52 protein-coding genes and 1 pseudogene (2 of these 53 cut by a window edge) are annotated in these 57,671 nt (G+C 69.5%); 23 read left to right on the top strand and 30 right to left on the bottom strand.

From position 1 onward, the window contains the following. A protein-coding gene (locus tag ABZ412_RS20275) for an MFS transporter (protein WP_357282575.1) crosses the window boundary here: on the bottom strand, window positions 1–1,707 show its 5' portion. It extends 369 nt beyond the left edge of the window; 1,707 of the gene's 2,076 nt are visible here — the first part of the coding sequence; its start codon is at window positions 1,705–1,707; its stop codon lies off the left edge, out of view. Between the two features lie 93 nt (window positions 1,708–1,800). Further along, window positions 1,801–2,595, bottom strand: a complete 795-nt coding sequence (locus tag ABZ412_RS20270; RefSeq protein WP_357282572.1) for a glutaminyl-peptide cyclotransferase — start codon at window positions 2,593–2,595, stop codon at window positions 1,801–1,803. A gap of 17 nt (window positions 2,596–2,612) precedes the next feature. Between ABZ412_RS20270 and ABZ412_RS20265 the strand changes: the two genes are divergently transcribed. Both ABZ412_RS20265 and ABZ412_RS20260 read left to right on the top strand, forming a co-directional pair. Further along, complete coding sequence (locus ABZ412_RS20265; protein WP_357282571.1) at window positions 2,613–3,800, top strand: DUF3027 domain-containing protein; 1,188 nt, start codon at window positions 2,613–2,615, stop codon at window positions 3,798–3,800. 216 nt (window positions 3,801–4,016) lie between these two features. Then, complete coding sequence (locus tag ABZ412_RS20260) at window positions 4,017–7,349, top strand: ATP-binding protein (protein WP_357282568.1); 3,333 nt, start codon at window positions 4,017–4,019, stop codon at window positions 7,347–7,349. Between the two features lie 58 nt (window positions 7,350–7,407). On the opposite strand, the gene ABZ412_RS20255 is transcribed toward ABZ412_RS20260, so the two are convergent. Next, window positions 7,408–8,034 (bottom strand): TetR/AcrR family transcriptional regulator, encoded by a 627-nt coding sequence (locus tag ABZ412_RS20255; protein WP_213558181.1) that lies wholly within the window; start codon window positions 8,032–8,034, stop codon window positions 7,408–7,410. A gap of 99 nt (window positions 8,035–8,133) precedes the next feature. Then, window positions 8,134–8,376, bottom strand: a complete 243-nt coding sequence (locus tag ABZ412_RS20250) for a DUF2530 domain-containing protein (RefSeq protein WP_357282566.1) — start codon at window positions 8,374–8,376, stop codon at window positions 8,134–8,136. Between the two features lie 109 nt (window positions 8,377–8,485). Here ABZ412_RS20250 and ABZ412_RS20245 point away from each other — a divergent pair, with 109 nt between their 5' ends. After that, window positions 8,486–8,923, top strand: a complete 438-nt coding sequence (locus tag ABZ412_RS20245; RefSeq protein WP_357282564.1) for a MarR family transcriptional regulator — start codon at window positions 8,486–8,488, stop codon at window positions 8,921–8,923. A gap of 62 nt (window positions 8,924–8,985) precedes the next feature. Here ABZ412_RS20245 and ABZ412_RS20240 read toward each other — a convergent pair whose 3' ends face one another. After that, complete coding sequence (locus tag ABZ412_RS20240) at window positions 8,986–9,375, bottom strand: YccF domain-containing protein (protein WP_357282820.1); 390 nt, start codon at window positions 9,373–9,375, stop codon at window positions 8,986–8,988. 205 nt (window positions 9,376–9,580) lie between these two features. Between ABZ412_RS20240 and ABZ412_RS20235 the strand changes: the two genes are divergently transcribed. Then, window positions 9,581–11,254: a hypothetical protein gene (locus ABZ412_RS20235; RefSeq protein WP_357282561.1), complete on the top strand. Its 1,674-nt coding sequence runs from the start codon at window positions 9,581–9,583 to the stop codon at window positions 11,252–11,254. An 87-nt stretch (window positions 11,255–11,341) separates the two neighbouring features. Here the strand turns inward: ABZ412_RS20235 and ABZ412_RS20230 are convergent, their stop codons facing one another. The 4 genes from ABZ412_RS20230 to pdxH all read right to left on the bottom strand — a co-directional run bounded on the left by ABZ412_RS20230 (window position 11,342) and on the right by pdxH (window position 16,387). Then, the gene (locus ABZ412_RS20230) at window positions 11,342–12,547 is read right to left on the bottom strand and encodes a GNAT family N-acetyltransferase (protein WP_357282560.1); all 1,206 of its coding nucleotides are present in this window, start codon (window positions 12,545–12,547) and stop codon (window positions 11,342–11,344) included. Between the two features lie 233 nt (window positions 12,548–12,780). Beyond that, window positions 12,781–14,094: a citrate synthase gene (locus ABZ412_RS20225; protein ID WP_357282557.1), complete on the bottom strand. Its 1,314-nt coding sequence runs from the start codon at window positions 14,092–14,094 to the stop codon at window positions 12,781–12,783. Between the two features lie 186 nt (window positions 14,095–14,280). Then, entirely contained in the window at window positions 14,281–15,564 is a 1,284-nt protein-coding gene (locus ABZ412_RS20220) for an MFS transporter (RefSeq protein ID WP_357282555.1), read from the bottom strand. 73 nt (window positions 15,565–15,637) lie between these two features. Next, window positions 15,638–16,387 (bottom strand): pyridoxamine 5'-phosphate oxidase, encoded by a 750-nt coding sequence (gene pdxH / locus ABZ412_RS20215; protein WP_357282552.1) that lies wholly within the window; start codon window positions 16,385–16,387, stop codon window positions 15,638–15,640. Window positions 16,388–16,487: 100 nt separating this feature from the next. On the opposite strand from pdxH, the gene ABZ412_RS20210 reads away from it, so the two are divergent. Beyond that, the gene (locus ABZ412_RS20210) at window positions 16,488–17,627 is read left to right on the top strand and encodes a citrate synthase 2 (protein ID WP_357282550.1); all 1,140 of its coding nucleotides are present in this window, start codon (window positions 16,488–16,490) and stop codon (window positions 17,625–17,627) included. A gap of 73 nt (window positions 17,628–17,700) precedes the next feature. Here the strand turns inward: ABZ412_RS20210 and ABZ412_RS20205 are convergent. Next, a pseudogene (locus ABZ412_RS20205) lies at window positions 17,701–18,144 on the bottom strand (RDD family protein); the annotation flags it as partial. A gap of 379 nt (window positions 18,145–18,523) precedes the next feature. On the opposite strand from ABZ412_RS20205, the gene ABZ412_RS20200 reads away from it, so the two are divergent. Further along, window positions 18,524–18,772, top strand: a complete 249-nt coding sequence (locus tag ABZ412_RS20200; protein WP_357282548.1) for a DUF1272 domain-containing protein — start codon at window positions 18,524–18,526, stop codon at window positions 18,770–18,772. Window positions 18,773–18,816: 44 nt separating this feature from the next. Further along, window positions 18,817–19,686, top strand: coding sequence for a polysaccharide deacetylase family protein (locus ABZ412_RS20195; protein ID WP_357282547.1), 870 nt, complete (start codon window positions 18,817–18,819; stop codon window positions 19,684–19,686). A 44-nt stretch (window positions 19,687–19,730) separates the two neighbouring features. Here the strand turns inward: ABZ412_RS20195 and ABZ412_RS20190 are convergent, their stop codons facing one another. After that, window positions 19,731–20,471 carry a hypothetical protein gene (locus ABZ412_RS20190; RefSeq protein ID WP_357282544.1) on the bottom strand — a complete coding sequence of 247 codons (741 nt, stop codon included), beginning with the start codon at window positions 20,469–20,471 and terminating at the stop codon, window positions 19,731–19,733. A gap of 121 nt (window positions 20,472–20,592) precedes the next feature. Here ABZ412_RS20190 and serC point away from each other — a divergent pair, with 121 nt between their 5' ends. From serC to ABZ412_RS20175, 3 genes are all read left to right on the top strand, one after another. Further along, window positions 20,593–21,717, top strand: a complete 1,125-nt coding sequence (serC, locus tag ABZ412_RS20185; protein ID WP_357282542.1) for a phosphoserine transaminase — start codon at window positions 20,593–20,595, stop codon at window positions 21,715–21,717. Between the two features lie 193 nt (window positions 21,718–21,910). Next, window positions 21,911–23,008 carry a septation protein SepH gene (sepH, locus tag ABZ412_RS20180; RefSeq protein ID WP_357282539.1) on the top strand — a complete coding sequence of 366 codons (1,098 nt, stop codon included), beginning with the start codon at window positions 21,911–21,913 and terminating at the stop codon, window positions 23,006–23,008. Window positions 23,009–23,246: 238 nt separating this feature from the next. Beyond that, window positions 23,247–23,984, top strand: a complete 738-nt coding sequence (locus ABZ412_RS20175; protein ID WP_357282537.1) for a hypothetical protein — start codon at window positions 23,247–23,249, stop codon at window positions 23,982–23,984. Between the two features lie 23 nt (window positions 23,985–24,007). On the opposite strand, the gene ABZ412_RS20170 is transcribed toward ABZ412_RS20175, so the two are convergent. After that, window positions 24,008–24,301, bottom strand: coding sequence for a DUF2537 domain-containing protein (locus ABZ412_RS20170; protein ID WP_357282535.1), 294 nt, complete (start codon window positions 24,299–24,301; stop codon window positions 24,008–24,010). Next, window positions 24,298–25,101, bottom strand: a complete 804-nt coding sequence (locus ABZ412_RS20165; RefSeq protein WP_357282533.1) for an RNA methyltransferase — start codon at window positions 25,099–25,101, stop codon at window positions 24,298–24,300. The genes ABZ412_RS20170 and ABZ412_RS20165 overlap by 4 nt, the downstream gene beginning before the upstream one ends. Window positions 25,102–25,190: 89 nt before the next feature. Here ABZ412_RS20165 and ABZ412_RS20160 point away from each other — a divergent pair, with 89 nt between their 5' ends. Continuing rightward, window positions 25,191–25,556: an FKBP-type peptidyl-prolyl cis-trans isomerase gene (locus ABZ412_RS20160; RefSeq protein WP_357282529.1), complete on the top strand. Its 366-nt coding sequence runs from the start codon at window positions 25,191–25,193 to the stop codon at window positions 25,554–25,556. Between the two features lie 76 nt (window positions 25,557–25,632). Here ABZ412_RS20160 and ABZ412_RS20155 read toward each other — a convergent pair whose 3' ends face one another. From ABZ412_RS20155 to ABZ412_RS20125, 7 genes are all read right to left on the bottom strand, one after another. Continuing rightward, complete coding sequence (locus ABZ412_RS20155; RefSeq protein WP_357282527.1) at window positions 25,633–26,280, bottom strand: RDD family protein; 648 nt, start codon at window positions 26,278–26,280, stop codon at window positions 25,633–25,635. A 55-nt stretch (window positions 26,281–26,335) separates the two neighbouring features. Next, window positions 26,336–26,617: a hypothetical protein gene (locus ABZ412_RS20150; protein WP_357282819.1), complete on the bottom strand. Its 282-nt coding sequence runs from the start codon at window positions 26,615–26,617 to the stop codon at window positions 26,336–26,338. Between the two features lie 149 nt (window positions 26,618–26,766). Then, window positions 26,767–27,924, bottom strand: a complete 1,158-nt coding sequence (locus ABZ412_RS20145; protein WP_357282525.1) for a hypothetical protein — start codon at window positions 27,922–27,924, stop codon at window positions 26,767–26,769. A 73-nt stretch (window positions 27,925–27,997) separates the two neighbouring features. Further along, on the bottom strand, window positions 27,998–29,374 hold the full coding sequence (locus ABZ412_RS20140; RefSeq protein ID WP_357282523.1) for a HAMP domain-containing sensor histidine kinase: 1,377 nt from the start codon (window positions 29,372–29,374) through the stop codon (window positions 27,998–28,000). Window positions 29,375–29,394: 20 nt separating this feature from the next. After that, on the bottom strand, window positions 29,395–30,096 hold the full coding sequence (locus ABZ412_RS20135; protein ID WP_357282522.1) for a response regulator transcription factor: 702 nt from the start codon (window positions 30,094–30,096) through the stop codon (window positions 29,395–29,397). Window positions 30,097–30,266: 170 nt separating this feature from the next. Further along, entirely contained in the window at window positions 30,267–30,653 is a 387-nt protein-coding gene (locus ABZ412_RS20130) for a hemophore-related protein (protein ID WP_357282520.1), read from the bottom strand. Between the two features lie 116 nt (window positions 30,654–30,769). Then, entirely contained in the window at window positions 30,770–32,887 is a 2,118-nt protein-coding gene (locus ABZ412_RS20125) for an AMP-binding protein (RefSeq protein WP_357282517.1), read from the bottom strand. 341 nt (window positions 32,888–33,228) lie between these two features. Here ABZ412_RS20125 and ABZ412_RS20120 point away from each other — a divergent pair, with 341 nt between their 5' ends. From ABZ412_RS20120 to ABZ412_RS20095, 6 genes are all read left to right on the top strand, one after another. After that, window positions 33,229–37,257 (top strand): ATP-binding protein, encoded by a 4,029-nt coding sequence (locus tag ABZ412_RS20120; protein ID WP_357282514.1) that lies wholly within the window; start codon window positions 33,229–33,231, stop codon window positions 37,255–37,257. Next, window positions 37,254–37,667: a roadblock/LC7 domain-containing protein gene (locus tag ABZ412_RS20115; protein ID WP_029930951.1), complete on the top strand. Its 414-nt coding sequence runs from the start codon at window positions 37,254–37,256 to the stop codon at window positions 37,665–37,667. Before ABZ412_RS20120 ends, ABZ412_RS20115 begins: the two co-directional genes overlap by 4 nt. A 7-nt stretch (window positions 37,668–37,674) precedes the next feature. Then, complete coding sequence (locus ABZ412_RS20110; RefSeq protein WP_033085504.1) at window positions 37,675–38,049, top strand: DUF742 domain-containing protein; 375 nt, start codon at window positions 37,675–37,677, stop codon at window positions 38,047–38,049. Then, window positions 38,030–38,632 (top strand): ATP/GTP-binding protein, encoded by a 603-nt coding sequence (locus ABZ412_RS20105; protein ID WP_174391578.1) that lies wholly within the window; start codon window positions 38,030–38,032, stop codon window positions 38,630–38,632. Before ABZ412_RS20110 ends, ABZ412_RS20105 begins: the two co-directional genes overlap by 20 nt. A gap of 148 nt (window positions 38,633–38,780) precedes the next feature. Beyond that, the gene (locus tag ABZ412_RS20100; RefSeq protein ID WP_357282511.1) at window positions 38,781–40,331 is read left to right on the top strand and encodes a carboxyl transferase domain-containing protein; all 1,551 of its coding nucleotides are present in this window, start codon (window positions 38,781–38,783) and stop codon (window positions 40,329–40,331) included. Between the two features lie 119 nt (window positions 40,332–40,450). Next, complete coding sequence (locus tag ABZ412_RS20095) at window positions 40,451–41,308, top strand: aldo/keto reductase (RefSeq protein WP_357282509.1); 858 nt, start codon at window positions 40,451–40,453, stop codon at window positions 41,306–41,308. A 4-nt stretch (window positions 41,309–41,312) separates the two neighbouring features. Here ABZ412_RS20095 and ABZ412_RS20090 read toward each other — a convergent pair whose 3' ends face one another. Further along, window positions 41,313–42,455, bottom strand: coding sequence for an NAD(P)-binding domain-containing protein (locus tag ABZ412_RS20090; protein WP_357282506.1), 1,143 nt, complete (start codon window positions 42,453–42,455; stop codon window positions 41,313–41,315). An 82-nt stretch (window positions 42,456–42,537) separates the two neighbouring features. Between ABZ412_RS20090 and ABZ412_RS20085 the strand changes: the two genes are divergently transcribed. The 4 genes from ABZ412_RS20085 to ABZ412_RS20070 all read left to right on the top strand — a co-directional run bounded on the left by ABZ412_RS20085 (window position 42,538) and on the right by ABZ412_RS20070 (window position 47,220). Then, window positions 42,538–43,263, top strand: a complete 726-nt coding sequence (locus tag ABZ412_RS20085; RefSeq protein WP_357282503.1) for an enoyl-CoA hydratase — start codon at window positions 42,538–42,540, stop codon at window positions 43,261–43,263. Window positions 43,264–43,304: 41 nt separating this feature from the next. Further along, the gene (locus ABZ412_RS20080) at window positions 43,305–44,426 is read left to right on the top strand and encodes an MBL fold metallo-hydrolase (protein WP_357282501.1); all 1,122 of its coding nucleotides are present in this window, start codon (window positions 43,305–43,307) and stop codon (window positions 44,424–44,426) included. A gap of 35 nt (window positions 44,427–44,461) precedes the next feature. Continuing rightward, the gene (locus ABZ412_RS20075; protein WP_357282817.1) at window positions 44,462–44,815 is read left to right on the top strand and encodes an antitoxin; all 354 of its coding nucleotides are present in this window, start codon (window positions 44,462–44,464) and stop codon (window positions 44,813–44,815) included. A 131-nt stretch (window positions 44,816–44,946) separates the two neighbouring features. Continuing rightward, window positions 44,947–47,220: an ATP-dependent DNA ligase gene (locus tag ABZ412_RS20070; RefSeq protein WP_357282500.1), complete on the top strand. Its 2,274-nt coding sequence runs from the start codon at window positions 44,947–44,949 to the stop codon at window positions 47,218–47,220. Here ABZ412_RS20070 and ABZ412_RS20065 read toward each other — a convergent pair. Together ABZ412_RS20065 and ABZ412_RS20060 are read right to left on the bottom strand one after the other, a co-directional pair. Beyond that, window positions 47,217–47,861, bottom strand: a complete 645-nt coding sequence (locus ABZ412_RS20065) for an isochorismatase family cysteine hydrolase (protein ID WP_357282497.1) — start codon at window positions 47,859–47,861, stop codon at window positions 47,217–47,219. The genes ABZ412_RS20070 and ABZ412_RS20065 overlap by 4 nt on opposite strands. Window positions 47,862–47,933: 72 nt before the next feature. Next, on the bottom strand, window positions 47,934–48,935 hold the full coding sequence (locus ABZ412_RS20060) for an aldehyde reductase (protein ID WP_357282495.1): 1,002 nt from the start codon (window positions 48,933–48,935) through the stop codon (window positions 47,934–47,936). A gap of 86 nt (window positions 48,936–49,021) precedes the next feature. Between ABZ412_RS20060 and ABZ412_RS20055 the strand changes: the two genes are divergently transcribed. Beyond that, window positions 49,022–49,648 (top strand): TetR/AcrR family transcriptional regulator, encoded by a 627-nt coding sequence (locus ABZ412_RS20055; RefSeq protein WP_357282494.1) that lies wholly within the window; start codon window positions 49,022–49,024, stop codon window positions 49,646–49,648. Here the strand turns inward: ABZ412_RS20055 and ABZ412_RS20050 are convergent. From ABZ412_RS20050 to ABZ412_RS20040, 3 genes are all read right to left on the bottom strand, one after another. Next, window positions 49,623–50,930, bottom strand: coding sequence for an RNA polymerase sigma factor (locus tag ABZ412_RS20050; RefSeq protein WP_357282492.1), 1,308 nt, complete (start codon window positions 50,928–50,930; stop codon window positions 49,623–49,625). The genes ABZ412_RS20055 and ABZ412_RS20050 overlap by 26 nt on opposite strands. An 11-nt stretch (window positions 50,931–50,941) precedes the next feature. After that, a complete protein-coding gene (locus ABZ412_RS20045; protein WP_357282490.1) occupies window positions 50,942–51,361 on the bottom strand; it encodes a YciI family protein in 420 nt (139 codons plus the stop codon). A 104-nt stretch (window positions 51,362–51,465) separates the two neighbouring features. Beyond that, entirely contained in the window at window positions 51,466–52,104 is a 639-nt protein-coding gene (locus ABZ412_RS20040) for a hypothetical protein (protein ID WP_357282488.1), read from the bottom strand. Between the two features lie 223 nt (window positions 52,105–52,327). On the opposite strand from ABZ412_RS20040, the gene ABZ412_RS20035 reads away from it, so the two are divergent. After that, window positions 52,328–53,575: a lipase family protein gene (locus ABZ412_RS20035; RefSeq protein WP_357282486.1), complete on the top strand. Its 1,248-nt coding sequence runs from the start codon at window positions 52,328–52,330 to the stop codon at window positions 53,573–53,575. A 27-nt stretch (window positions 53,576–53,602) separates the two neighbouring features. On the opposite strand, the gene ABZ412_RS20030 is transcribed toward ABZ412_RS20035, so the two are convergent. The 4 genes from ABZ412_RS20030 to ABZ412_RS20015 form a co-directional block, all read right to left on the bottom strand. Next, window positions 53,603–54,238 (bottom strand): ammonium transporter, encoded by a 636-nt coding sequence (locus tag ABZ412_RS20030; RefSeq protein WP_357282485.1) that lies wholly within the window; start codon window positions 54,236–54,238, stop codon window positions 53,603–53,605. A gap of 166 nt (window positions 54,239–54,404) precedes the next feature. Then, window positions 54,405–55,169, bottom strand: coding sequence for an energy-coupling factor transporter transmembrane protein EcfT (locus tag ABZ412_RS20025; protein ID WP_357282484.1), 765 nt, complete (start codon window positions 55,167–55,169; stop codon window positions 54,405–54,407). Further along, entirely contained in the window at window positions 55,166–57,238 is a 2,073-nt protein-coding gene (locus ABZ412_RS20020; protein WP_357282815.1) for an ATP-binding cassette domain-containing protein, read from the bottom strand. The genes ABZ412_RS20025 and ABZ412_RS20020 overlap by 4 nt, the downstream gene beginning before the upstream one ends. Before the next feature lie 240 nt (window positions 57,239–57,478). Further along, window positions 57,479–57,671: the end of an NAD(P)/FAD-dependent oxidoreductase gene (locus ABZ412_RS20015; RefSeq protein WP_357282482.1), read on the bottom strand. It continues 1,262 nt past the right edge of the window; the window shows 193 of its 1,455 coding nt (coding positions 1,263–1,455); its start codon lies off the right edge, out of view — the gene reads right to left on this strand; it ends in the stop codon at window positions 57,479–57,481.

Raw genomic sequence — 57,671 nt, 5'->3', positions numbered from 1 at the left:
GGCGAGCGCCGCGCCCAGCAGGCTGTCCAGGACGGCCGCGGCGATGGCGGCGGCGACGCAGGCGACGGTGCAGATCAGCACGATCAGCTGGGGGCGGCCGAGTTTCATGCGGGCGCCCGTCGCATTGCCGGCGAAATTGCCGATGGCCGCGGCCGCGCCGACGATGCCCAGCATGGCGATCTGCTGCACGCCGTGTTTGTCGGTGGCCTTGACCACGAATGCCACATAGAAGGTGAGGAAGCCGGTCAGCACGCGCACCGTGCTGTTGCCCCACAGGCCGGTCACCACCGAACGGCCCAGCGGCTGACGGCGTTTGGTGGGCGGCACGTCCCCGGCCCGGCTCGGGTCCAGCACCTCGGTGCGGGAGTCGTCGCCGTGGTAGCCCAGGGTGGCGGGCACCTCGCCCTCGGTGTTCTCCACCCAGGCCGGGATGCGCAGGCTCAGGAACATGCCGGCGGCGGCCAGCGCGGCCGCGAACAGCAGCGCACCGGTCGAGCCGGTCACCTTGGCGATCAGCGCGGCCACGCCGCCCGCGCACAGGGTGCCGCCGACCAGTCCGAAGACGGTGAGGCGAGAGTTGGTGCGCACCAGGTCGATTCCCGGAGGCAAGACGCGCGGGGTGACCGCGGACTTCAGCACCGAGAACGACTTGCTGAGCACCATCATGCACAGGGCCAGCGGGTACAGCGCCCAGTTGTCGATATTGAAGATGAGCAGTCCGGCCACCAGCACGCGGATCGCGAACGAACCCGCCAGCGCGATCCGGCGGCCGTGCTGCAGGCGGTCCAGCATCGGGCCGATCACCGGTGCGATGACCGCGAACGGGGCGATGGTGATCACCAGGTACAGCGCCACCTTGGTGACCGATTCCGCGGTCGCGCTGGCGAAGAACAACGTATTGGCCAGGGCCACCGCGATGGCGGCGTCGGTCGCGAAGTTCGCCATGGTGGCGTACACGAGCGCGGTGAGGCCGGACTCCTCCGCGCCGTCGGCCTTGGCGGCGCGCTGGAAGGTCGCGAAACCGCTCTGCGTCAGTTCGATGCTGCGCCGCGCCGCGACCCGGGTGACGGTCAGCTTCCGGGGCGGCTTGTGCAGCCCGCCGCTGTCGTGGGCATCGGGGGTGTCACCGGGCGAAAGCTGCTGCGTATGAGCCGTTTCCGAGGAGTCGGCGGTGGTGTCGCGGCCCTCGGGCCCGGGCGTGCCCGTGGGTTTCGGGTCGTGCCGCGGTGGCGTGTGCCCGCGCGGCTGCGAGTTCTCGGGCTCCTGGGCGTGTCCCGAGGCGGGGTCGTAGCGCACCCGCCGGGTGGTGTTGAAGTCGTGCGGCTGCTGCCACATCTCGGGCTCGTCCCCGGTTCCCCGGGACGGCTGGGTCTCGTAGGGCCGGGTCGGAGGGTTGTCACCGGGATCGGATTTGCCGTGGCGGCGCTGGGCCCAGCGCGAGGTCCTGGCCTCCGGTTCGCGCGGTGCGTCGCCGCCGCGGTCGCGCGCGGGTTCGCTGCGCACCCCCGAGGACGGTTCGGCAGGTCGGGTGGGTGCGCGCCGGGTGAGGAATTCCGGCACGTCCTCCTGGTCGCGCGGCGACGCGGGCCGCCGCCCGGCGCGGTTCGCGGGCGGATAGCGGTCGTACCCCGGATGCCGTTCGATCATGGGTGAGTCCTCGTCGCCCCAGCGACCGGGATCGGCACCGGGGTCACGGGGAGCAGTCACGCCCCCAATTCTTGCAGTGCCATCGGCATGCGGCTGCACTACCGCCGGTGTGGGACGCCACAAGTTGGAGAGACCGGTCGTTTTTCTGGCGGTTCAGGCGGGAACGAAGCGGACTTCGTAGGAGGTGGGCCACTTCTTGCCGGTGAGCAGGAAGCGATCGGTGCCGGGCAGATGGGCGATGCCGTTGAGGACATCCGTGTCGGGGGTGCGGGCGCTGTTCGGCAGCAGTCCGGAGGCGTCGATGCTCGCCAGTACGTCACCGGTGTCGGGGTCGATGCGCAGGATCGTGTCGGTGGCCCAGGTATTGGCGTAGACGGAACCGTCCGGGGCGCAATCCAGTTCGTTGAGGTGAACGTTCTCGTGGCTGGTGAGCGCGACCGTCCCGGTGACGGCGAAGGTCCGCGGATCGCGGAAGGTCAGGGTGGAACTCCCATCGCTCATGACGACGCGATCGCCGCGCGTGCACAGGCCCCAGCCCTCGCCGTCGAAGCGGGCGGTGCGGATCTCGGCCAGGGTGGCCGGGTTTCGGGCGATGGCGAGTCCGTCCTTCCAGGTGAGCTGCCAGAGCAGGTCGCCGGCGCGGGTGACGCCTTCGCCGAACAGCGGGGCGGGCAGGTCGGCGCGGGCGAGTTCGGCTCCGGTGTTCAGGTCGGTGGACACGACGGACGAATGGCCGGAGAGTCCGGTGCCCTCATAGAGAACCGACCCATCGGCTTCCAATCCTTCGGTGAACGCGCCCGGGTCGTGCGGCCGTGTCGCGACCACCTCGACACGCCACTTCGGCGTGTTGTCGGCGCTGGTGCAGCCGGTGATGGTCCCGGCCAGGGCCAGCGCCGTGGACAGCGTGATCGTTGCGGCCGCTACCGGTGCACGGTGTTTGCGCTCCATACGGCAAAATGTAGGGCGTGAGCGCGGTTGGAGTTTCGGAGTCCGGTGTGCGGCCGATCCTGGCGGAGGCGGTCCAGCTGGCCCGCCGTGCGCTGCTGGATCTGGAGCCGGTCGGCGTGGGCGCGCATCTGGGCGTGACGGGCGAGGACGAATCCTCGGCCACCCATCACTTCGAGGCCACCCTGCCCGGCTATCACGGCTGGCAGTGGGCGGTCGTGGTGGCGGCCCCGCCGGAGGCGACGGTCGCCACCGTCAGCGAGTCGGCCCTGCTGCCGGGCCCCGACGCCCTGGTGGCCCCCGACTTCATCCCGTGGGACCAGCGCATCCGCCCCGGCGATCTCGCCCCCGGCGACCTGCTGGCCCCGCGGCCGAACGACCCGCGCCTGGTGCCCGGCTACGTCGCCACCGGCGACCCGGCCGTCGACGAGGTCGCACTCGAGATCGGCCTCGGCCGCACCCGGGTGCTGTCCCGCGAGGGCCGTGAGGAAGCCGCGGACCGCTGGTTCTCCGAATTCGGCCCCGACACCGATATGGCCCGTTCCGCACCGTCCACCTGCGGGCGCTGCGGCTTCTACGTCCCCCTCGCCGGTTCCCTGCGCGCCGCCTTCGGCGTCTGCGGCAATGCCATGGGCGCGGACGGGCGTGTCGTGCACGTGGCCTACGGCTGCGGCGCGCATTCGGACGTGGAACTGCCCACCGGCAACGGCTCCCCGCTGTACGAGGCGTACGACGATGCCGCCGTGGAACTGATCCCGCTCGCGGAGCTTCGCCCGGAAATCGCCGCTGTAGAGGACGAATCCGGCGAATCCGGTGCGGCCGAGGGTGCGGAAAACGCTGCGGCCGAGGCTGAATCGGGCGATGCCGCCGAGCCGCGGAGCGCCGCCGAAGGCGAGTCCGCCGCGGCCGGAGAGTCCGAGGCCGGCGCCGGCGACCCCGACCCCTCCTCCGACGCCGAGACCGCTCCCGAGCCCGCCGACGAACAGACCGCGACCGAGTCCGCGGATGTGGCGGCCGATGTGGCGGAAGCCGATGTCGAGGTGACCGAGATCGCCGTCGCGGAGGGCGAGTCCGCCGCGACGGGGGAGACCGAGGCCGAGCAGGCCGATCCCGGTGTGTTCGAGGCGGCCGATCCGGACGCGGTGTACGACGACGCGTGGGCGGTGACCGCGGTGTCGGTCGAACCGGAGACCGGGTCGGCGGAGTAGCGCCGAGCCCGGTCGTGACACCGCCCGGCGGTGCTGCCGGGCAGCGTGACAGCGGGGCCGACCGACCTCGGGAGCGTGGTCGCGCCGGCGATGACGGTGTCGCCGGTGCGGGCGTGACGAAGCGTGGATTTCGGTGGATCGCGCCGGATCCTGTGTAATACCCCGGATGCTTGGCCTTGGCGTGCCAACAACCGCTTTCGGGAAAGGGCGTAGGGCGTGGTCGCGACCGAATTCGAGGATCCGTTCGGCACGGCGGAATTGCGCGCCGGAGTGGTGGCCGCCTGGCGCGGCTCGCCCACCCGGTTGCGGGAGGACGCCGCCACCGAGGCGGATCTGGTGCGGGCCGGATACCGGGACCGGCTGCTGACCGAGCTGGCCCAGAATGCCGCCGACGCGGCGGTGAAGGCCGGGGTGCCCGGCCGGATCGCGGTCTGGCTGGACGGCCGCACCCTGCACATCGCCAACAGCGGTGCGCCGCTGGATGTCTCGGGTGTGCACGCGCTGACCGCCCTGCGCGCCTCGGGCAAGACCGAGGGCGCGGCCGTCGGCCAGTTCGGGGTGGGTTTCACCGCGGTGCTGACCGTGTCCGACGAGGTGGAGTTCCGGTCGACCAGCGGATCGGTGCGGTTCTCCCGGGGCGAGACCCGGGCGTTGCTCGGCGTGCAGGGCGTCGAGATCCCGGACCAGTCCGGCGATTTCGAGCCGCCCGCGCTGCGCCTGGCCTGGGCCATCGCGGAGCGGCCCGCGGACGGCTTCGACAGCGAGATCGTGTTGCGACTGCGCGAATCGGTGGACCCGGGCGAGCTGCTCGCCGAGATGCGCGCCGAGGCGCCCGACCTGCTGCTGGAACTGCCCGCCCTGAACAGCATTCGCATCGGCGACGACGAGATCGCCAGTACCCGGCGCGAACTGGCGGGCGGCCTCACCGAACTCACGGTCACCGGCCCGAATTCCGATGAGCGCCTGTGGTGGCAGTACCGCACCGGCCGCGCCCGCTGGCTGCTCCCGGTTCGTGACGGCCGCCCGGTCGCCGCCCGCCCGGACGTCCTGCGCGCCCCCACCCGCTCCGACGAGGAACTCTCGCTGCCCGCGGTCCTCATCGCCGACATCCCCATGCAGCCCGACCGCCGCCGCCTGCTCCCGAGCGCCCGCCCGGCCGAGCTCGCGGCCGACTACGCCGGCTTCGCCCGCGCCCTGCCGCCCCGCGACCGCCTGGTGCTGGTCCCCACCCCGGGTTTCGCCCGCAGTGAGACCGACGCGGTTCTGCGTGAAGCCCTCATCGCCGAACTCCGCGACAACGAGTGGCTCCCGGTCCTCACGGTTGGCCAGGATCACGAACCCGCGCTCGCTCCCCTGGATTTCGATGCGGCGCTCGCTGATTCCGCCAGCGCGGCGCGACCGGCCGCGGCGCCGGTGCTCGACGATCTCGCTGCCGGAGCTCCGGCCGCCGCAGCGGCGGACAGTGCTGCCGCGGGCGGGGATACGCCCGCGGACGGGAACCAGGGCGGAGCTGCCGGGCCTGCCGGGCTCAGGGACGCTGCCGTGTCTGCCCCCAAGCCACGCGCGGCCCGGGCCGCCGAGCCCGAGACGCTGCCGCTGTGGGAGCTGCCCGAGGACGAAGCGCCTTCCGACGCCGTCGAACCCCATGACGCCATCGGCCCGCACGATGTGGTCGCCGGATACGGCGCGGCCGAGTCCGGTGACCTCGCCGCCGCCGCGGATCTGGCCCGGGCCGCCGACCTGGCCGGGGGCGAGGACCTGGCCGGGGGCGAGGACCTGGCCGTGTCCACCGGCGCAGCCGAATTCGACCCCAGCGGGCTGGGGATGGCTGTGGATGAATCGCGCCCGGCCGGAATTCCGGTGGCCGGGGAGGTCCGGATCGGGGTGGCCTCGCCGCGGCGGGCCTGTGTTTTCACCGGCGTGACCACGGAATTGGCGGATCTGCTGGCGGAGATGACCGGACCGCTGGTGATTCCGGAGTTGTCGGGCCGCATGTTCGCGGACGCGCTCGCGGCCCTGGATGTGCACCGGATCGGCCTGGCCCGGATCGCGGAGTTGTCCGGCGGCCTGGAACGCGAACCGCAGTGGTGGTATTCGCTGTACGACGCCCTGGAGTCGTTCGCCGTGGATCCGCTGTCGGTGGAGGAGCTGGGCGCGCTGGCGGTGCCGCTGGTGGACGGGCGGCTGGTGACGGGTCCGCGCACGGTGGTGCTGGATGACCGTCTGGAGCAGGCGATTCCGGTGCACTGGGCGCGGTTGGCGCATCCGGAGGCGGCGCACGAGCTGCTGGGCCGCCTGGGCGCGCGTCCGGCCACGCCGGAGGATCTGCTGAACGATCCGGGCCTGCAGGCGGTGCTGGAGGACGATCCCAGCGATCCCGACACCGTGGACGCGGTACTGGGTCTGGCCGCGCATTCGCTGGCCGCGCCGGGCGTGTTGCCGTCCTGGCTCGGTGTGATCGAATTGCCGGACGTGGACGGCGAATTGACGCCCGCCGACGAATTGCTGCTGCCGGGCGCGCCGCTGGATCGGGTGCTGGTCGCGGATTCGCCGTTCTCCACCGTGGATTCCGCGGTCCTGGAGCGCTATGGCTCGGAAGCCTTGCGCGCCATCGGCGTCGGCTGGGGTTTCACCCTGGTCGCCGAGTCCGATCCGACCGGCCCCGACCATCACCTCGACGACGAGGAGGCCTGGTGGGCGAGCCTGGTCGAGGATCCGTCCGAGCTGGTGGCGGTCCGCGACCTGGATCTGGTGGACGACGCCGAATGGCCGGAGGCCCTGCGCCTGCTGCTGGCCGAGGAGAGCACCCGCCGCCTGGTCGCCGACCGCGACGGCTACACGGCCTGGTGGCTACGGCATCACGCGCACATCGACGGCATCCCGCTGGGCCTGCTGCGCCACCCGGACGACACCTTGTTCGCGGGCCTGCTCCCGCAGCTGCCGGGCTTCGGCGCGCAGGATCTGGCGGTGCTGCGCAGTGTCCTCGCCGATCCGGAGGTGCTGACGCCCGCGCTCGCCGAGGAGCTGCTCGACGCGCTGGCCGATCCGGCGAGAGTGCCCACGCCCGAATCGATTTCGCAGACCTACCGCCGGTTGGCGGAGGCGTTGGACGCGGGCCGGCTGGACACCGAGGACCTGGTGCTGCCGGGTCAGGTACGCGCGCTGAGCGGTGAGGTGATCCCGGCCGCCGACGCGCTGGTGCTGGATCGCCCGTGGTTCGGTCCGGCGCTGCCCGCGGATCGCCTGGTGGTCGGGGACATGGCGTGCGCGCGTCCGCTGGCCACCCTGCTGGATCTGCCGCTGGCCTCGGAGGCGGTGACGGCGGAGGTGGTGAGCACGGGTCGTGAGACCAGCTGGACCGCGGATCCGCTGGGTGTGTTGTTGCGCCTGCAGTTCGATATGCCGCTTCCGGCAGGCGATCTCGTGGTGCACGACGAGTTGCGGGTCCGGTTGACGGGCGCGTTCGAGGCCACGGTCGAGGTGGCGTGGTGGCGCGAGGGCGATGTCACCCATGTGCAGGGGCAGCCGCAGAATTTCTCGCGTCGCTGAGATCGGGTCCGGCGCGGGCGATCACGCTGCCCGCGCCGGAGGAGAAGGAGGAGCCAGGTCAGGCCGCGTGGGCTGCCACGGTGGTGGCGAGGACGTCCAACTGGTCGCGGACGGCGGCGCTGTCGTTGTCGACCAGCCAGCGCAGCACGATGCCGTCGATGGTGGCGAGGATGAAGCGGGACAGGGTGCCGACCGGAACGGTCCACTGGCAGTCGGTGGCTTCGCGCGCGTGCTCGAAGATGTCGGCGACCGTCGAGTCGTTGAAGGTGTACTGCTCGCGGGCGATGGCCAGTTTGGCGGGGGTCTGTTCCCCTTCGCGTAGCGCGTAGGTGGTGGTCTCGTAGGTGAGTAGTTGTCGTTCCGGGGTGGCTTCGATGTTGAGCCACATGAGTTCCAGGCCGGCGCGCACCAATTGCTGCAGCGCGGCTTTTCCGGTTCCGACGTCCTGCCATACGGTTTCGTTGGCGTCGACGGAATCACGCAATTCCATCGAAAGCGCCTTGACCAGCTCGGTCATCAGCTGATCTTTGTTTTCGAAACAGTAATGCACCACACCGAGGGAAACACCGGCTGCCTGCGCGACATCGCGGGTGGTAACCCCGGCCACGCCCTTTTTTTCGGCAAGGCCGATGGCTGCCTCGATAAGGTGGGCCCGTCGTTCTTCGACGCTCAATCGGGAGGACACTCCAGGGAGTTAAGCCTCCGAGGCGCGTGCAGTCAATTCGCAGGCTACACAAGTTTGCTCGGCACGCTTGTTGGTCAGATGACCAGTCGCTTCCCCATGCTAATCCAGACCGCGTTGTGCGCCTTTATCGCCCCGACGCGCACTCCGCCGCTGAATCGCGAAGATGGCGTAGCCCAGCAGTCCGACGCCCAATCCCATCAGGCACACCGGCCGCGCGGTCGCCCACGCGTCGTTCAACCACACCGCGATGGTCGCGATCAGGAAACCGATGGCGCCCACCAGGAGTACGGGACGCGGATCGGTGAAGCGCGGCGGAATTTCCGGGACGGTCGGCGGGGTCACCCCCTCAGACTAGAGGGCGCGAGCCGTTCCGGTGGCGCGCCGAGGCGCTCGGCGCTGGACCAGGCGAACAGGCGACTCCCGCGCGGGCGTTCCCGTATCGTTTGCCTCTGTGACAACGCCTTCCGACATTCGAGCGCTCGCCGGTGAACTCTCGCTGGCGGTGGTGCGCTTGACTCGGCATCTGCGAGGCCGGCGGGCCGATGCCCAGATTTCGCTGACGCAGCTGTCCGCGCTCGCCACGCTGAATCGAGAGGGCGCCATGACGCCGGGCGCGCTGGCCGCCAAGGAGCGGGTGCAGCCGCCGTCGATGACCCGGGTCATCGCCTCGCTGTCGGAAATGGATCTGGTGGAACGCAATCCGCACCCCACCGACGGGCGGCAGATCATCGTGTCGCTGTCGGACGCGGGCCGGGCGTTGATAGCGGATGAGAATCAGGCCCGCGAGGCGTGGATGACCGATCAGCTCTCGCAGCTGACGCCCGGTCAGGTGGGCGTGCTCCGCGAAGCGGTCGGCATCATGAAGCAGATCGTCGACGAGTCGGAGTAAGAGGTACCAACTCTCGGGGCTCTCAGGGGCTTCCCCTGAAACCCCTGTCATGCCCCGCGGCCCTAGTAGCCGAAACGTCGGTCACTGTCGACGATTTCGCGGCCCAGTGGGAACAGCGACACCGGGATCAGCTTGAGATTCGCCCAGGCGAAGGGGATTCCGATGATGGTGACCGCGAGGGCGATGCTGGTCATCAGGTGCCCCAGCGCCAGCCACCACCCGGCCACCACGATCCACACGATATTGCCGAGCATGGAGCCCACGCCCGCGTCGGGCTTCTCCACGGCTTCGCGGCCGAAGGGCCAGAGCACGAAATAGGCGATCCGGAACGACGCGATTCCCCAGGGGATCGTGATGATCAGGATGCAGCAGATCAGCCCGGCGATCACATAGCCGATGGCCATCCAGAATCCGACCAGGACTAGCCACAGGATGTTCAGAATCAGCTGGATCGGTTTCACCTTTCCAGCATGCCAGCGCGCCCTGGCCGGGCACCACCGGGAAAACCCCGATTTCCGAGTGTGTGCACTGGCCAGTGGTAGGGGAAACCCGGCGAACTTTCCGGTAAGCGAAACTCGCCACTGCTAATGTCGCGCTATCTCTTATATAGCCAGCTCTATCGTGTTTGATGGCGTCGGAAGAAAGTGCGGGCACACTTTGAGCAACATCAAACGAGTATCGGTGGGCCTCACCGCCCTGACGCTCGCCGCCACCGGCACGCTCGTGGCGTGCAGTAGCGCCGACTCATCGAGCTCGGGTTCGAGTTCCAGCTCGAAAGCCGCGGGCGACTCGGCGTCCGGGGCGGAACCGATGCCCAACCCGTATCTCGCCGCCGAGAAATTCGGCATCACCCACATCGACTCCGCGCAGAGCGACAGCTTCCCGGCCGCACCGCCGCGCGGAACCTTCCACATCGATCCCGCGGCGATGCCCCGGGTGCCCGGCGGCCCAGTCAACATCATGACCCTGGCCTCGCCGAATCCGGACTACTGGTGGGTCTCGTCGACCTCGGGCCCGCGCTACGTCGACGTCTCCGGTGGCGGCTTCAAGGAAGTCGCGTCCATGGACACACCGGGCATCCCGCCGATTCCCACCGCAGCACTCGACCAGGTGCTGAACCAGCAGTACACGGACACCGGCCAGATCGAGGCAGCCATCGCCCAGGACTGGCCCGGGCAGAACTGGCAGCGGCTGATCAACGGCGTCTACGGGCTGGTGGACAAGGACAACCACCTCTACTACATCAATCAGAACTCGGAGCTGTTCGTATTCGGGCTGAAGGACAAGAACAACCCCGCCGATGGCATCCAGGTCGTCGCGCAGCGCGACCTGAAACCGCTGCTGAGCACCGCCGGAACCTCGCTCGGCATCCCCGAGAACATCGTGGGCCTGAGCATGACCTACGACGGTCACCTGATCGCGCTGGCCTCCCGCGCCCTCTTCGTGTTCAACCGGGACCTCACCGGCGACGCCGTGCAGCTCCGGATCGGCGACGACGAGACCATCTCCAATTCGATGGCCGTGGATCCGGACGGTGGCCTCTACTTCGCCTCCGACAAGATCATGCGCAAGGTGGTCTGGAAGGACGGCAGGCTCTCCACAGAGGAGTCCGACGGCGCCTGGTCCTCGCCCTACGACTTCGGTCGCCAGCCACCCGCCGTCAAGTTCGGCACCGGCACCGGCTCGACCCCTACCCTCATGGGCTTCGGCGAGGACAGCGACCAGCTGGTCGTCATCACCGACGGCGCCGACCACATGAAGCTGGTCGCCTTCTGGCGCAACAAGATTCCCGAGGGATTCGCGCAGAAACCGGACGCCAAGTCGAATCGGATCGCCGATCAGATCGCGGTGACGGCCGGATTGCCCGAGCCGCTCCCGGAATTCGTGCAGTCCGAGCAGTCGGTGGTGGCGAGCGGATACGGCGCGTTCGTCGTGCAGAACATCGGGGAGGGCGGCTCCCCGGATCGGTTGGTGGACGTGCTGGCCAACGGACCGGTCGGCGTGCCCCCGCACGGCATGCAGCGGTTCGAGTGGGATCCCGAGGAACACAGGTGGACATCGGTCTGGGCCCGCGGCGACGTGGTGTCGACCTCCATGGTGCCCGCGGTCTCCAGTGGTGCGGGAGTGGTGTTCGTCAACGGCTACTCCAAGGCCGACGGCTGGGAGGTCACCGGCCTGGACTGGAAGACCGGGGAAACGGTGCACCGCACCATCTTCGGGCAATCCAACCTCGGCAACGGCGCGTACGCGCTGATCGAAGCCTTCCCCAACGGCGACCTGCTGTTCAACAGTGTCGGCGGACCGTTCCGGGCCAAGATCGCCGGCAAATAAGAGCATTCGGCCTCGTCCCAGGGCCGGGTGGGAGTCAGTGGCCGGGCGGCACCCTCGGGTGCGGCCCGGCCACTGCCCGTTCCGGGCTCAGAAGAACCAGCCGACCTCGGCCTCCCGCTCGGCGGTGAACGCCTCGTCGAAGGCCCGCAGCACCGCCGCGTCCTTGGCCTGGATCCGGTTGGCGGCGGCATAGACCCGGGCCCGGTAGACACCGAAGTAGAGGCTGCCGAGCACGTCGATCCCGAGTTCCAGATCCGGGCCGCGGTCGGTGGGCGCGCATTCGGCGATCCCGTCGCGCACCCGCAGCGCGAAGGTGCCGCCCGCGTCGCGGAACGGATCGTCCACGGCCAGCACCACATCCAGGTCCCGCTGATACGTGCGCGCGGTCAGCGCGGCGGGCACGTCCATGAGGCGGGTCCACAGCGTGTCGTGGCGGCCGACGACCTCGATCAGGCGCGGATCGGTGACCAGGAAGGGGAGCGGATCCCCGTCGTAGGTGCTGGCCTTGATGTCGTGCACCAGGTCCATGCTCAACAGCACCCGCCACAGCGCGATGTGGGCTTCCGGTGTGACGGTGCGCATTTCGCGGACCGTGGCGGTGTTCTTGTAGTCGTGCCAGGAGCGGCGCAGGATGGCGTACCCGTCGGGGTGGATCAGGAAGAACTGCGGCGCGCCGTCTTCGTTCTGCACCGATTCCGCGAAGATCCGCTGCCGCCACCGGGCTTCGGGGCGCACCTGCGCGCCGGGTGTGAGTCGTCGCCAGCGGTCGTAGATCTCGGGCAGGGCCTGCTCGGCCTCGGCCAGGGACGCGACCCGCACGCCGCCGGGATCCGGTGTGGTGGGCCGGAATTCGGCGGTGCGTCCGCGAATCGAGAGGTCGATCTCCTGGATCGAGGGCCCGTAGCCGAAGCGGCCGTAGATGCCGCCCTCGCTGACGGTGAAGATGGTGAGCGGCAGGCCCTCGGCCTCGATGCGCTCGTGCAGCGCGGTGTAGAGCGCCCGCAGAATGCCGCGCCGCCGATGCGTGGGTGCGACCGCGACGCCGGTGACGCCACTGGCTTGGACGGTGCGCGGACCCGGCACCGTGACGGTCATGACGCGATCGTTGACGTGCCCGACGAGACGATCGCCGTCGACGGCGACCAGGGCTCGTTCGGTGGGGAAGACCTGCGGCCCGAACTCGATGTCCGCCGGACCGCCACGCATGCCGAAGCCCATATCCATCAGCTGGACGAGTTCCGGCCGTTCCTCAGCTCGTGCCGAACGCACGGTAATGCCATTCGTCGATGCCATTCCCCGAAGATCCCAGGATTCCCGGTTTCCCGCATCCGATTTCTTCGGGGGCCAGCTGCCGCCCCCGCCGCGGCAGCTGACCCCCGTGAGAACAAGAGTGCCGCCCCGCGCCAGCGAGATCCTTAACAAGTCCTTGTCAACGACAGGTCATTGTCAACGGGAAATCCCCGCCGCCACGATGTGTGACGACGGGGATTTCCCGTGAAAAGCGTTCGGGCACAGGACCCGAGGGATCAACGGCCGTTGATCTCCACGTAGTCGCGCTCGCCGTAGCCGGTGTAGATCTGGCGCGGACGGCCGATCTTCAGCGGCTCGCGGTGCATCTCGCGCCAGTGCGCGATCCAGCCCGGCAGGCGGCCCATGGCGAACAGCACGGTGAACATGCGGGTCGGGAAGCCCATGGCCCGGTAGATGACGCCGGTGTAGAAGTCGACGTTCGGGTACAGGCGACGCTCGATGAAGTACTCATCGGTCAGGGCCGCCTCTTCGAGGGCCTTGGCGATGTCGAGCAGCTGGTCGTCGCCGCCGATCTTGGACAGGATGTTGTCCGCGACCTGCTTGACCAGCGTCGCGCGCGGGTCGTAGTTGCGGTAGACGCGGTGCCCGAAGCCCATGAGCTTCACGCCGTCTTCCTTGTTCTTGACCTTGCGGACGAACTCCTTGACGTCACCGCCCTGAGCCTTGATGTCGTCCAGCATCTCCAGCACGGCCTGGTTGGCGCCGCCGTGCAGCGGGCCCCACAGCGCGTTGATGCCGCCGGAGACGGAGGTGAACAGGTTGGCGTCCGACGAACCCACCAGGCGCACGGTCGACGTCGAGCAGTTCTGCTCGTGATCGGCGTGCAGGATGAGCAGCATGTCGAGCGCCGCGGCGATCTCCGGGTCGACCTCGTAGGGCTCGGCCGGGAAGCCGAAGGTCATCCGCAGGAAGTTCTCGACCAGGGACAGCGAGTTGTCCGGGTAGAGGAACGGCTGGCCGACCGACTTCTTGTACGCGTAGGCCGCGATGGTCGGCAGCTTGGCGAGCAGTCGGATGGTGGACAGCTCGACCTGCTCCGGGTCACGCGGGTCCAGCGAGTCCTGGTAGTACGCCGACAGCGCGTTGACCGCGGAGGACAGCACCGGCATCGGGTGCGCGTTGCGCGGGAAGCCGTCGAAGAACCGCTTCAGGTCCTCGTGCAGCAGGGTGTGCCGGCGGATCCGGTCGGTGAAGTCGTCGAGCTGGGCCTGGGTCGGCAGCTCGCCGTAGATGAGCAGGTAGCTGACCTCGATGAAGGTCGACTTGCCCGCCAGCTGCTCGATCGGGATCCCGCGGTAGCGCAGGATGCCCGCCTCACCGTCGATGTAGGTGATGGCCGACTTGGTCGACGCGGTGTTCATGAAGCCGGGGTCGTAGGTGACGTACCCGGTGCTGGCGAGCAGCTTGCCCAGGTCGATCCCGTCATTGCCCTCGACAGCCTTGGCGACGGTCATCGGGTACTCGCCGCCCGGGTATTGCAGTACCGGCTTGGCGTCGTCGTCGACGTTGATGATGTTCTCAGCGGGCACGGAAGGATCCCTCTCAGGCTTGAAACCGTAGGCATCGACGCGGGTGACACACGATGCGCTTGTACTCAACGCTAGCCGCTGTCCACTACGCCCCAGTAATGAGGGTGTCCCTTGACTACCTCACAGTCACGTCGTTCGCAGGTGAGGCGAGCGGCGGTCATGTGCTATGCGCATGAACGCCGGACCTCAGGCGACCGGCACCTCCGAATGGGCACGTGCCACCCGGTAACGCGCGAACGCGGGAAATGCCACGACGGCCAGCATCATGCCGACCACGACCAGCGCGCCGCCGCCCGCGGCCGCCGCCGCGGTACCCACCGCCGCTGCCGCGAAACCGTGCGCAACATCACCGATGCGCGGTCCACCCGCCACGACAACGATGAACACGCCCTGCAGTCGGCCGCGCATCTCGTCGGTCGCCACCGACTGCAGCATGGTGGTGCGCAAGGCCGCCGAGAACATGTCGACCGCGCCGCCGAAGGCCAGGCAGGCCAGTGCGATCCAGAGCGCCAGGGTCATGCTCAGCCCGTGCCCGACCAGGCCCACGGCCAAGCCGAACCCGACCATGCCCAGACCCCACAGCACGATGCAGACCACCACGGCCAGGCCCTGCCGCCGCACCCGTGACAGCCAGCCGGAGAACACCCCGCCCAGCACCGCGCCCACCGACATGGCCGCGAACAACAGTCCCAGAGCCGTTCCGCCCGAAGCGGAATCGCCGAAGCTGTCCTGGGCGATCTGCGGGAACAGGGCGCGCGGCATGCCGAACACCATGGCCACCACGTCCACCGCGAAGGAGGCCAGCAGGATGCGCTGGGTGGCCAGGTAGGCGAAGCCGTCGAACACCTCACGAAGCCCCGCCCGGCGGGCTTCGCCGTGCGGCGGGATGGGCGGCAGCTTCCAGGTGGCCCACAGCGTGGCCAGCAGCGCGATGGCGTCCAGCAGGTACAGCGTGGACAGGCCCGCGAGCGGAATCAGCATGCCCGCCAGCACCGGTCCGGCGATCGCCCCGAACTGCATGACCGTCATGCTCAGCGAGTTCGCCGCGGGCAGCTGCTCGGGCGGCAGCAGGCGCGGGTAGATGGCGCTGCGCGCGGGCTGGTTCATGGCGAAGAACGCCTGCTGCGCCGCGAACAGGATCAGCACCAGCCACACGTTGTTCAGCCCGGCCGCGGCCTGCGCCCAGAAGGCGAGCGCGGTCAGGCCGGTGCCCGCGGAGGTGACGAGCAGCATCTTGCGGCGGTCCATGGCGTCGGCGAGCGCGCCGCCCCAGAGCCCGAACACGATGAGCGGGATCAGGCCGAACAGTCCGGCCAGGCCGACGTACGAGGAACTGTGGGTGATGTCGTAGAGCTGTTTGGGGACGGCTACGACGGACAGCTGCGCGCCGATCACGGTGACGATGCCGGTGGTCCAGAGCCTCCGGTAGTCGGGATTCCGTAATGGAGTTATGTCGGCGAGCAGCTTCACCGACTTATTTTGGACCGATCATCCCATCATTTGAACGTGAGATATCCAACTCTTTCGTGGCGTTGCTCGGGCATCAGGGTTGGAGGCGTTCGACTTTCATGGCCGAAACATCCGAGTTGCCCGGTTCCACCGTCACCCGGATGCGGTTGTGCATACGGCTGCGGCGGCCCTGCCAGAACTCGACCGTCTCCGGCCGGATCTGGAACCCGCCCCAGAACGGCGGCACCGGAATGTCGTCCACCTCGGCGAACCGGGCCTCGGTCGCGGCCATGCGCTCATCCAGCTCGGCGCGCGAGGCGATGGTCCGCGACTGCTCCGAGGCCCACGCCCCCAGTCGCGAGCCGCGCGGCCGGGACTGCCAGTACACCTCGGTGGCCTCGGCGGGCACCCGCCGCACCGGGCCGCGCACCGTCACCTGCCGCCCCATCGCCTGCCACACGAATGTGGCCGACGCGTACGGGGTTCGGGTCAGCTGACGGCCCTTGAACGAGTCGTAATTCGTGTAAAAAGTCACACCCTCGGCAGAAAGCCCCTTGCACAACACGGTTCGCGAGGACGGCCGCGGACCGCTCTCGGTGATCTCCACGGTGCTCAGCACCATCGAGTTGGGGTCGGTCAAGCCCGCGCTGGTGGCATCCTCGATCCAATTGCGCAGCAACGGCTCCCAGCCCTCGGTCAGCCAGGTCTCGTCCAGGTCGGTGTCGCGGTGCGGATGGTTGTCGCCCTGATCGACCCCGTACTCGACGCGCAAGGCCGCGATATCGATGTCCACCGGGACTTCGTGCGCCATCGGCCCAGTGGCCAATTTCTCCTGGTCAACCATGGGCCAGACGTTACTCCGGAGTAATGCGGGGGTTAAGCTCCAGGTGATCGGCGTGGCTGCTCAGGGATCGGGCGGCCCGACATGCAAGGAGAGTCACAACATGACTGCCAGCGCTGCGGTACCCAATGTCGTCCCCGACGGCTTCGTGAGCGGTCTCGAAGGCGTGGTGGCCTTCACCACCGATATCGCCGAACCGGACAAGGACGGCGGTGCGCTCCGGTACCGCGGCGTCGACATCGAGGACCTGGTCGGCAACCGGGTCACCTTCGGTGATGTCTGGGCCCTGCTCGTGGACGGCGAATTCGGCCGCGGCCTACCGCCCGCCGAACCGTTCCCGCTCCCCATCCACACCGGCGACGTCCGCGTCGACGTGCAGGCCGGTCTGGCCATGCTGGCCCCGATCTGGGGTTACGAGCCGCTGCTCGACATCGACGACGACACCGCCCGCGAGAACCTCGCCCGGGCCTCGGTCATGGCGCTGTCCTACGTCGCCCAGTCGGCGCGCGGCATCTACCAGCCCGCCGTGCCGCAGTCGAAGATCGACGAATCGGCCACCATTACCGAGCGGTTCATGACCCGCTGGAAGGGTGACCCGGACCCGCGCCACATCGAGGCCATCGACGCCTACTGGGTGTCCGCGGCCGAGCACGGCATGAACGCCTCCACCTTCACCGCCCGCGTCATCGCCTCCACCGGCGCCGACGTCGCGGCCTCGCTGTCCGGTGCCATCGGCGCCATGTCCGGCCCGCTGCACGGCGGCGCCCCGGCCCGCGTGCTCCCGATGATCGAGGCCGTCGAGAAGTCCGGCGACGCACGGGCTCTGGTCAAGGGCATCCTGGACCGCAAGGAAAAGCTGATGGGCTTCGGCCACCGCGTCTACCGCGCCGAGGACCCCCGCGCCCGCGTGCTGCGCGCCACCGCCCAGCGCCTGGACGCCCCGCGCTACGAGGTCGCCGCCGCGCTGGAGCAGGCCGCCCTGGCCGAGCTGCGCGAGCGTCGCCCCGACCGCGCCATCGAGACCAACGTCGAGTTCTGGGCCGCCGTGATCCTGGACTTCGCCGAGGTCCCGGCGCACATGATGCCCGCCATGTTCACCTGTGGCCGCACCGCCGGCTGGTGTGCCCACATCCTGGAGCAGAAGCAGCTCGGCAAGCTGGTCCGCCCGGCCGCCATCTACACCGGCCCGGCCCCGCGCAAGCCGGAGACGGTCACCGGCTGGAACCTGGTGTCGCACAACTAGAGTGCGCTGAACGAACAAATGGCCCGCGGCGAGACTTCGCCGCGGGCCATTTGTTCGTTCTACTGCTTTCGTTCTAGGCCTTGACGACGATCGTCCCCATGATCTTGTCGCCGAGGGTCTGCTTCTTCTCGTCCCACAGCGGCCACAGCCAGCCCAGGTAGCAGCAGAGGGTGTTCACCATCTCGGCGAAGTAGCGCACGATGGCCATGCCGAAACCGACGGGCTGGCCTGTCGATTCCTTGAGCAACCGGATGCCCGCCACCCGCTTGCCGAGCGTCTGGCCGGTGGTGCCCTCCTGGTAGGCCATGAACAGCCCGGCCCCGACCAGCGCCACGAAGCCGATCAGCACGCAGATGAAGCCCAGGGCGTTCATGGTGCCGGAGTCGCAGTAGGTCGAGTAGCGGGTGGTCGTGCACTGGGGCTCCGAGGTGCCCGCGGTGTTGGCGATGACGTCGAGCAGGATGAACGGGCCCATCACGACCAGGGAGTCCACCAGTCGCGCGCCCACTCGTGCGCCCCAGCTCGCGTAATTCGCTCCGAACCCCCCGAACGGAGCGTAACCGGGCTGGGGTGCGCCGTAAGCGGGTTGCGGTGCGCCATAAGGAGATTGGGGAGCCCCGTACGCGGGCTGCGGGGCGCCGTAGCCGGGCTGCTGCGGAGCGCTGTATCCGGGTTGCTGTGCGCCGTAGGGCGACTGGGTTGCGCCGTAGCCGGGCGGCGGGGCCGCGTAGCCGGGCTGGGGCGCGCCGTAGCCCGGGGCGGGCTGGTCGGCGGGCGGGTAGCCGTACCCCGGCTGTTGCTGCGGGTACGGGTTGTTCGGGTAAGTCAATGCGCTTCCTTGCAAAAGGGTTGTTTCGGACAGGCAGGCTACAGTCTGGGGCACCCGGCCCCTCGATATGAAAAGGAAATCGATCACAGTCGCGCACCCGGGACCGGCAGCGCGCGGACGAGGAGACCGGATGGCGCTGGAAATGCGGACACGCTGTGAACGATGCGAGATTGCCGATTTACCTGCTGAGGGTCCCGCGCTGATCTGCAGCTATGCGTGCACCTTCTGTGAATCGTGCGGTCGAACAATGGATTACGTCTGCCCCAACTGCGGTGGCGAATTGGTTGCCAGACCGCGAAGGCGGCGAGAATCCTGATTCACGCCATGGATTGTGCGCCGGGATTCACATAACCTGCTCCGGTGCTCGACGCAGGACTGTCCAGGCGCGGCTTCTTCGCCGCGGGCGCGGCGCTGGCCGCGGGCCTCGCTACCGCCGGATGCGGTGTGGCGAACGGCAACTCGTCCGACCGCATCCTCGATCCACCCCGCGGTGGCGCCGATCCGGCCTCCGCGCCGGCTCGACTACCCGTCTCCACGGTGTCCCCGGACGCCATCGCGGCCAAGTACGCGGGCCGCACCCCTAAGGCCTGGGGTGTCGACGTCGACGGCATCCTGACCAGCTTCAATCCGACCGGCAAGCAGTTCGCCGTCACCTTCGACGCCTGTGGCGGCCCCGGCAACAACGACATCGACGAGAACCTGCTCGCCTTCCTGCAAGCCCAGCAGATCCCGGCCACCCTGTTCCTGAACAAGCGCTGGATCGACGCCAACCCGGCCCTCGCGGGGCAGCTGGCCGCGAACCCGCTGTTCGAGATCGGCAATCACGGCACCGCGCACTGCCCGCTGTCGGTGAACGGCCGCGCCGCCTACGAGATCAAGGGCACCGCCTCCGCGCAGGCCGCGGTGGACGAGGTGTGGGGCAACCATCAGCGCATCGCCGCCCTGACCGGGCGTGGACCGCGGTTCTTCCGCGCCGGCACCGCCCACTACGACGAGGTGGCGGTGTCGATCGTGCGGGACCTGGGGGAGACCCCGGTCGGCTACACGGTCAACGCGGACTTCGGCGCGACCGCCTCGGCCGCGCAGGTGCAGTCGGCCATGTCGGCGGCCAAGTCCGGCGGCATCTCCCTGGCCCACATGCATCGGCCCAAGTCGGGCACCGGTGCGGGCATGCTCGCCGCGCTCCCGGCGCTGAAGGCCAACGGCTTCCAATTCGTGCATCTGCCTTAGTTCTTCGAACCCGCGGTCCTTCGAACCCGCCTCCGGCGCGACGGTCAGTCGCGCCGCGAGGCCGCCCAGTCGACCGCCACGGATTCGCCGCGGTCGACGGTGAAGAACGCCACATCCAGGCGACGGCCCAGATCCACCAGCTCCAGCGCCGAGAGCGGCACCGGCTGCACCACCCGCACCCGCCACGGGCCGGGCTCGTCCCAGGCGCGCAGTTCCAGATCCAGCCGCAGCACTGGATCATCGCGCCCGGTGTAGTCGGCCGCGACCGGGGCGGCGGCCAGCACGGTGGCCCGGGCGCGACGCCCGTCGGACAGGATCTTGGTGATATTGGTGCGCGAGGTCTCCTCCGGCGCGGGCAGATACAGCACCACCCGGTCGGGATCGCCGGGATCGACCCGGCAGCAGACGACATCACCGGGCTGCATCCACTCCCGATCGGCGGCGCCCGCCCGCTGCCGGACCCGGGTCTCGTAGCCGTGCCGGTCCTCGACCTGTACGCGCACCCAGAACTCCGGGGCGGGCTCGTCCGCGTGGACGCCGAGGATGGTGGCCGTCCCCTCGAGACCGTGCAGCAGCAGTGCGCGGCGGGCGGCGTCGTCGAGCACCGGACCGCGGCGGGTCAGGCCGCGTGAGCCGAACTGCGAGGACAACCGGGCCAGCAGACCGACGCGCGGCACCTCATCGGGCCGGGTCCGCGGTCGCGCGGAATCCGGGTGCAACCCGGGGACGGAACCGGTCTGCCGGTCGGATGCGGTGCTCGGTCGCTTGTCCGCGGCCATGTCCATGTCGCTGAACGGTAGTGCGTCTGTGGCGTGCCACACAGCATTACGCACCCGCCCGCGAGATTGTTTTTTTCACCCGGACCCGCCCGTGAGCGCGGGTGATAGCACCACTACCCTTGTCGCCATGACCTCTGCGTTCCCGACCATCCCCGACGATCTCAAGCCCGCCGACGGACGGTTCGGTTGCGGCCCCTCCAAGGTCCGCCCCGAGCAGCTGCAGTCCCTGGTGGATACCGGCGCTTCGGTGTTCGGTACCTCGCACCGGCAGAAGCCGGTCAAGGACGTGGTGGCGCGGGTGCGCTCCGGTCTGCGCGACCTGTTCTCCCTGCCCGACGGTTACGAGGTCGTGCTGGGCAACGGTGGCACCACTGCGTTCTGGGACGCCGCCGCCTTCGGTCTGATCCGTGAGAAGTCGCTGCACCTGAGCAACGGCGAGTTCTCCTCGAAGTTCGCCTCGGTCGCCAAGGGCAACCCGTTCATCGGTGACCCGATCGTCGTGAAGTCGGAGCCGGGCGACGCCCCCGAGCCGACCTCCGACCCGTCGGCCGACCTCATCGGCTGGGCCCACAACGAGACCTCGACCGGTGTCGCCATCCCGGTGTCGCGTCCGGCCGGTTCCGAGCACGCCCTGGTCGCCATCGACGCCACCTCCGGCGCGGGCGGTCTGCCGGTGAACATCGCCGACACCGACGTGTACTACTTCGCCCCGCAGAAGTGCTTCGCCTCCGACGGCGGCCTGTGGATCGCGCTGATGAGCCCGAAGGCCCTGGAGCGCGTGGAGGAGATCAAGAACTCGGGTCGCTGGACCCCGGAGTTCCTGTCGCTGCCGATCGCGATCGACAACTCCACCAAGGACCAGACCTACAACACCCCGGCGCTTGCCACCCTGTTGCTGTTCGCCAACCAGATCGAGTGGATGAACGGCAATGGCGGTCTGGACTGGGCCGTGAAGCGCACCGCCGACTCCTCCTCGCGCCTGTACTCGTGGGCCGAGACCAGCGAGTACGCCACCCCGTTCGTCGGCAACCCGGCGCTGCGTTCGCAGGTCGTGGGCACCATCGACTTCGCCGACAGCGTGGACGCCGCGCAGGTCGCGAAGGTGCTGCGCGCCAACGGCATCGTGGACACCGAGCCGTACCGGAAGCTGGGGCGTAACCAGCTGCGCATCGGCATGTTCCCGGCCATCGACCCCGACGATGTGTCGCAGCTGACCCGCTGCGTCGACTGGGTCGTCGAAAAGCTCGGCTGATCAGTAGAAATGGCATCTGACCGGGCGAACGCGCCTCGCGAAACCCGGTGTCGGAGCTGAGGCGAATCGATCACACTAATGCGGCGCGGAAGTCTGGGAACAGATTTCCGCGCCGCGTGTCTTGCCCCGAGATTCACAGAAGTGCACTACTGTTCCAGAACGTGGGCGGTGTCGCGAGCCTAGCTATAGCTGTGTGTTGCGCAGCGAACAGGAGGTAACGGTGCGTGAACTTCGAGTAATCGGATTGACGCCCGATTCCACGCATATCGTATGCATCGACACCGAGAGCGGTCAGAAGTACCGCCTCGCCGCCGACGATAAACTGCGCGCCGCTGCCCGCGGAGATCTTGCCCGATTCGGCCAAATCGAGATCGAAACGGAAGCCACGATGCGCCCTCGCGATATCCAGGCTCGTATCCGTGCCGGCGCCTCGGTGGAGCAGGTCACCGAAGAGTCGGGCATGCCGCTGTCGCGGGTCGAACGTTTCGCGTATCCCGTTCTGCTGGAACGCGCCCGGGCCGCCGAGCTGGCGCAGAAGGCGCACCCGGTCCGCAACGACGGCCCCGCCGTGGAGACCCTGATCGAGATCGTGTCGGCCGCGTTCGCCGAGCGCGGCCACAATATCGAGGTCGCCGAATGGGACGCCTGGAAGGACGAGAAGGGCTACTGGGTGGCCCAATTGCAGTGGCAGGCGGGCCGTTCGGTGATCGCCGCGCACTGGCGCTACCAGCCCGACGCGCACGGCGGCTCCGTGGTGCCGCTCGACGATCCGGCCTCCGACCTCATCGACCCCGACTTCGGCCGGGCCCTGCGCGGCCTGGCGACCATCCTGCCTGACCAGACCGACCCGGTGGTGGAGGCGGTCCCCGCACCCGCGCCCGCGGCGCGTGAGGAGCGCGGCTCCGACTACGAGCCCGCCCCGGCGCGAGTCGCCCAGCAGCAGAACGTGGATGATTACTTCGAGCAGCGCGCCGCGGTCGGCGACGGCACCGTGCCGGTGACCACCGCGGCCGCCCCGGCGCCCGCTCCCGCACCGGCCCCGGCCGCGAAGGAACCGGCGGCTCCGGCGCAGCCCGCGACTCCGGCGGCAACCGCCCCGGCGCCGCCCGCCACCCCGCCCGCTCCGGCTCCGGCCGCCGAGCCCACGCCGGAATCGGCGCCGGCCCCGGCTCCCGCGCAGCCCGCGGCGAAGTCCAACGCGCAGAAGCCGAATCGGGCCAAGCGGGGCGGCAAGGCGCCGATGCCGTCCTGGGAGGATGTGCTCCTAGGCGTGCGCAGCTCGGGTCACTGACCACTGTCGGTTCGGGTCGCTGACGCTTTGTCGATCTTCACGAATGCCGGAGGGTTGCTGACCTTCCGGCATGTCGTTCGTCGCCGCGCCGCGAAACGGCGTTGTCAACAGCCGCATTTCGGGCTGTCGCGGGGGTAGATTCAATCCTGTTGGCGGGTTGGTTCGGCCGATCGATGTCGGCTCCGACCGGCCGCTGTGCGTTGCTTGAAAGTAGCCGTGCGCGAGGGAGGTGACGTCGGTGCCATCAACGGTCTCATCCCTGTGGTACGTCGACGCCTCCGATCCGGTGGCCGTGCTGCGCGCGCAACCGGGACCCGATCCCGACGCCGCCTTCGCACTCGCCCGGCAGCTCAACCCGGATCGGGACGTGGTGCCCGCCGCCTCCGGCAGCATGAAGGTGTGGGCGGGCCCGGACCCCGAATCCGTCTATATCGGTTGCTATCCCGGCGTCACGGTGGTGTGTTCCACCCAGGCCGCGCTGCCGCGACCCACCCGGCTGCCGGAGCTGCTGGTCCGCCCGCTCGCCTCCGAGCAGACCTACCTGATCTCCTACGACCTGTCACTGGGCTGGGGCGCGTTCGCGCACTGGGAGCGTGGCGAATTCCGCCGCTCCTTCAGCGCGACCAGGGTCAACATCCTCGAGGACGAGGGCATGCCACGGGTCTGGGAGCGGCCGTACTGGGCGGGCGAGCATCCGATCGTCCTCACCCCCGGCGAACTGCTCGACCCGCAGCTGCTGCCCTTCGACCCGCCCGGCTTCGCGGACGCCGCCAACGAGCAGTGGCTCGGATTCCGTTACCGCGGCCATACTTCCGCGAACGCCCTGATTCCCGACCACATCGAGGTCTGCGGATTCTCGCTGTACCCCAAGGGCGAAGCGCCGCGGCTGGACAGCGAACCGGAGCCACCGATCGAGCACGGCAACGGCAGACGCGGACTGCTGGGCTGGCTGCGCGGCCGGGACCGCGTCTCCTGACCGGAGCGGCCTCCGTATCCGGTTCAGGACAGCAGCAGGGCCAGCCAGGCCACCAGCACGCCCACGCCCAGTCCCGCGATCACCCAGCGGGTCACCGGAGCGAACCGCCAGCGCCAGGCCGTCGGCGCGGCCCCGCCCACCGCGATCAGATTGACCACCACCGACAGCAGCGGATGGATCTGCGCCAGCGCCGCCCCGAAGGCGTATACGCCCGCCGCGGTCAGCGCCGCCACCATGACGACCACGGCGATGCCGCTGGCCCACGGCGTGGGTTCGGAATATCCGTATCCGTACGGTCCGTCGGGCGGATGACTCACTGCGCACGCACTCTCTCGTAGAAGGCCATGGCGGCCGCTGTCGCCACATTAAGCGAATCGGTGCCGGGAGTCATAGGGATGCGGGCCCGAATGTCGCTGGCGCGCATGGTCTCCTCGGTCAGGCCGGGGCCTTCCGCGCCGAGCAGGATCGCTACCCGGTCGCCGGTCATGGCGGTGGCGAGCGTGCCCGCCTTCGGGTTCGGGGTGAGCGCGACGATCTGGAAACCGCGCTCGCGCAGTACCTCCAGGCCCGCCGGGAACGGCGGCAGCTGGGCGAACGGCACCCGCAGCACGTGCCCCATGGACACGCGCACGGCGCGCCGGTACAGCGGATCCGAGCAGCGGTCGCCGAACAGCACCGCGTCCGCGCCGAGTCCGGCCGCGTTGCGGAAGATGGAACCGATGTTCTCGTGGTCGTTCACGCCCTCGAGTACCGCGACGGTGCGCGCGTCCGCCAGTACTTCCGCGGCGTCGAGTTCGCGCGGCCGATAAGCCCCCGCGAGCACGCCCCGATTCAAATGGAATCCGACGACCTCGGCCATCACCTCGGCGCTGGTCCGGTAATACGGAATATCCACCGCCGCGAGATCCTCACGCAACTGCTCATATCGGTTCGCGACACCGAACAATGCGAACGGCGTGAACCGCGAGGCCAGCATGCGCTGCACCACCACCACGCCCTCCGCGATCACCAGGCCTTTTCCGCCCGGCAGGTCGGGCCGGCGGTCGGCGTTATTGAGGTCGCGGAATTCGGCGACCCGCGGATCGGCGGGGTCGTCGATATCGATCACTTCGGCCACGCGCCCATTTTCGCCTCCGCCCGGGGCGGCCGAATGGGCGGGGCATAGGGTAGATCACGTTCCGATCCCCTAATCGAAGAGGACAGCCCATGAGCAGCAAGCCGGAAATCGAGTTTCAGGACGGCCCCGCCCCCGCCGAGCTCGTGATCAAGGACCTCGTCGTGGGTGAGGGCAGCGAAGCCAAGCCCGGCGACACCGTCGATGTCCACTACGTGGGCGTCGAGTACGACACCGGCGAGCAGTTCGACGCCTCCTGGGACCGCGGCGAGTCGATCGTCTTCCCGCTGCGCGGCCTGATCCAGGGCTGGCAGGACGGCATCCCCGGCATGAAGGTGGGCGGCCGTCGCCAGCTGACCATTCCGCCGAAGCTGGCCTACGGCGAGGCCGGGCGCGGCCACCAGCTTTCCGGCAAGACCCTGGTCTTCGTCATCGACCTGCTGGACGTCGTGAACTGAGGCCTCCGGGTCGCTGAAAGACACGTGCCCGCCGCGCATTCCGCGCGGCGGGCACTGTTGTCTCGGTCGTCGGCTCTCAGACCTTGACCACGATGCTGCCGATGATCTTGTCGGCGAAGGTCTGCCGCTTGGCGTCCCAGATCGGCCACAGCCAGCCGATATAGCAGGCGAGGCTGTCCACGAAGTGGCAGAGCTGGCGGACGAACGCCATACCGAAGCCCAGCACCTGACCGTCCGCCTCGCGAACGAGCTTGATGTTGAGCATCTTCCGGCCGGGCGTCTGGCCGGTGGTGCCCTCCCTGTAGATGAGCCACAGCGCGCCGGCCAAGGCGATGAGGGCGCCGACGACGATGAGGGCGACGCCCGCGCCCGACAGCCCGCCCGAGCAGCTGGTGCTGTAGGAGGTGTCGGTCTGCTCGGTCACGCAGTCGGCGTCCTTGAATCCGATGAGGAAGCCGAGCCCGTAGAAGATGGCCGCGGGCACGAACACGATCAGCCGGTCGATCAGGTAGGCGCCGACCCGCGCGCCCCAGCCGGCGTAGGGCGGGGCGGGGTAGGCGGCGTAGCCCGGCTGGTAGCCGTAGTCCGAGGGCTGCTGTCCGGGGAAGCCGCCCGGCGGTTGCTGCCCGTACCCGGGAGGTGGCTGCTGCCCGTACCCGGGTGGTTGCTGCCCGTAGCCGGGCTGCTGCGGCTGCTGCGAGTAGGGATCGTTGCCGTAGGTCATCGGTTCCTCCCCAAGAGGATGCGGGGGTATGGCCCCCGCATTGTCTCCTGGATCGCTAGCCGACGATGGCGTTCATGATGGTTCCCGCGCTGGTGGCGGTCGCGCCGCCCAGCATGGCGTTGGCGACCATCTTGGGCGAGGCCGAGCCGCCGCCCCACTTCTCCCAGGCGAAACGTCCGCCACCGTAGGTGATGGCCGCGATGCCGGACATCTGGGTGAACCAGGTGAAGTACCGGAACATCTTCATCATCTTGTCCGCCATGGGCGGGGTTTCCGCGGTGGGATTGCTGAGCTGGGCGAGAACCGTGCCGTACATGTCGTGTGCGGCGATCAACATGCTCACGATCGTTTCCTCTCCGATACCGGGCGCTGAGTGGAGCCAAGATGCGGATGAAGCGGACGAGCTCATGAAACGGGTCGATTAGAGCAATTCGGCCACAGTGTACTCCGGCAAACCGCCGATCGTTGCTGATTGTTTGCGAACGTTTATTTACGAATGATGTCGACCGGGTCGGTGAGGGCGGCCGCGATCACGGTCTGCTGCGGCACGCCGAGCTGGGGGAGCGCGCCCATCGCCTGGTTGGTCTGATTGCTCAGAAGCTTGGTGACGGACTGCAATTGGGCCACGCCGCCGGTCAGCGCCTGCATCGCGGTGACCAGCTGGGCGCCGGCCTGATCGGCGATCGCGGGAATGCTCTGTGCCAGCGACGCACCCTGATTCAACTGCGCGCTTGCGTCATTCAGTCGTCCGGCCGCGTCCCGCAGCAGTTGCCCGACCTTGGTGTCCGGGGTGACTTGCGTGCCTGTCAGATTCGCGAAGCCGCTGAGCTGGACATCCGCCTGATTCGCGATCGTGCGCAGACCCTGCAGCTGCGTGATCACGCTCGCCAACTGCGGATCCGTGGCGATCGGCAGCCCCTGCAGCAACGGCACCACCACGTTCAACCCACCCGACAGCGCGCTCGCCGCCTGCGAGACCTGCCACATGGTGACGCCGGTCGAATCCAGTGCCGTGGCAAGCTGATTCGCCTGCGTGGTCGCCGCCGACAGCGTGGAGTTCAGGGCGTCGATCCCCGAAGTCAGCTGCCCCGCACCGGCTTTCGCCTGCGCCAGGAAATCGGTCAGCTGATCCGCGCCGCCGGAGAACTGCTGCGCGCCGTCCGCGGCCGCCTGCACGCCCGCGCTCAGCATGCCCGACGTCCCGGCAATCTGCGACACCTGCAGGCGCGCGGTGTTCATGGTCGAGAACAAGGTGTCCAGCCCGGCCGCACTGATCTTCTTGGTCACCTCGCTCACCGCGTCGTTGACGAGATTCGGGTCGGCGCGGTCGTGCGTGGCCACGGTGACCTGAGCCTTCTTCGGCTGGTCGGTGACCAGGGAGTTGATGTCGGCGGTCAGGTCGGCGGGCAGCGTGATCACCGCGGCGTAGTCGGTGGGGCTCGCCTCGTCGACGACCTCCCAGTGCCGGATTCCACTGGCCTGCAGGTCCTTCGCGATGCGCGCGCCCAGCGGGCCGGAATCGCCGTTGACGAGCGCGACCGCCGTGGGCGCGGTCCGCAGGCGGCCGATGCCGACGACGCTCGCCGCGACCGCGGCGGCGAGCAGCAGGACGATCAGGACCCAGCGAGCACGTTTTCCGAACACGATTCAGACCGTAGAGGCCGGGTATGTCCGCAGCTCTGATGGATGTCTGAGAGTTCGGTAAAGACCGGTACGTTCACATCCGCGCGGGTGGCGGCGGCCACGCCCCGCGATCGGGCAGCTCCAGCACCAGCCGCACCCCGCCCAGCATGCCGTCGTCGAAATAGGCTCGGCCGCCGTGCAATTGGGCCTGCTGCGCCACCAGCGCCAGACCCAGCCCGGACCCGCCCTTGGTGGCTTGACTGCCCCGGAAGAAGCGCGCGAACACCTGCTCCCGCTCGTGGGCGGGCAGGCCGCGGCCGTTGTCGTCGACGGTGATCACGATGCGTCCGTCGGGCGCGCGATGCGCTGTCACCAGCGCCTCGGTGGCCCCGCCGTGCCGCGCGGAATTGGTGAGCGCGTTGTCCACGGCCAGCCGCAGCCCCGTGGGCAGGCCCCAGGTGACGAGCTCGGCGTCGGCGTCGATCCACACCTTCAACTGCGGGAAGTGCCGCATGGCGTCGTGCGCTGCGGCGTCGCACAGCTCGACCACGTCGGTGACCACGTGGTCGCGCTCGTGGGTGAGGTCGCCCGCGGCCAGCCGTTCCAGCGCGGCCAGGGTGGTCTCCACCCGGTTCTGGCCACGCTGCAGGTCGGTGAGGATCTCGCGGCGCTGCTCCTCGTTCAGGTCCAGGGTGCTGAGCACCTCGAGGTCGGTGCGCATGGCGGTGAGCGGAGTGCGCAGTTCGTGCGCGGACACCGCGGCGAAATCGCGGGCGGTCTCGAGCGCGGTGGCGGTCTCGGCCTGCGCCCGGTCCACCCGTTCCAGCAGCGTGTTGACGGCCTCGGCGAGCTTGTCCGCCTCCTTCACGCCCGAACCGTCCACCGAGAGCGGGACTTCCGATTCCCCGGTGGGCCCGCGCTCGTCGAGGTCCCGGGTGAGTTTCACGATGGGCCGCACCGCGCGCCCGCCGAACAGCCAGCCCAGCCCCGCCGACGCGGTCACCGCGAGCGCCGCGGCCAGATACACCCAGCGCCGCTGCTCATTGATGGTCTTCTCGGTCTGATTGGTCGGAATGCCCAGGGACACAACCTGTCCCGCGGGCTGCGCCTCGGTGGTGGTGAGCACCCGGTAGGCGTTGCCGTCCACGGTGACGGTGGCATTGCCGACCGGCAGCACCGGCAGTTTCACCGGGGTACTGGCCAGCGCGCGATCGTTCATGCGGACCGTCAGCGCCATTTCCTTGTTGGGCGCGAGGATGTCGACCACATTGACCGCGAAGACCGGCTGGATCAGCACCAGCCGCGACACCATCGACAACTGCTGATCGGCCTGGGCCATATTGCTGCGGCCGATGGCGTAGATGGTGATCCAGCTCAGGATCGCCACGATGATGGTCGCGCCCAGCGCCGCGGCGGCGGCGACGCGCACCCGCAGCGTGTAGGACCAGCGGCGGCGCCTGCCCCCGGGCACGGAAGGGCCCGCCGCGGAGGTCATTTCGGCGCCCGCAGGACGAACCCGACGCCGCGGATGGTGTGCAGCAGGCGCGGGGTGCCCTCGACCTCGAGCTTGCGCCGCAGATAACCCACGAACACGTCCACCACATTGGTGTCGGCCGCGAAGTCGTAGCCCCACACCAGTTCCAGCAGCCGTTCCCGGCTCAGCACCACCCCGGCGCTGCGCGCCAGCGTGGACAGCAGCTCGAATTCGCGCTTGGTGAGCTCGATCTCGGTGCCGTGCAGCAGCGCCCGATAGCCCGCGACGTCGACCTCCAAGGGCCCCACGGTGATCGCGCCCGGGATCGCGGACGCCGGTGCGTCACTGCGCCGCCGCAGCAGCGCCTTGATCCGCGCCACCAGCTCGGCGAGCACGAACGGTTTGACCAGGTAATCGTCGGCCCCCGACTCCAGCCCGGCGATGCGGTCGTCCACCGAACTGCGCGCCGACAGCACACAGATCGGCACCTCGTTGCCCATGGCCCGCAGCGCGGTCACCACGCCCGCCCCGTCCAGGATCGGCATGTTCATATCGAGCACGACCGCGTCGGGGGCGAATTCATTCACACTGCGCAGGGCGGCCGCCCCATCCCGGGCGATCACCACCCGGAAACCTGACAGCCGGAGCCCGCGCTCGACCGATGCGAGCACATCCTCATCGTCGTCGACGACCAGGACTGTAGGTACCGCTGCGTCCAATTTGCCCTCCGCTTCGCTCCGGGCGGGTTCGCGGCCCCGGAGGTCTCGTTCTTCCCTCCTCCGCTCCTCCGCTTCGCTCCCCCGCTACGTCAGTCCAGAACGAGACGGGCCGCGAACATGCGTGGTGTGCCACACGAGGGTGGCACACCATCAGTATTGCCCGGCGGCGGTCAGTAGTTGTGGCAGGAATCGGCGACCTGCTGGATCGTGGCGGCGATTCCACCGGCCCGCGGGTCGGAGGCGGCCTGGTTGGCGGCGTCCGGGTTGTCGCGCAGGTACTGGTCGAGCTCGGCCTGGCGCTCGGCGGGGGAGAGGTCGAACTTGGCCTTCAATTCCGCCTTGTAGCCGGGGTTCTGATCGAGGTACTGGGCCAGCATCGGGGACTTGTCGTGCAGGGCGGCGTCCACCTGGGCGAAGCTGCAGGTGGAGTTCAGGAGCGGCGCAACCAGATCCGCGGGGGAGGCGGAGGCGGTGGCGGGCGCGAAGGCGAGGGCGACGGCGGCGACCGCACCGGCTCCGAAGAGCACACCGGCACGACGATTACGGACGAAGCTCATACAGCGACCTTCTTTTCAGTTGGCATAACGACGGGGCGCGCGATTCCCGCGCGCCCGACCGACGCTAAACGACCGCTCTAGGAGGTCGATGAGCCAATTCTGAAAAGACTCTGAGGCTAGCCCGAGACGGCTTGATCCCCGGCCGGATCGGCGGCGGCCGGGTCCGGGCGGCGGATCGGAGTGGTGGCGACCGCGGCCTCGGCGGCGGCGATGCGCTCCTTGTCCTCCATCAATGTCACCGCGTCGCGGATCTGCTTCTCCAGCGTGGGCAGCATGGAGGCGTCGTCGATGGTCGGCGGCACCTCGAACGGCTCACCCGAGGCGATCTGACGCATGGTGCGGCGCAGGATCTTTCCCGACCGGGTCTTGGGCAGCGAGGTCACCGCGACCACGTCGTAGAGGGTGGCGATGGCCCCGACCCGCTCCCGCACCCGGTCGATGATCTCCGCGCGCAGCCGCTCGGACTCGATGTCGACGCCGGTCTTGAGCACCACATACCCGATCGGCCGCTGCCCCTTGAGCTCGTCCGGAATGCCGACCACGGCGGTCTCGGCCACGGCCGGATGACCTGAGATGGCCGCCTCGATCCCGCCCGCGGACAGCCGGTGCCCGGCCATATTGATGACGTCGTCGCTGCGGCCCAGGACGAACAGGTAGCCGTCCTCGTCGAAATAACCCGAGTCGCCGGTCAGATAGTGGCCGGGATAGGCGGACAGATAGGAGCGCTCGTACCGCTCGTCGTCCTTCCACAGCGTGGTCAGGGTGCCGGGCGGCAGCGGCAGCCCGATGACGATATTGCCCTCGGTGTTCGGGGCGACCGCGTTGCCCTCGGAGTCCAGCACCCGCAGCCGGTACCCGGGCACCGGCACGGACGCCGAACCGGGTTTGATCGGGAGCTGCTGGAGTCCGAGCGGGTTCGCGCAGATGGGCCAGCCGGTCTCGGTCTGCCACCAGTGGTCCACCACCGGGCAGTCGGGGCGGTCGGCGAGCAGGGTGTCCACGGTCCACTCGTAGGTGGCCGGGTCCAGGCGTTCCCCGGCGCAGAACAGCGCCCGCAGGCGGGACAAATCGTGCTGATGGGCGAGCGCCGCGTCCGGGTCGGCGCGGCGGATGGCCCGCAGCGCGGTCGGAGCGGTGAACATCACATCCACCTTGTACTCGTCGACCAGCCGCCAGAAGGTGCCCGCGTCGGGGGTCCCGATCGGCTTGCCCTCGTAGAGCACGGTGGTGGCCCCGACCAGCAGCGGCGCGTAGACGATGTAGGAGTGCCCGACCACCCAGCCGATATCGGAGGTGGTGAGCATGGTCTGCCCCGCGCCGACCTCGTAGATATTGCGCATGGACCAGGCCATGGCGACCGCGTGGCCGCCGTTGTCGCGCACCACGCCCTTGGGTTTCCCGGTGGTGCCGGAGGTATAGAGGATATAGAGGGGATCGGTCGCGGCCATCGACACCGGATCGGCCGGCTCCGCCCCGATCTGCGCCTCGTCCCAATCGAGCCACCGGGCCGCCACGGTCTCGGTGGAGGCGGGCAGCGAGTCGGTGGCGGCCTGCTCGGCCGGAAAGCGAATGGTGGGGAAGCCGTCTCGCTGCTTGACCAGCACGGTTCTCGGGGCGGTGGTCTCGGCGAGGTCGAGGGCGGCGAGCACGATGGGCGGGTATTCGATGCGGCGTCCGGGTTCCAGACCGCCGGAGGCCGTGATGATCAACACAGGTTCGGCGTCGTCGATGCGGGCCGCGAGTTCGTGGGCGGCGAAACCGCCGAAGACCACCGAGTGCACGGCGCCGATCCGGGCGCAGGCGAGCATGGCGATCACGGCTTCGGGAATCATCGGCATATAGATGACGACGCGGTCACCGGTCTTGACGCCCAGTCGCAGCATGGATCCGGCAAATCGGGCGACTTCGTCGAGCAACTCCCGATATGTGTACATCCGCCTGGACCCGGTCATAGCCGAGTCGTATATTAGGGCCGGTTGTTGGGCGCGACCCCCCTCCTGGCCCTCGAAAGAGCCTTCGGGAGTTGTGATCTCGCGCACATGCCGATCCAGCGCATTGTAGGAGGTGTTGAGGCGAGCGTCGGGAAACCACCGGGCCGCCGGGCGGGCAGCGGTATCGAGAATCTGGGTGGGAGTCACGTCCCAGCTGATGGATTCGGCCGCGGTGCGCCAGAACTCCGAGGGATCGACCAGGCTCAGCTGATACGCCGATCGGTACTCCTGCTTCGCGTTCAACCCGGTGACTCCCTAGCTCCGCCTTGTGTCCTGAGAAGCGCTGAAGATGCCCGCCTCGATAGATCAGCCTGATTGTGGCAGACTTCACGCGACGTCCGGGCGGGCGCCGCGACCTTTGATTTTGCCTGGAATTGGCAGGTCAGGGACCGGTGGTTGCCAAGAGGTCACACAAGAAGTTATTGATCCGTTAGAATCGCATGTCACATATTTCGGCCGTCATGGACGCAATTTCTCGGCCAGCCGCCGTTCTCGGTCAGCTCCGTCTGTCGAGCCGAGCGTGCGATCGCTCGGAGGCTCGCTGATGGCGCGTGGCTGGGGCCAGTTTGGAAAGTGAGTGGGAGATGCGTGACGCCGCTAGGTCCGGCAGCAATAAGCGCTGGGCGCTGAGCAACTGGGACCTGCGATGGAAGGTCACGGCGGTCCTCGCCGTGCCGTTGTTGGTCGCTGTTGTGCTGGGTGCGTCCAGGATCTCGGCGGAGTTCGCCGATTCGAGCAGGCTCTCGACGGCGACCGACCACGTCGGGGTGATCCCGGCGATCACCGGTCTCAGTGCGGACGCGGCGCAGGTGGCCAGTGGGCAGATGGTCATGCTGGGCCCGAACCAGTCCTTGACCTCTGATCCGGAACTCACTCAGTTGGACACGGCGATCTCGTTCGCCGAGAAGGCCGCGAGCCGCCTGAGTGATCTCCCCACCGCCCGTTCCTCGCTGGACGAGATGATCGTGGGCGCGAAGGCGATCCGGGCGCAGGGCCTCGCGCCCTCGAAGTCGATTCCCGACACCGTCGCCCAGGTCGAGCGGATTCGTGGCGACAGCGTGCGCACGGTGGAGTCCATCGTGGCGACCATCGCCGACAAGAACGTGGACCAGTCCAAGCTGCGCCTGGTCGACTCGCTGAACACCCGATGGATGCTGTTCAACGAGGTCGCCGGCATGGCGGAGGCGCTACGCAGCAACCCGAAGGATGGCCTCAAGGACATCCAGATCAGTGTCAGCACCGAGCGGCAGATGCTGGCCGTGCTGGCCCACCGCTTCCCGGACGGCGACGCGACCGTCGCCGATCTGCAGCGTGGCGCGGACACCCGCGTGCAGCTGGTGAACGGCCCGCAGGCGCTGGCCGGTCAGCTGCCGGTGGCCGAGCTGAAGGACTCGCTGGTCTCGAGCATCAACGGCTATCAGTCGATCGCGGCGGGCGCGACCAAGGACATCGTGTCCCGAGTCGACGACCTGGCGGCGGCGGCCCGTTCGGACGCCATCCGCTACTCGATCATCGTGATCGCCACCATCCTCGGCGCCATGGCGCTGGCCGTGCTGATCGCGCGCGCGATGATCGTCCCGCTGCGCCGTCTGCGCCTGGCCGCCCTGCGCGTCGCCGAATACGACCTCGGCCAGGAAGTCTCCGCGCTGCGTGAGGGCGCCGACCCCGAAGACGTTCCGCTGGAACCGATGCCGGTGCACACCGACGAAGAGGTCGGCCAGCTGGCTCGCGCCGTCGACGACATCCACGGTCAGGCGCTGCGCCTGGCCGCCGACCAGGCCGCCATGCGTACCCAGGTCAACGACATGTTCGAGACCCTGGCGCGGCGTTCCAAGTCCCTTGTCGACCATCAGCTCTCGCTCATCGAGGCGATGGAGTACGACGAGAAGGACCCGCGCCTGCTCGAGAACCTCTTCCGTCTCGACCACCTCGCCGCCCGTATGCGGCGAAACGGCGACAACCTGCTGATTCTGGCCGGCACCAAGCAGCGCCGGACCAAGTCGGCGCCGGTCGAGATCGCCGACGTGCTGCGCGCCGCCATCTCCGAGGTGGAGGACTACGAGCGCGTCAAGCTGGGCGCCACCCCGCGCGGTTCGCTGGTCGAGCCCGCCGCGTCCGACCTCGCGCACCTGTTCGCCGAGCTCCTGGACAACGCGCTGCGCGCCTCTCCGCCGGAGACCGACGTCAAGTTCACCTTCGCCCAGGCCCACGATCAGGGTCTGCTGATCGAGGTCGCGGACCGCGGTATCGGTATGCCCCCGGCCGAGATGGCCGAGATCAACCGGCGACTGGAGGCCGTGGCCGAGGTCGGCCCTGATACCGCGCGCCACATGGGTCTGTTCGTGGTCGGCCGCCTGGCCGAGCGCCACGGCCTGACCGTGCGCCTGCGCCCGACCTTCGACACCGCCCGGGATCCGGGTGTGACCGTCACCGTGCACGTGCCCAAGCCGCTGATCGTCTCGCCGGGTGGCGCCATCTCGGTGCCGCCGCAGCAGGGCCAGCAGCAGCCGGCTCCCGCCCCGGCCCCGACGGCGTCCGCGCCGCAGGGTGCGGGCACCCAGGCCGGAGCCCCGGCCTCCATGCAGATGCGCGCGGTCACCCGCACGGCGACCGGCAATGTGATGGTCACCGTGGATCCGGGTGTGAGCGGGCCGATTCCGGCGGGCGCCGCCCCGAGCCCGGCTCCGGCCCCGGCTCCTTCGGCCCCGGCCGCGGCCAGTGCGGCCACCGGTCTGCCCACCCGTCAGCCGGGTGCGCAGGTGCCGGGTGGTCTGCCGACCCGTCAGCCGGGTGTGAACGGCCCGACCGTCAAGCACACCGTCTCCGCGCCGGGTGACACGAGACCGGGCCTACCCCAGCGGGATCCGGGTGTGAACGGTCCGTCCGCGCCCGCCGACCGCCCGGGATCGAACCTCCCGCAGCGCGGCCAGGGCGAACCCCCGGCGCAGCCGCGGGGCGGCCTCGCCGCCAATATGCTCAAGCGTCAAGGTGCTCCGGGCATGCCGCCGCGACCGGGCGCACCGGGGGAGCCGGGACCCGCGCCGCGTGGTCCGGGGCAGGGGGGAGCGCCGCAGCCGGGTCAGTCCGGTGCGATGCCGCAGCGCAATCCTTCTGTGGGACTTCCGCCGTCGCAAACGCGGGGAGGCGGTGCGGACTCCGCGCCGGGCGCGGCTCCGGCCGGGCCGACCGGTCTGCCGACCCGTCAGCCGGGCGCCAATGGCGCCCCCGGCCGTGAGGCCGGTCTGGGTCAGCCGCAGCGTTCCGCTCCCAGCGGTATGCCGCAGCAAGCGCGGGGAGGCGGAGCGGAGCCTGGTGCGAACGGTGCTCCCGCGCCGCGTGGAGCGGACTCGGGCCCGACCCGTCGTGAGCCCGCCGCCGGTGGTCTGCCGCCGCGTGACTCCGCCGCCGGTGGTCTCCCGCCGCGTGACTCCGCCGCGGGTGGTCTGCCACAGCGTGATTCGGCCGCGGGTGGTCTGCCGACCCGTCAGCCCGGTGCCAATGGCGCTCCGGCGCAGCGTGGTCCGGGAGCGCCGGGTGGTCTCCCGCAGCGTGGCGCCGCGCCGCAGCGCGACGGGGCCAATGGTCTTGCCGCACAGGATTCGGACAAGCAGGGTCTGCGTCCGCGGGACGGTCTCGCCCCGCGTGACGGTGGTCTGCCCCAGCGTGATGCCGCTCCCGGTGGTCTGCCGCAGCGTGATTCGGCCGCGGGCGGTCTGCCGCAGCGTGGTCCGGGTGGCCTGCCGCAGCGGGACAGCGGTCCTGCCGCCGGTGGTCTGCCTCAGCGTGACGGTGGCCCCGCCGCCGGTGGTCTGCCCCAGCGCGACGGTGGTCTGCCGCAGCGTGGCTCGAACGGTCTGCCGCAGCGGGATTCCGGTAGCGGTCTGCCGCAGCGTGGTCCGGGTGCCGGTCAGCCGCAGCGCCCGGCCGCCGCGGGTGCCGATTCGCTCTCGGGTGGTCTGACTCAGCGTGATCCGCTGAGTGGTCCACTCCCGCAGCAAGCGCGGAGAGGCGGAGCGGATCCGTTGAACGATCCGCTGCCGCAGCGGGACGGTGGTCTGCCGCAGCGCGGCGCCACCGGTCTGCCGCAGCGGGATCCGGGCTCGGTGTTGCCGCAGCGTCCGTCCCCGATTCCGGGTGTGGGTCTGCCGCAGCGCGGTGACGACGGCGTCAAGGAGCCGGGACGCCACAGCTTCCGGTCGAATCCGGCCAAGGCTGCCTCGTTCTTCCAGACGCGTTTGCAGCCGACGGACGCCCCCGGTGACTCGGTCATGGGCGGCACGCCGATCTTCGCGGAGATGATGTCGGCGTGGCTCTCCGATCCGAACGCCGATCGGTCCCAGGTGGCCTCGTCCTTCGAATCACCGGGCGACGAGGGCTGGCAGGCCGCACACCGGGTCAGCCAGTCGGCGCCGGAGAAGCGCACGGCCGCCGGTCTGCCGCAACGCGATCCGGGTAACCGACTTGTGCCCGGCGGTGTGAACGGAAACGCTGACAAGGCGGCCCACCGAGACCCAGAATCCATCAGGTCAAGTCTGAGTCGCCACCAGAAGGGCGTCCGGGATGGCCGCGCGATGCAAGCTATGAACCTAACCGGAGATAAAGGAGACCGATGAACCCCGATCTAGGTGGTACGAAGCGTCAGCTGGATTGGCTGGTTTCGAACTTCGCCAATGAGGTTCCCGGCGTTGCGCATGCGGTCCTGGTATCCGCCGACGGCCTGCTGATGGCCGCGAGCGCGCAGCTGCCCGTGGACCGCGCCGAACAGCTGTCCGCAGTGACCGCGGGGCTCGCGAGCCTCTCGGTGGGTGTGTCGAACTTGTTCGAGGGCGGCACCGTGTTGCAGTCGGTGGTCGAGATGGAACACGGCTACCTGCTGCTCATGGCTGTCGGTGACGGCTCGTATCTGGCGGTCCTGACCAACACCTCGTGTGACATCGGTCAGGTCGGATACGAGATGGCGTTGTTGGTCGAGCGAGTGGGCCAGACGGTTCAGGCCACACCTCGCGTCACGATGGGTTCCTGATGGCGGGATGGACATAGACAACGAACGCGTTGGGAGCGCCGAACCGAGCTTGGTTCGCCCCTATTCACTGACGGCCGGTCGCACCCGGCCGAAGGTGGAGCTCGCCTTGGAGGCGCTCGTCGCATCGCATCCGGTCGCCCTCGAGCGGCAGTTCGAACTCACCAACATCGAGACGTCAATTGTGGAGTTGTGCAGAGAATCGCCGTCGGTTGCCGAGGTGGCCGCGCGTCTGGGCATCCCGCTCGGGGTCGCGCGGGTGCTGGTCGCGGACCTCATCGATGCCGGCCATGTGCGGGTATCGGCGACTTTGAAAGACGATTCCAGCGACGATGAACGTCGCGAGCTGATCGAAAGGGTTCTCAGTGGACTCCGGCGTATTTGATTCGACGACACAGGTCGACACGCGCACCAGCAAGCCCACGTCGGCCAAGATCGTCGTGGCCGGTGGTTTCGGTGTCGGCAAGACCACCCTGGTCGGTGCCGTGTCGGAGATCGTTCCGCTGCGCACCGAGGCGTTGGTGACCAATGCCAGTGTCGGCGTGGACTCCCTGACCGGTGTCCCGTCGAAGGCCACCACCACGGTGGCCATGGACTTCGGCCGCATCAGCCTGGCCGACGACCTGGTGCTGTACCTGTTCGGTACGCCGGGCCAGTACCGCTTCTGGTTCATGTGGGACGACCTGATCAAGGGCGCCATCGGCGCGGTGGTGCTGGTCGATACCCGTCGGCTGGAGGACAGTTTCGCCGCCGTCGACTATTTCGAGGCGCGCAACCTACCCTTCCTGGTGGCCATCAACGAATTCGATGATGCGCCACGGTATCCGGTGGAGGACATCCGTCAGGCGCTGGCGGTGCCCGCGGACGTGCCGATCCTCTCGATCGACGCCCGTCGCCGGGAGCCGGTCAAGCAGGCTCTGGTCGCGGTGACCGAGTACGCCCTGCGCAAGGTCGTGCAGGGTTACTGAGCTGTGTTGAATTGCGGCGGCTCCGCCGCCGCGGTTCGCGGCCCTCGTCACCTCGGCCTTCCCTTCTCCGTTTCGCTCCCCGCTCCGTCAGTCCTGGCCGAGGCGGGCCGCGAACCGCGGGTGAGCCGTTTGTAGCTACTCTCATGCCATGACAGTCTCGGCGGCGGAGTTGCTGGGCGAGTTGCTGGATCCCGGTTCCTTCGTGAGCTGGGATCGGCCACCGGTGCCGGTGGCGGCGTCGCCGGGGTATCGCGAGGATTTGCTGGCTGCCGCGGCAACGGCGGGCACCGATGAAGCGGTGCTCACCGGGGAGGGGTTGCTGCGCGGACGGCGCGTTGCCGTGATCGCGTGCGAGTTCGCGTTTCTCGCGGGGTCGATCGGGGTGGCCGCCGCCGAGCGGATCGTGTCCGCGGTGGAGCGCGCCACCGAGCTGGGCTTGCCGCTGCTCGCCTCACCGACCTCCGGCGGGACCCGAATGCAGGAGGGCACAGTCGCTTTCGTGCAGATGGTGAAGGTGGCGGGGGCGCTGGCCGCGCACAAGGCGGCGGGGCATCCGTATCTGGTGTATCTGCGCGATCCGACCATGGGCGGGGTGTTCGCGTCGTGGGGGTCGTTGGGGCACATGACATTCGCCGAACCGGGTGCGCTGGTCGGCTTCCTGGGGCCGCGGGTCTACCGGGCGCTGTACGGGAAGAAGTTCCCGGAGGGCGTGCAAACGGCCGAAAACCTTTACCGCAACGGCGTTATCGACGGTGTCGTGCCGGTGTCGATATTCCGCCGCATCGTGCATCGGGCGCTCACGGTGTTGTGCGACGGTCCCGCCCCGCTGCCCGAAAAGGCGGGTGACGCAATGCCACCCGCGCTCGGGTCGGGTTCGTTCCTGGCGGGTCCGCAGGAGCGCGGCGGTGTCGCGGTGCTCGACACGGCGGAGGTGCACGCCTGGCAGACGGTGCTGATCTCCCGGCGCGGGGATCGTCCGGGCATCCGTGAGCTGCTGCGCCACGTGACCGACCGGGTTCCGTTGTCCGGCACCGGACAAGGCGAGCTGGACCGCACGGTGGTGCACGCCCTGGCCCGGTTCCGGGGTCAACCCTGCATCGTGTTCGGCCACGACCGCGCGGGTCAGTCGCCGGAGCACACCATGGGTCCGGCGGCGTTGCGGGAGGCGCGGCGCAGCATGCATCTGGCCGCCGAGCTGCGCGTCCCGCTGGTCCTGGTGATCGATACCGCGGGTGCGTCGCTGTCCCGGGAGGCGGAGGAACGCGGCCTGGCCCCCGAGATCGCCCGCTGCATCGCCGATCTCGTCACCCTGGACACCCCGACCGTCTCGGTGCTGCTCGGGCAGGGCACGGGCGGCGGCGCACTGGCCCTCTTGCCCGCCGATCGGGTGCTGGCCGCCGCGAATGGCTGGCTGGCCCCCTTGCCGCCGGAGGGTGCGAGCGAGATCGTCTACCGCGACACCTGGCATGCCCCGGAACTGGCTGCCGCCCAGCGGATTCGGGCGGTCGACCTGCGCGAGGACGGTATCGTGGACCGGATCGTGCACGAGTATCCGGACGCCGCGGAGGAGCCCGCGGATTTCGCGCTGCGCATGGTGGAGGCGATCGCGGGCGAACTGGCCGGTCTGACGGCTCGCTCCCCGGCGGAGCTGCTCGCCGCCCGGCATCTGCGCTATCGGCGGCTCGGCTTGCAAACGTAGTGCTCATCACGTCGAACCTGCGCGAAGCTGTCTATTTGCTCCCGTGGGGGCTCGACACGCAGATTTCGGTATAGAGCACTCGGTTGACGCCATGGACCTGCGCTTCTAACTTCGACATGGTGACGTACCGGTTCGAGGCCAGCGACATTCCAGCGATCGTGCTCAGTGACGGCCAGGTGATGCCCAAACTGGGGTTCGGCGTCTACAAGGTCAATGGCGACGACGGGGTCGGCGCCATCACCAAAGCCCTCGAACTCGGGTACCGCAGTCTCGACACCGCGGCCTTCTACGGCAACGAGGAGGAAGTGGGCCGTGCCGTCCGCGAGTCCGGTCTGCCGCGTGACGAGGTGTTCGTCGCCACCAAGCTGTGGAACGCCGACCACGGCTACGACGCCACCCTGCGCGCCGTCGACGCCAGCGCCGAGCGGCTGGGCCTGGACGCCATCGACCTGTTCCTCATCCATTGGCCGGTGCCGTCCGCCGACCTCTACGTCGACACCTTCCGGGCCTTGCAGGCACTCAAGCGGCAGGGCCGCATCGTCTCCATCGGCGTCTCCAATTTCACCCGGGCGCACCTGGAGCGGGTGATGGCCGAGACCGGTGAGGTGCCCGCCATCAATCAGGTTGAGCTGCACCCGTATTACGCCCAGTCGGAGCTACGCGCCTTCCATGCCGCGCACGGCATCGTGACCGAGGCGTGGAGTCCGCTGGGCCGCGGCGCGGAGTTCAACGATTCGGTGATCATCGCCCTCGCCGACAAGCTGGGCCGCACGCCGGCGCAGATCATCCTGCGCTGGCACATGCAGCTGGGGAACGTGGCCATCCCGAAGTCCAACACCCCGTCGCGGATGGCGGAGAACCTGGCCATCTTCGATTTCGAGCTGACCGGCCGGGAGATGACCCAGATCGCCGGTCTGGACAAGGGTGCGCGGCAGGGCGGCGACCCGGACCTCTTCGATATGGACGCGCCCGCCTGACGCCTCAGTTCTCCGGGTCGCCGTTCCGGTGGGTTGGAAGGCCCAGGTACGAGGTCAGCTCGACGGCCGCCGCCCGGCCCGCGCGGTTCGCGCCGATGGTGCTGGCCGACGGCCCGTAGCCGATCAGGTGGATGCGCGGATCGGCTTCGACCCGGGTGGCGAGGCGACCGCCCATGGTGATGCCGCCGCCGGGCCCGCGCAGTCGCAGCGGGGCCAGATGGTCGAGGGCGCTGCGGAATCCGGTGGCCCACAGGATGACGTCGGCGCGCTGGAAGGCGCCGTCGGCCCAGCGGATTCCGTCGGGTTCGATGTGGTCGAACAGCGGTCGCCGTTCCAATGCCCCGCGGGCGCGCATGGCCCGCACCCGCGCGTCCTCGGGCAGCCCGGTCACCGACACCACCGATCCGGGTGGAAGTCCGCGCCGGACACGGTCTTCCACCATGGCCACCGCGGCGCGCCCGTCCTCGGGCGCGAATTGCCCGGAGCGGAAGACGGGTTCGCGGCGGGTCACCCACGTGGTGCCGGTGACCTGCGAGATCTCGTCCAGCAGTTGGACGGCGGTGATTCCGCCGCCGACCACCACGACCTGCTTGCCCTCGAATTCCGTTGCGGCGCGGTAGTCGTGGGCGTGCAGCTGGCGGCCGGCGAAGGTCTCCGCGCCCCGGTAGTAGGGGATGAACGGCTTGTCCCAGGTGCCGGTGGCATTGACCAGTCCGCGTGCGCGCACCGTCGCGCCGGGCTTCAGTTCGGCGTGCAGCAGCCCGTCGACCTCCTGGTTCGGGCAGGTGGCGGCGGTGGCGCGGTCGCACACCACGGTCACCGAGATGGGCCGGTGCACGCGCAGGTCGAAGCGCTTCTCGTACAGCTCGAAGTAGTGCGGCACGGCGGTGGCGGCCTGCGCGTTGTCCGATCCGGCGGGCAGGGTCTCCTGGAACGACATGCCGGGCAGGTCGTGCACCCGGTTGACGGTGCTCAATGTCAGTGACGGCCACCGGAATTGCCATGCCCCGCCCGCGCCGGGGGAGTGGTCGACGATCAGGAAGTCCTGTTCGGGTCGCAGCCCGAGCCGCCTGAGGTGGTAGCCGACCGACAATCCTGCCTGTCCCGCGCCGATTACGAGGATGTCGACATCGGGTGTTGCGGTCACAGACCCGACGGTACGCCCACCTACAGTGAAGGCAGATCAATGGGTAGGCAGCCCGATGAGTTGGACAGTGGGGAAGGGACAGATGCTCGGAGTCAGCCGCGATGGCGAGGTCGTGACCATCGAACTGCAGCGTCCGGATCGCCGGAACGCCCTGAACGAGGAGCTCATCGGCCGCCTGCGCGCGGCCCTCGAGGAGGCCGCGGCCTCGGCGCGGGTGATCGTGCTGACCGGTCAGGGGCCGATCTTCAGTGCGGGCGCGGATCTGGACGGGGTGTATTCGGGCAGCTTCCTGACCGGTCTGCTGGCCATGCTGCGCACCATCGAGACCATTCCGGTGCCGGTGATCGCGGCGATCAACGGGGGCGCGCTGGGTGCGGGCGTGCAACTGGCCCTGGCCTCGGACCTGCGCGTGATGTCGCCGGATTCGTTCATCGCGGTCCCGGCCGCGAAACTCGGTATCTCCGTTGACCGTTGGACCGTGCGACGGCTGTCGTCGCTGATCGGCGCCGGTCCGGCGCGCACGATTCTGCTGGGCGCCGAGCGGGTCCCCGCCGCGGACGCCTACAACTTCGGCTTCGCCAACAAGATCGGGACCCTGGCCGACGCGCAGGCCTGGGCCAAGCAGATCGCCGAACTCGCGCCGCTGTCGCTGCGGCATCTGAAGCTGGTCTTCAATGACGATGACACTCGCGGCCCCGACACCGCCGCGCAGAGCGCCGCTCTGGAGGCCGCCTGGCAGAGCGCCGACGCACAGGAGGCGCGCGCGGCTCGCCAGGAGAAGCGGTCGGCGAAGTTCGAGGGCCGATGAACGGGCGGCGCGCGCGCGAGAATGCGCGGAGACTGGTGGGTATGGCAGCGGGCGCTTTCGGTCTTTCCTGGGTGTTTCGGGCGGCATGGGGGATTCCCTCGGCCATGGGTGCGTCGATCTCGGCGATCGCGCCGACCGCGCGCGGGGCGACCTCCTATCGCAATCGGCAGTTCCACAACACCGAACCGAGCAGTCAGCTCAGCGGTTCCCCGCTGGAGCTGCTCTACCAGCTGGCCACCCAGCGCAATAACGGCCGCCCGTCCGGGACCATCCCGCTGGTGACGCCGGAACTGCCGGAGCAGGCCGGGGAATTGGCGGTGACCTGGTACGGGCACGCCACCTGCCTGGTCGAGGTGGACGGCTACCGGGTGCTGACCGATCCGGTGTGGAGCGAGCGGGTGTCGCCGTCGCCGCTGGTGGGCCCGGCCCGCCTGCATCCGGTGCCGTCGCCGTTGTCGGCGCTGCCGCCGCTGGACGCGGTGCTCATCTCCCACGACCACTACGACCACCTGGATCGCGACACCGTGTCCGGGCTGGTGGACGGCCAGGACTGCGTGTTCATCGTGCCCGTCGGCATCGGCGCGCACCTGCGGCACTGGTCGGTGCCGGAGCACCGCATCGTCGAATTGGATTGGGCCGCCTCGGTTTCGCTGTCGGAGCTGCGGCGCGACCACGGTGACGGCACGGACCTGCTGATCACCTGTTCGGAGGCGCGGCATTTCTCGGGTCGCGGCCTGGTGCGCAACACCACGCTGTGGGCGTCGTGGTCCATCGCGGGCCCGACCCGGCGGGTCTATTTCGGTGGCGACACCGGCTACACGAAAGCGTTCGCGGAGGCGGGCGCGCGCCTGGGCCCGTTCGACCTGACCCTGCTGCCCATCGGCGCCTACGACCGGCACTGGCCGGACGTGCACATGAACCCGGAGGAGGCGGTCCGCGCCCACGCCGACCTGTGTGTCGGCGACGCGGGCTTCGGGGTGCTGGTGCCGATTCACTGGGCCACCTTCAATCTGGCCTTCCACGGCTGGTCGGAGCCGGTGCGGCGACTGGTCGAGGCGGCGGAGGCGGCCGGGACAGGCATTGCCGTGCCGAAGCCCGGTCAGCGGATCGACCCGATTGGCGTCCCACCACGGGATTCGTGGTGGGAAGATGTTCGCCAATGACGGACCGAGGGTGAAGGAGCAGGGCTGTGAGTCTCATGGACACGCTCAAGGGCTTGGTCGGCAAGGGCAAAGAGATGGCGGCCCAGAACGCCGAGAAGGTTGAGCACGCGGTCGAGAAGGCCGGCCATGTGATCGACGAGAAGACCGGGGGGAAGTTCTCCTCCCAGATCGACAAGGGTACGGAAGCGGTCAAATCGGCGCTCGGGACCGACGCGGCCGCCGCGGGCGTGGCGGAGGCCCCCGCGGCGGAGGCCCCTGCGGCGGAGGCCCCTGCGGCGGAGGCCCCTGCGGCGGAGGCGGCCGCGGAGCCCGCACCCGCCGAGGCGGCGGTCGAACCCGAGCCCGCCCCGGCTCCGGAAGCCCCGGAAGGCGAACAGCCTCCGGCGTAGTCTTACCGGTCATCCGCGGGCCGTTCGGGAGTGGTGGGGAAGCTCCGCCGCTTGACCCGAACGGCCCGTTGGCTTTTCACGGGCCTTCCGGGTTGCCGGTTTTCGGCGGGTCCCGGCTCTAAACTGCTGTCATGGGGTCCCGCAGGGATTTCGGGGGCATCGAGGTTGGGCTGACCAACCTCGACAAGGTGCTGTACCCGGCCACCGGGACCACCAAGGGCGAGGTCATCGACTATTTCACCGCCATCGCCCCGGCCCTGCTGCCGCATATCGCGGAGCGGCCGGTGACGCGCAAGCGCTGGCCGAACGGCGTGGACGAGCAGTCGTTCTTCGAGAAGAATCTGGCCGAGCACGCGCCGAAGTGGTTGGAGCGACGCACCGTTCAGCACTCCGACCGGCCGGTCACGTATCCGCTCATCGACACGGTCGCGGGCATGGCCTGGCTCGGGCAGCAGGCCGCCCTGGAATTGCATGTGCCGCAATGGTGTTTCGACGGCCCCGAGGTCGGTGACATCACCCGGCTGGTCTTCGACCTGGACCCCGGGCCGGGCGCCGGGCTGGCGCAATGTGCCGAGGTCGCGCTCATTCTCCGTGATGTGGTCCGTGAGGTGGGCCTCCAGGCGTACCCGGTCACCAGCGGCTCCAAGGGAATTCACATCTACGTCCCGCTGGACCGCAGGCTCGGCCCGAACGGGGCCTCGGCCGTGGCCAAGCAGGTCGCCACCAACCTGCAGCAGCTGCGCCCCGAACTGGTCACGGCCACCATGGCCAAGTCGGCGCGCGAAGGCAAGGTGTTCCTGGACTGGAGCCAGAACAATCCGGCCAAGACCACCATCGCGCCGTACTCGCTGCGCGGCCGCGCCCAGCCGTGGGTGGCCGCGCCCCGATCCTGGGCGGAGATCGAGAAGCCGAAGAAACTGCGGCACTTGACCTTCGACGAGGTCCTGCGCCGCTTCGAGGACCGGGGCGACCTGCTGGACGGACTCGACGAAGCGGTGCCGCGACCGGATCGGCTCGACACCTATCGATCCATGCGCGACCCGGGCCGCACCCCCGAACCGGTGCCCCCGGGCCCGCCCGCGGACGGGCCGGGCGATCGTTTCGTCGTGCAGGAGCATCATGCCCGCCGCCTGCACTGGGACGTCCGGCTGGAACGCGACGGCGTGCTCGCCTCCTGGGCCGTGCCCAAGGGCCCGCCCACCGATACCGGCGAGAACCGGCTGGCCGTGCACACCGAGGACCACCCCATCGAGTACCTCACCTTCCACGGGACCATCCCGCGGGGCGAGTACGGCGGCGGCGAGATGACCATCTGGGACTCGGGCACCTACGAGACCGAGAAGTGGCGTGACGACGAGGTCATCGTGTGGCTGCGCGGGCAGCGGCTGACCGGGCGGTACGCGCTCATCCAGACCAATGGCAACCAGTGGCTCATGCATCTGATGAAGGATCAGACGCCGCCGGGAGGCACGGGGAAGGAAGGCACGGGGGCGCGGGCGCCGTCGACCCCGCGGACGCCCGTGCCCATGCCGCGCGGCGTCATGCCGATGCTCGCCACCGCCGGTGACGTGACCACGCTCGACGCGAAACAGTGGGCGTTCGAGACCAAATGGGACGGGTTCCGGCTGATCGCCGAGATCGAGGACGGAACCGTGACCCTGCACAGCCGCGTCGGGCACATCGTCACCGGGAAATACCCCGGCCTGGCCGTGCTCGGCGAGGAACTGTCCGGCCACTCCGCGGTGCTCGACGGCGAGGCGGTGGTCTTCGACGATCACGGCGGCGCGAATCTCGGCCTGCTGCGCGCGGATTCGGGCCGCGCGGTCTTCCTGGCCTTCGATCTGCTGTACCTGGACGGCACCTCGCTGATCCGCAAACGCTACGACGATCGGCGGCGAGTGCTGGAAGCCCTTGCCGGGCAGGCGCGTTCGCTGATCGTGCCGGCGCAGTTGCGGGGGTCCGGCGCGGACGCGTTGCGTGACAGCCAGGAGCACGGCATGGAGGGCGTGGTCGCCAAGCGGCGCGACTCGGTCTACCTCCCGGGCCGCCGCGGTCGGTCCTGGATCAAGACCCGCAATTGGCGGACGCTGTCCGTGGTGATCGGCGGCTACCGGCGTTCGGCGGCGCGGCAGTTCGCGTCCCTGCTGGTCGGCGTCCCGCATCAGGGCGAGTTGTACTACCTGGGCCGTGTCGGCACCGGTTTCGGCGAGCAGGAGATGAGCGATCTCGCCGACCGCCTGCGCCGGCTGGAACGCAAGACCAGCCCGTTCGACAACGAGCTCACCGCCGACGAGCGCCGCGACGCGGTCTGGGTGACGCCGAAGCTCACGGGCGTGGTCCGCTTCCAGAACTGGACCGAGACCGGACGCCTGTGGCACCCGGCCTGGATCCCCGGCTCGGACTAGCTCGACTTCTCCAGCAACGGAATCAGGCTGTCGGAGTCGGTGACGATGGCGTGCCCCTGGAATTCGAAGTCCTCCCAGGCGCGCTGCTTGCCGGGCTCGTCGCGCCCGCCGACCCCGTCGCGGACGACGACCGGCACGAAGCCCAGATCGGTGGAGTGGCACACCGTCGGCGCGATCCCGATCTCCAGCGCGACGCCGACGATGGCGTAGGCCCCGATCCCGAGGTCACGCAGCGTCGAGGCGAGCGGGGTGCCCTCGAACGCCGACATCGACGTCTTGTCGAAGACGACCTCGCCGTCCCGCGGCTGCAGTTCCGGCACCAGCTGGAAGCCCGGGGTGTCGCGCTGCAGGATCGGGACCACCTCGTCGATGGAGTCCTTGCCCTGCCAGGTCATCGCCATCCGCATGGCGAAACTGCCCATGAGCCGCTTGGGCAGGAAGAAGTGCCGCAGGAAGATGACCGGGTAGCCGCCGCGCCGCGCGGCCTCGACCACGCGCACGACGCGCTCGGTGATCGCCGGGCCGTCCTCGAGCTGGCCCAGCACTCCGGCCTGCATGTCGTAGACAATGATCGCCATCTTGTCCGGTGCGCACACATCCTCGAGCGTCTCCGGAATCTCCACACCGTTGCCGCGCCGCATAAGCCCTCCGCAATCGCTTTCCGCCCCACCCTCTTTCGTCACCCTACGCCTGTGCGGAACGGCGCCGGACGCTCAGGCGGCCGCGGCCCGGGCGGGCTTGGGCGCGGGGACGAGCCCGAACCGGACCAGGCTGTCGGCGGTGTCCAGCAAGGAGTCGGCGACCGGGCGCATGGTCCAGTTCAGTTCGCGGCGGGCCTTGTCCGCGCTGACGGTCTCCTTGCGGCCGAGGTAGCGGACGGCGGTGCGGGCGTCGGCGTTGAAGGCCGCGCTCAGCCGGACCAGCCAGTCGGGCAGGGCGCGGGTGGGGACCTGGTAGCGGCTCGCGAGCAGGCGGGCCATCTCGGGGAAGGAGATGCTGTCGCCCGCGCAGATGTACCGGTTGCCCGCGGCGCCGGGGGTTTCCATGGCGAGGCGGTGGGCGACGGCGAGGTCGCGCACGTCGACGGTGGCGAAGTTGAGGCGCGGCACGCCGGGCATGCCCCCGGCGAGCAGGGCGCGGATGCCGTCCACGGAGGTGCCGGCTTCGGCGCGCAGCACGGGCCCGATGATCATGCCCGGATTGATCACGGCCAGTTCGAGTTCCGGGTGTTCGGCCGCGAAATCCCAGGCGGCGCGCTCGGCCAGGGTCTTGCTCTTCGGGTAGGCCTCGCAGGCCGCGAGATCGGACCAGTCGGCCTCGGTGAGCAGGCGCCCCTCGTGCCCGGCCTGGATGGCGGCGATCGAGGAGGTGACCACGACGCGTTCGACGCCACCGGCGGCGGCCGCGCGCAGCACTCGCAGGGTGCCGTCGACGGCCGGGCGGATCAGGTCGTCCTCGTGCTCGGGCGCGTCCGATGGGAAGGGCGACGCGGTGTGCAGCACGTATCGGCAGCCCGCGACGGCCTCCGCCCAGCCCGCGTCCGCGCCGAGATCGGCTTCGACCAGTTCGATGCCGGGCAGCAGCGCGGCCACGTCGGCGGCGCGGGCGGCCGAGCGGACCGTGCCGCGCACTCGATAGCCCTGGCCGAGCAATTCCTGGATGACGTGCCCCGCGACATACCCCGAAGCACCGGTGACGAGAACGAGATCGGACATCGCCGACTCCAATCTGAGCAGTGTTTAGAATCTAAACAATGTATAGATTGCGAGCCCGCGCGCCGTCAACCCCTTACGCTCATGCCATGCCGCCGACCAAGGACCGCTATCACCACGGAGACCTCCGCGAGGAACTACTGCGCGCCTCCCTGGAACTGATCGAGTCCGAGGGCCTGGCCGCCGTCAGCCTGCGAAAAGTCGCCCGCACCGCCGGCGTCAGCCCCGGCGCCCCCTATCACCACTTCGCCGACCGCGCCGCCCTGATGTCCGCCCTCGCCGCCCGCGGCTTCGAAATCCTCGGCGCGACAATGACATCCGCCCGGAACGCCGCCCCCGACCCGCGCGCCGCCCTGATCGCCATGGCCAACCGCTACGTCGAGTTCGCCCGCGACCACGCCGCCTACTTCCGCATCATGTTCCGTCCCGAACTCTCCCAACCCGAGAAACACCCCGATACCGAGGCCGCCGGCGACGCCGCCTTCGCCGTCCTGGAATCCGCGGTCGCCGACGCCGTCGCCTCCGGCTTCCTCCCCGCCGCCGACGCCGAAACCATGGCCCTGGCCTGGTGGTCCCTCGCCCACGGCATGGCCTCCCTCACCGTCGACGGCAAATTCGACCTCCGCGCCACCCAATCCGGCACCACCCCGGAAGCCTTGACCGACCGCATCACCCGCATCTTCGCCGACCTCATCGATCGGGGGCGCGAGGGCTGAGCCGATTCACCTCGGCCAGTTTGTCTTCGAGCAGGGCGCGCTCGCTGTCGTTGCCGCACAGCGCGATCGCCCGCTCGAATTCGGCGCGGGCCTCCGCGCGCCGACCCAACTTCGCGAGCAGTTCACCGCGGACCGTCGGCAGCAGACGCGAATCGGCCAGTGCCGCCGAGGCCTCGAGCTCGTCGACGATCGCGAGGGCCGCCGCCGGTCCGTACGCCATGCAGACCGCGACCGCGCGATTGAGCTCCACGACCGGGGAGGGAGCGAGCCTGCCCAGCGCTTCGTAGAGCAGCACGATGCGATCCCAGTCGGTGCTGTCGACGGAGGTGGCGACGGCATGACATTCGGCGATCGCGGCCTGCAGACCGTAGGCGCCGAGCCCTCGCCCGATGGCGGCGGCGTGGTCCAGGGCGGCTCGGCCCCGGCGAATCGCCGACCGATCCCAGCGCATTCGATTCTGCTGGTCCAGCGGGACCGGCCGCCCGTCGGCCGCGGTGCGGCCGGGGAACCGCGCGGCGGTCAGCTCGAACAACGCCAGCAGGCCGTGGACCTCGGGCTCGGTGGGGACGAGGCGGGCCAGTACGCGGCCCAGGCGCTGGGCCTCGGCCGCGAGGTCCAGGCGGATGAGGTCGGTACCCGAGGTGGCGGACGAGCCCTCCGTGAAGATCACGTAGACGACATTGAGGACCGAACCCAGCCGGGCGGCGCGCTCGTCGGCGGGCGGCACCGCGAACGGAATTCGCGCCGCCGCGAGGGTCTTCTTGGCCCGGGTGATCCGCGCCTGGACGGTGGCCGTCGGAATCAGGAAGGCCTTGGCGATCTCGTCGCTGGACAGGCCGCCGACCACCCGCAGGGTCAGCGCGACCCGTGCCTCCCGGGACAGGATCGGGTGACAGGACACGAACATGAGCGCGAGCACATCGTCGTCGAGCTGATCCGGATCCCACAGCTGTTCCGTTCCGCGCACTTCCGGCGCGGGTCCGCCCGTGGCCGCTCCGCCCTCGCCCAGTTCGCGGGCGAGGGCGGCGTACCGGTCGTCGCGGAGGGCGCGGCGGCGGAAGGCGTCGACCGCGCGCCGCCGCCCGACGGTGAGCAGCCAGCCGGCGGGATTGCGCGGTACCCCATCCCGCGGCCAGGTCACCAGCGCTTCGGCCAGCGCCTCCTGGGCGAGGTCCTCGGCAAGCGCGAAATCACCGGTATAGCGCGCCAATGCGCCGACGATGCGCGCCGATTCGATGCGCCACACCGCGGCGACGGCGGCCCGTCCGCCCGCATCGGTCATCGCTCAGCGGCTCACAGTTGCCCGGTGGCCTCGCGCCACGCGCGTTCCTTGGCGATCCACTCGTTGTCCTGTGGAAACTCGTCGATGGTGGTGACGCGCCGGATCTCGGTCTTGAAACCCGCGCCCAGCGACGGGGCCCGCTTGGCCCATTCGACGGCTTCCTCCCTGGAGGCGACATTCAGGATGTAGAAGCCGCCGAACAGCTCCTTGGTCTCGCCGTACGGCCCGTCCGTGACGAGCGGCGGCTCGGACGAGAAGTCCACCACGACACCCTCTTCGGCACTGTCGAGGCCCTCCGCCGCCAGCAGCACCCCGGCCCGGATGAGCTCGTCGTTGTAGCGTCCGACGGATTCGATCATCTTCTCGAAGTCGGCCTCGGCCATCGCCGCGTTGCCCTCGTCGGTGGCGCGCCAGATCAGCATGTACTTCACGATGGTCCTCCTTGTCGCGGGTCGCTTTCGACCCTCTCATGACAAGGTCGAACGGCAACCCCGCCGGATCGACACGGTGCGAGGAAAAGTTCGCGCCGTCGTGGTCAGGCAGCCATCGATTCCGCCGCCGAGGTGGGTGCGGCAGCGGGTTCCTGCTCGTGGAAGCCGGGCAGATGGCGATCCACGAACGGGATCATGAGCTGGATCAGGGGGCCGATGCCGAAGGCGTAGACCACGGTGCCGACGCCGACGCTGCCGCCGAGGACCCACCCTACGGACAACACGGTCGCCTCCAGGCCTGTCCGCACCAGCCATACCGGTCGGCCTGTGCGGCGGACCAGGCCAGTCATCAGGCCATCGCGGGGGCCCGGGCCCATGCCCGCGCCGATGTAGAGGACCGTGGCGATCGCATTGAGGACGACGGCTGCGGCCATGGCGGCGAACCGGATCGGGAGGCCGTGGAGTTCGGGCAGGAGCCAGAGGCCGGCGTCCACCGAGATGCCGATGACCACGACATTGCTGACCGTGCCCAGACCCGGCCACTGGCGCAAGGGAATCCACGCCAGGAGGACGGCCGCGCCGGTGATCGCGACCACGGTGCCGAAGCTCAGGGGAACGTGGTCGGCTACGCCCTGGTGGAAGACGTCCCACGGGTCCAGTCCGAGGGCGGCGCGGATCATGACGGCCATGGAGAGGCCGTAGAGCCAGAGTCCGATGTAGAGGGCGAGGAGACGACGCGGCATTGGTCGAGCATGGCGGCAACTGGCATGCAAATGATAGAGCCAGTTATAAAGAGCTGGACTTCTTGCTGGATATATCTTTTCGTGTGAGAAACCGCGCAACGCCGTAGTTACGGCGCGCGGAACGCCATTGACCGGGTCGGACGGCGGCAGTACCTTTTGGGTCTCCGATGCGCTGGAGTCATCAGGCGAACAGCAGGTCCGTGGTGTCCGGAGCGTCGGGAGGGTGGACGCTGGAGGCGTGATGCGGCGGGATGGCGCATGGTTCGGATCGGGGTGGCGGATCGGGTTGATCGGTGCGGCAGCCCTATTGGCGGTGGCGATCGTCGTGCCCGGTGCCAGGGCGGAGATTCCGGTTCCCGACGCCGATCCCTTCTATTCGACGCCAATCGACGTGGGGGAGTACGAAAACGGGGCGATTCTCGATACCCGGCCGATCGCCGTCCTGGGGCTGCCGCTGCCGGTCGCGGGCTGGCAGGTGCGATACCGCACCACCGATTCCGCCGGGCGGGCCGCCGCCGACGTGGCCACGGTGATGACTCCGCTCACCCCGTGGACCGGGCCCGGAGATCGCCCGTTGCTGTCGTATCAGATTGCCGAGGACAGTCTCGGAACCCGCTGCGCCCCATCGTTCGCGCTGGGCGGCGGCCGCGACCTCGCGATCACCAACACCCTGCTCGACGTGCCGTTCCTGGCCGAGGCGCTGCGCCGCGGCTGGGCCGTGGTGGTGTCCGACTACGAGGGCGCGCAGTCCCGATTCTTCGACGGTGTCAACTCCGGCCGCGCGGTGCTGGACGGCGTCCGCGCCGCCAAAGCCTTTGCGCCGCTGGGGATCACCGATGTCAGCCCACTCGGGGCCTGGGGTTATTCCGGCGGGGCCTTCGCCACCCTGTGGGCCATGCAGCTGCGGGCGAGCTACGCGCCCGAGCTCTGGTTCGCCGGCGTGATCTCCGGCGGCGTCCCGGCCGGCATCCCGGCCATCGCCCGTGGCGTGGACGGCAGCGTGCAGGCCGGACTCGGGGTGCTGATCCTGATCGCCATGACGCGCATCGATCCCGGCCTGGCGGACTCGCTCAATGACAGCGGCCGCGCGCTGATCGCACAGGAATCCGCTTCCTGCGGTAGCGATCTCGTGGCTCACCACGTGTTCGGGCGCGTCGACGACTACTCGGCGATCCCGGACATCCTCGGCAGCCAGGCCTTCCGGTCCGTCACCGATCGCCAGGAACTGGGCGGCTGGGCGCCGGACGTCCCGCTGTACCTGTACCACAGCAATTTCGACGACGTGATCCCGTCATCAGGCTTCAGCGACCTCGTCGACCGCTACTGCGCGCTCGGCGCGACCCTCACCGCCGTGCACTCGGGCATCCCGGGCCACAACCCGGCCGCGGTGGGAGAAGCCTTGGGCGCCATGAACTTTCTGACCGACCGCTTCGCGGGCGAGCCGGTCACCGCCGGGTGCGCCGTGCGCTGAGGCGCGGCCCACCCGGCGGCCGGAGTCCTACGCGCCGGGGTTCGCCCACTTGGTGGTTCCGGGCGCCGCGGTCAGCGTGCTGATCAGGTCGACACCCGCGATGACCAGGGCCGGGCCGCCGACCACCAGGGTGCCGATGATCGCGCCCACGGTCGCCGCGATCGGCACCGTCGCGAGGCCGGCCGGACCACCGGCGAACCCGAGGAGACCGACGACCGCACCGAGGGCCAGGCCGACAAAGCTGCCGATCGCGGTCGCGATGCCGAACTGGCTGGCGAAGGTCTGCATGGCCAGCTGGTTCTCGGTCAACGACGCCACCGGCCGCAGCGCCGGGGTGGCCGCCGCGACATCCTTGACCGCGGTCATGTTCAGGACCGTGCCGTCCTCGCTGACGGTGGCGGGCACCGGGTAGCTCAGACCGTCCTGGGTGACGGCCAGCGGCAGTTCGAGCACGGTCGCGCCCGCGGCGTCCTTGATGTCGACGGCGCCGCCGGCCAGCTCGAAGGTGCCGTTGGTGAGGGTGGTGACGACGGTGTTGCCGACCAGCTGGGTCTGGTAACCGATATCGGGCACCGTGGCGTCGGCGTGGGCCACACCGGCTCCGGTGATGGCGACGGCCGTGACTACCGGCGCGGCGACAGCGGTGATCTTGCGCAGCATCATGGGTCTTCCAATCTTGATCAGGTTTTTGTGGCAACACACAGCACAGGTTGAAGAATTCCCCCCTTGTGTGTCCGCCCTGAGCCCGGTTGCTATCAGCAACCCGTTCTACGCGCCTCACGGTAGCGTGCGATGCCGACAACCTCGATAATTTTTGGCTCGCGTCGTCCTATATGACCAGTTCCACGGCGATTCCGAGCGCGCACACCAAACCCACCACCAGTAGCGCCACCGCGTCGGCGCGTCCCGGCGAGCTGGGCCGGGCGGTCAATTCGCCGGTGCCGCCGCGCGTCGTGATGGCCTCGCCGAGTTCGCCCGCGCGGCGGCTGGAGACGGCCATGCTCGCGGTCAGAATGTCGACCAGCGGATTCTCCGCGGCGCGATGCAGCAGTGAGTCCTTGGGTCGCAGCCGCCGCGCCGCCCGCAGCAGGCGCATCTCCTCGAGCAGCAGCGGCAGGCCGCGCAGCGTCAGCGCCACCACCACCGCCCACTCGTCGACGGGCACCGCGTGGCGAACACCGTTGCGGGTCCAGCCGATCCGTTTCAGCGGCGCGCCGAGCCGGGCCAGCGCGGGTGCGATCTCACCCATCGGCGTGGTCCAGGCGACCAGGAACGACGCACCCAGCAGCAGGAATCCGAACACGATCACCTGCGCGTACCGCAGCAGCGCGGACGACCCGACGGGCGCGTTGATGGCCGCGCCGATCGCGATGCCCAGCCAGAGCAGCCACGGGAAGCGCGGCAGCGTGCCCAGCGGCAGGCGGGCCAGCAGGAAGACCGCGATCAGGAACGCGGCCGCCACTCCGAGCAGCGCCCACGACGGGATGAACATGAGCAGCAGGCTGATCGCGAAGACGGCGATCATTTTGGTACCGGCCCACAGTCGATGCACGGGGCTGTCGACGGGGACTTCACGGAGGACGACGCTGCTCATCGGAGACCTCCGGTGAAGTCGTGCGCGTACTGCGCCGCGGCGGTTGTGTTCTCGACGAGCCGGCCGTCGCGCAGGTGGACGGTGCGGTCGCAGACGGCGGCCATATCGGCCACGTCGTGTGAGATGACGATCAGGGTCAGGCCCGAATCACGCAGGCGGGCAAGCAGTTCCACCACTCCCGCGCGACCTTCTGGGTCCAGCCCGGCGAGCGGCTCGTCGAGCACCACCACGTGCGGGTGACTGGCCACGATGGCCGCCAGCACCACCCGTTTGGCCTGACCGCCGCTGAGTTCCTCGATCGATCGGGTGGCCAGGCTCCGGTCCAGGCCGACCTCGTCCAGCGCGTGGGCCACCGCGTAACTGCCGCGGCCACCCCAATCCTCGATCTCGGCGCCCACGTCCTGACGCTGCATCTGCAGGCGGGAATGCTGGAAAGCCAGCTGTACGGCCCCGATTCGCTTGTGTACCGGGCGGGTCGTGCCCATGGGTTCGCGCAGTGTGCAGGTGCCCGAGGTGGGCACGGTCAGCCCGGCCATGATCCACGCGAGTGTCGATTTGCCGGAGCCGTTGCCGCCCACGACGAGCAGGGCCTCGCCGCGCCGGACGCTGAGGTCGACATCGTGCAGGGCGGGCGCTTCCCACGGGGTGCCGCGGTTGTAGGTGTGGCCGACGCCGGTCAATTCGAGCACGGGTTCGCCCATCGGCCGTCGCCGCGGGTCGCCGACCGGACGCGGCCAGGCGGGCAGGTGCGCGACCGAGCGGCCCTGTTCGAGGTGGATCACCCGGTCGGCGGCGGACGCGTCCGCTTCGTGGTGGGTCACCAGCACGACGGCCATGGGGTGGCGGCGCGGCAGACGGGCCAGCAGTGCGACCAGGTCGCGGCGGCCTTCGGGGTCGATCATGGAGGTCGCCTCGTCGGCGATGAGCAGGGTGGGCTGCCGGGCCAGGGCGGCGGCGACGGCGAGTCGCTGCTGCTGGCCGCCGGACAGGGTCGCGGTCTCGCGCCCGCCCATGCCGGTCAATCCGACCTCGGCGAGCAGTCCATCGATGTCCACGGCCGCCGCGTCCGCGGTGGGCAGACCCCACACCACGTCGTCGGCGACGAGCACACCCAGGGTCTGGCTCTCGGGTCGCTGCAACACCATCGCGGTGCCGCCGCGCACGCCGAGGCCCGCCGCACCCGGGCGAGTCACCGTTCCGGAGGTCGGCGGACGGCCCGCGAGAATCCTGGTGAGCGTGGACTTTCCGGACCCGTTGTGCCCGACCACCGCCACGAACTCACCGACATCGACGGTCAGATCGATGCCGTGCAGGGCGTCGGCGCGGGCTCCCCGATAGCGGAAGGTGACGCCCTGCAAGGTGACCGGCAGCGGGGCGACCGGTCGCGGATCGTCCGGCGCGTCGAGCAGGCTGTCCCGCCCCGGCAGCCAGGCCAGCCGGTCCAGCACCCGCCCGAGCACGAACCACGAGAACACGCCGCTGACCAGCATCGCGGCAATGATTCCGCCACCCACGAACGCCCACCACCAGTGCAGGATGGTGTCGGTGTAACCGGCGATGGCCCGCCCGATCGGCTGCAGCGCATCCTGTTTCGCCGCAAGACTCTCCAGACCCTCGGCGGTGTTCCGGATGTTGTCGAACACCAGGTCCCGCGACCGCGCGAACGCCAGCAGCATCCCCACCGTGAGGGTCGCCATCACGAACCCGGCCAGCGCCGACAACCCGACCACCGCGGGCAGCCCGCCGCGCCGCCGCTTCACCGTTCCGATGATCCCGCCGATGACGGCGACGCCGACCAGGTTCTCGGCGGGCAGCAGACCCGCCGCCACGAACGTCACCAGCGTGCCCGCGATGGTGGTCGCCAACTGCGCCCGGAATCGATGCCGATGCGCGAGCAGTCCCATGGGTACGGCGGCCACCAACTGCAGCACCGCCGCGAACGGCACCAGCGACCCGAGGGTCACCAGCCCCACCGTGGCCCCGCCCAGCACGGCGCCGGCCGCCAGCTCGATGGGCCGCAACGCCCCGTGCGGCAGCGTCGGCCCCTCGGTTCTTCCGGCCTGCGCCACGCCGACGGGCTCGGCCAGGCCGCCGCGAATCCGGTACGAATCGGTCACGTCTACCAGTCTGCCGTGTCCGGGCCCCGACCCCCGCAGACCTCTCACCATCTCCACAGAGTCCGGGCACGACCCCCACAACCACCGTCGTCGGCTACGCCGGGTCCTTGCTGAGCTGCTCGACCGAATGCCCCGTGACGGATGGGGCGTCGGCCGGTGGGTTGGGTCCGGGGCGTTGTTCGATGGCGCTGGTCAGGAGCGGATTTGTGTGAAGGTGTAGTCGAGGAGGCGGAGGTCGCGGGTGCGGCGGCGGTAGCTGCGGGTGGTGCCGGGCCAGTTGTTGGTGATCCGGCCGGAGGCGGTGCGGTACCAGCTGGTGCAGAAGTTCCAGGGGGTGCGGGCCAGGCGGTGCTGGAGGGCGTCGTTGTAGGCGCGCTCGGGGTCG

This window comes from Nocardia sp. NPDC005746 (assembly GCF_040630785.1).
In the GTDB taxonomy this organism is placed as follows: Bacteria; Actinomycetota; Actinomycetes; order Mycobacteriales; family Mycobacteriaceae; genus Nocardia.
This window is presented reverse-complemented; position numbering and strand designations above follow the sequence as displayed.

Bases quoted from the DNA above. Each gene is read 5' to 3' on its own strand.
- ABZ412_RS20080 (WP_357282501.1), top strand. From the start codon at position 43,305: ATGGCAGCGGGCGCTTTCGGTCTTTCCTGGGTGTTTCGGGCGGCATGG.
- ABZ412_RS20085 (WP_357282503.1), top strand. From the start codon at position 42,538: ATGCTCGGAGTCAGCCGCGATGGCGAGGTCGTGACCATCGAACTGCAG.
- ABZ412_RS20100 (WP_357282511.1), top strand. From the start codon at position 38,781: ATGACAGTCTCGGCGGCGGAGTTGCTGGGCGAGTTGCTGGATCCCGGT.
- ABZ412_RS20190 (WP_357282544.1), bottom strand. From the start codon at position 20,471: ATGGACATGGCCGCGGACAAGCGACCGAGCACCGCATCCGACCGGCAG.
- ABZ412_RS20160 (WP_357282529.1), top strand. From the start codon at position 25,191: ATGAGCAGCAAGCCGGAAATCGAGTTTCAGGACGGCCCCGCCCCCGCC.
- serC (WP_357282542.1), top strand. From the start codon at position 20,593: ATGACCTCTGCGTTCCCGACCATCCCCGACGATCTCAAGCCCGCCGAC.
- ABZ412_RS20155 (WP_357282527.1), bottom strand. From the start codon at position 26,280: ATGACCTACGGCAACGATCCCTACTCGCAGCAGCCGCAGCAGCCCGGC.
- ABZ412_RS20115 (WP_029930951.1), top strand. From the start codon at position 37,254: ATGAACCCCGATCTAGGTGGTACGAAGCGTCAGCTGGATTGGCTGGTT.
- ABZ412_RS20075 (WP_357282817.1), top strand. From the start codon at position 44,462: ATGGACACGCTCAAGGGCTTGGTCGGCAAGGGCAAAGAGATGGCGGCC.
- ABZ412_RS20070 (WP_357282500.1), top strand. From the start codon at position 44,947: ATGGGGTCCCGCAGGGATTTCGGGGGCATCGAGGTTGGGCTGACCAAC.
- pdxH (WP_357282552.1), bottom strand. From the start codon at position 16,387: ATGGTTGACCAGGAGAAATTGGCCACTGGGCCGATGGCGCACGAAGTC.
- ABZ412_RS20130 (WP_357282520.1), bottom strand. From the start codon at position 30,653: ATGAGCTTCGTCCGTAATCGTCGTGCCGGTGTGCTCTTCGGAGCCGGT.
- ABZ412_RS20040 (WP_357282488.1), bottom strand. From the start codon at position 52,104: ATGCCGCGTCGTCTCCTCGCCCTCTACATCGGACTCTGGCTCTACGGC.
- ABZ412_RS20110 (WP_033085504.1), top strand. From the start codon at position 37,675: ATGGACATAGACAACGAACGCGTTGGGAGCGCCGAACCGAGCTTGGTT.
- ABZ412_RS20200 (WP_357282548.1), top strand. From the start codon at position 18,524: ATGAAAAGGAAATCGATCACAGTCGCGCACCCGGGACCGGCAGCGCGC.
- ABZ412_RS20065 (WP_357282497.1), bottom strand. From the start codon at position 47,861: ATGCGGCGCGGCAACGGTGTGGAGATTCCGGAGACGCTCGAGGATGTG.
- ABZ412_RS20025 (WP_357282484.1), bottom strand. From the start codon at position 55,169: ATGAGCAGCGTCGTCCTCCGTGAAGTCCCCGTCGACAGCCCCGTGCAT.
- ABZ412_RS20055 (WP_357282494.1), top strand. From the start codon at position 49,022: ATGCCGCCGACCAAGGACCGCTATCACCACGGAGACCTCCGCGAGGAA.
- ABZ412_RS20060 (WP_357282495.1), bottom strand. From the start codon at position 48,935: ATGTCCGATCTCGTTCTCGTCACCGGTGCTTCGGGGTATGTCGCGGGG.
- ABZ412_RS20230 (WP_357282560.1), bottom strand. From the start codon at position 12,547: ATGGCATCGACGAATGGCATTACCGTGCGTTCGGCACGAGCTGAGGAA.
- ABZ412_RS20030 (WP_357282485.1), bottom strand. From the start codon at position 54,238: ATGATGCTGCGCAAGATCACCGCTGTCGCCGCGCCGGTAGTCACGGCC.
- ABZ412_RS20150 (WP_357282819.1), bottom strand. From the start codon at position 26,617: ATGTTGATCGCCGCACACGACATGTACGGCACGGTTCTCGCCCAGCTC.
- ABZ412_RS20050 (WP_357282492.1), bottom strand. From the start codon at position 50,930: ATGACCGATGCGGGCGGACGGGCCGCCGTCGCCGCGGTGTGGCGCATC.
- ABZ412_RS20210 (WP_357282550.1), top strand. From the start codon at position 16,488: ATGACTGCCAGCGCTGCGGTACCCAATGTCGTCCCCGACGGCTTCGTG.
- ABZ412_RS20120 (WP_357282514.1), top strand. From the start codon at position 33,229: ATGCGTGACGCCGCTAGGTCCGGCAGCAATAAGCGCTGGGCGCTGAGC.
- ABZ412_RS20270 (WP_357282572.1), bottom strand. From the start codon at position 2,595: ATGGAGCGCAAACACCGTGCACCGGTAGCGGCCGCAACGATCACGCTG.